Genomic DNA, 41,271 nt, shown 5'->3' on the forward strand with positions numbered 1-41,271 from the left:
GTGAGGCTCGCCTGCGAAAGGACCGGCACCGCCAGGTAGGGGTGCAACCCGAAGGCGAAGGGCATGGGCGGATCCAGGGGCCCACCCGTGTGGGTGACCGTGGCCTCGATCGCCAGGGCTCCCGGTTGCAACCGCAGCTCCAACGCCAGCCGGAAGGAGAAGGGATAGTGGGCTCGGGTGGTGCTGGGTCCATCCTCCAGGGTGAGGCGAACACCGCAGCCATCCGGCAGAGGATCGAGGCCCCAGGGCAGATCGCGGGCAAAGCCATGCTGGGAGAGCGGATAGCGCCCCTGGGGCAGCACCAGTTCGTTGCCGGCCAGATTGCCGCAGATGGGAAACAGCACCGGCATCCCTCCCCGCACCGACAGGGCGGGATCGGCGAACCGTTCCGCGTCGAAGTAGAGGATCTCGCGGCCGCCCCAGGGCCCATGGCAGAGCCAGCCGGTCAGCAGGCCGCCCCGTTCGGGTACCAGGCGCAGGGCATCGCCGCTGATCGGGTCGGTGAGGAGCCAGTGGGGATAGGGCTCAGAGCACGGGCGCAGCATCCGGCCGGGGATCCGCGGGCATCCCGACCGTAGGCGGAGTCTGCGCCGCCGGCAGCGCGGCCAGCCACGCGAGCAGGGCCCGGTTCACTTGATCGGGCACCTCATCGTGGGGGCAATGGCCGGCCTCCAGCACCACCTCACTGGTGGCCGCCGGCGCGTGGCGCTGGAAGGCGGCGCGGCGACCGGCGGCGTTGATCCAGGGATCGCGGATGCCCCAGAGCAGCAGCAGCGGTGCCTCCAGCTGGGCGAACAGCTCGTCCAGCGGCTGACCGCGGGGGATGTCGAACACGGTGCGGAACACCCCGAAGGCACCGGGATCGAGCGACGGGCGCCGGATCGCTTCGACCAGCTCCTCATCGACGTTGGTGCGATCCACATACACCTGCCGCAGGGTGCGGCGGATCGTGGAGGGTCGCCGCAGATTCTCGAACAGCAGGCGCTGCAGCACCGGGCTGCGCAGCAGGGCGCCGCCGATGGTGCGGCGGGCGATCGCCCCCCAGCCGGCGGGCGGAATCTGCTCGTCGCTGAAGGGCCCGGCCGCATTCAGGAGCACCACGCCAGCGGCCTGATCCCCCAGGGCCGCTCCGGCCGCCAAGGCCGCGAATCCACCCAGGGAGTTTCCCACCAGCACGGTGGGGCGTCCGATGCGCTCCTGCACGTAGGCGCAGAGCTGGTCGCGCCAGAGGGCGCCGCCATACTCCGGCCCGGCCGGTTTGGCACTGCGGCCGAAGCCCAGCAGATCGATGGCATGCACCTCGTGGTGCTCCGCCAGCACCGGGATGTTGTGGCGCCAGTGATCGGTGGAAGCCCCGAAGCCATGCACCAGCAGGATCGCCGGCCCCAGCGGCCTGGCTGGAGAGCGGCGCAGGCAGTGGATCGCATGGCCGCGGAACGACCAGGGCGGCGGGCAGGACCGTATGGGTTCGGCCGGAGAGAACACCACGGCAAGGCGTTGGGTGGTCGATGCTAGGCAGCACCGACGGGCTCACGCTCTGCCTGTCTCTCCCCGGATTGCCTGCCCGTTGCACTCCTTCCTTGCGCCGATCCCCCTCGCCGCCGCGGTGTTCAGCCCAGGACTCGACTGGGGTGGCCTGCTGCCCGGCATCGCCCTCTGGGCCCTGGCCCTCTATCTTCCGCTCAGCCGGCCCCTGGCCCGGTTGGAGCAGGCCCTGGCTGAGGGTCCCCTGGGCGAGATGGCGCAACAGGTTCTGCTCGCCCTCAGCAGCCTGCTCCTGGCCCTGGCGGTGGGCCTGCTCACGGAACTGGGGCTGGGCTGGGCACTGGGACCCAGCTGGGCCACGAGCCTCGGTCTGATGGGCGTGCTCGCCGGCCTGTTCTGGACCCTGGCCAGCCGTCGCGATGAACCCAGATCCTGAGCTGAGGGCGAAGGCCGGGATCAGCGCCAGTCCAGCCAGGCCAGATGCGGCACGATCGCTGCGGTCGAGGCGCGGTAAGCGGCGTAATCCGGATGGATGCCGAGAAGCTGACGCTCCTCTCGGCGGGCCTTGCCGCCCAGCACGGCGACGAGGCCAAGCAGCAGGGCCAGATGTAACAGGCTGCCCAGGGCCACGGTCACGCCGAGGGAACAGAGCAACACGGCCTGATACATCGGATGGCGGCAGCGGGCGTAGGCGCCGCTGATCATCAGGGCGGCGCCGGGGATGGGATCAGGCAGGGGGCTGAGGCTGGATCCCAGCCACCAGAAGGCCTGGGCCGCGAGGGCCAGGCCCAGCACGAACAGGGCCCAGCCCAGCAGTTCCACAGGCCAGGGCCAGACCCATCCGAAACGTGCCAGCGGGGGCCAGGCCGGCAGAGCATGGGCGGCTATCAGGATCAGCTGAGCCACCAGCCACCACTCACCGCGGCGGTTATCGAGCAAGCCGCCCCAACTGAGGCCCCAGTTCCGCACGACCGGCTGCTTCTCAACCATGGGACCAGGACCGAGCTTCTGCTCGCTTGGGATTCAGGCTGGCTGCTCAGCCGGTTCTGGTTTGCCGGCGAGCACAAAGCGCAGCAGGATCGGAGCCAGGAAGGTGGTGCCGATCACCATCAACAGGATGGCTGCATCGAGGGCGGGAGTGAGCAAACCGGCCTGAGTACCGAGCCCCAGGAAGATCAGACCGACCTCTCCACGGGGCATCATGCCGATGCCCACCACCAGGCGATTGGTCTTCTCCTTGCTGAAGTAGCTCCAGCCGGAGGCCAACTTGCCAATGATCGCCACCGTGAGCAGGAAAGCTGCCACGATCAGGCCCTCGCGATTTTCAGGATTCATCGGGTTGAGCACAGAAAGATCCATGCCCGTGCCGATCAGCACAAAGAAGATGGTGGCGAACAGGGCCACCAGCGGCTTCACCGTTTCCTGGATGGCATGGGTGTGCTTGGAGCTGCTCAGGATCAGGCCGGCCGCGAACGCTCCAAGAGCTGCTTCCAGGCCGATCGCCTGGGCCGCGAAGCACGAGAGGGAGAGCACCACAAAGGAGGCCACCACCACTTCTCCAGGGGCCTTGAGCTGATCCAGCACCCAGTCGAACAGCGGAGCAGCGGTGCGGCTGAGGAACAGGGCCGCTGCCACGAACACACCAGCGGCCACCACAAGCTTGAGGATCGGGCCGATCGAGAGGGTGCCGCCACCGGCCACGGCCACCACCACCGCCAGGATGACGATGCCGAGGATGTCGTCCAGGACGGCGGCGCCGATCACCGTCTGCCCCTCGCGGGTCTTGAGGTACTTGAGTTCGCCGAACACACTGGCGGTGATGCCGATGCTCGTGGCGGTCATGGCCGCGCCGGCGAAGACCGCCGGGATCAACGGGACATGGAAGAAGTAGAGCAGGCCAGCAGTGCCGAGGGCGAAAGGCAACACAACGCCGGTCACAGCCACCGTGGTGGCCTGCATCCCCACAGCCACGAGTTCATCAAGCTCGCTTTCCAGGCCGGTGAGGAAGAGCAGGGCATAGAGACCGATCTGGGAGACGGCCGCGAGATTGGGGAAGGTCTCCGCGTAGATCTCCCGCACCTGCTCGGGGCTCACCTCAGCCAGAGAGCTGAGCAGGTTCACGCCGAAATTCCCCAGCTGCGCGTGGGTTTCGGGAGGCACGATCAGGTGCAGACCCGACACACCGATCAGCACACCGGCAACCAGCTCGCCAAGAATCGTGGGCAATTGCAGCCGCACCATCAGCTCGGCCAGGGCTCTGGCGGCCACAAAGATCACCAGGAAACGGCCGACGGCGATCAAGGTTTCCGCCACCTCCATCTGGTGGTTGCCGATCTCGATCAGCAGCGGTGGGAAAGGCATGGAAGGACTGAAGTGGCGCGACGTTAAGTCGAATACCGAGGGATGTGGGTTTGCGGATCTCTACCGGACCATCAGGGCTGGCTATGGCAGTCATCGCTACCGTCGAACCGGCTGACCTGTGTCAGGTCCTGTGGACCTCGGCCATGCCCGCCACCCGGTCGTCCTTCCCCGGCAGCCCCCCATGACCGAGCACCAGCCCCTCACTCTGCGCCTGCCGACCCCGGGCTGTTACGCCGATCCCGATCGCAGCGGCCTCACCGCTGACGACGTGTTCGACGGCATGACCGAGCACCTCTTCTACACGCTCGGCAAGCTCGCCCCCTCGGCCAGCCGCCATGACCTCTACATGGCCCTGAGCTACGCGGTGCGCGACCGGCTGATGACCCGCTACCTGGCCGGCATCGAGGCGATCGTCGCCAGTCCCGCCCGGGTGGTGGCCTATCTCTCCGCCGAGTTCCTGGTGGGCCCCCAGCTCGGCAACAACCTGCTGATGCTCGGCATCCGGGAGGAAGCCGCCGAGGCCCTGCGTCGCTTCGGCATCAACGACTTCGAAGACATCCTGGAGGTGGAGGAGGAGCCAGGCCTCGGCAACGGTGGCCTCGGCCGCCTGGCGGCCTGCTTCCTCGAATCGCTCGCCTCCCTGGAGATTCCCGCCACCGGCTACGGCATTCGCTACGAATTCGGCATCTTCGACCAGCTCATCCGAGATGGCTGGCAGGTCGAAATCACCGACAAATGGCTCAAGGGCGGCTGGCCCTGGGAGATTCCCCATCCCGATCAGGCCTGCTTCGTCGGTTTCGGTGGCCACACCGAGAACTACCGCGACACCAACGGCTGCCTCCGGGTCCGCTGGGTGCCCGAGGAAACCGCGATCGGCGTCCCCCACGATGTTCCCGTTCTGGGTTATCGCGTCAACACCTGCGATCGCCTGCGTCTCTGGCGCGCCGAAGCCACTGAGACCTTCGATTTCTACGCTTTCAACATCGGCGACTATTACGGGGCCGTGGAGGAGAAGGTCGGTTCAGAGAATCTCTCCAAAGTGCTCTATCCCAACGACGGCACCGACGAGGGCCGCCGTCTTCGCCTGAAACAGCAGCACTTCTTTGTCAGCTGCTCCCTGCAGGACATGCTGCGCTCCCTTGAGGTCCGCGCCATTCCTATCCAGGAGTTTCCCTCCCACTGGGCCGTGCAGCTCAATGACACCCATCCCGCCATCGCCGTGGCGGAGCTGATGCGCCTGCTGCTGGATGAGAAGCATCTCGAGTGGGAAGAGGCCTGGCGCATCACCAGCCAGTCGTTGTCCTATACCAACCACACCCTCTTGCCGGAGGCCCTGGAGAAATGGGGCATTGAACTGTTTGGTTCGCTTCTGCCCCGCCACCTTCAACTGATCTACGAGATCAACCGCCGCTTCATTCAGCAGGTGCGCCTGCGCTATCCCGGCGACAATGAAATCCTTCGCCGAGTTTCGATCATCGACGAGGATGGTCCCAAGGCCGTGCGCATGGCCCATCTCGCCACGGTGGCCTCCCACCATGTCAATGGCGTGGCAAAGTTGCACAGCAGTCTGGTGAAGACCCAGCTGTTCCCGGATTTCGCTGCCCTCTGGCCCGAGAAGTTCACCAATGTCACCAATGGCGTCACCCCACGACGCTGGGTGGCGCTCTCCAATCCCCTGCTCTCGGGTCTGATCACCGAGGCGATTGGCGAAGGCTGGATCCGTGACTTCAGCCGTATCCAGGAGCTCGAGGCCTTTTCGGGCGACGCTGGCTTCTTGGAGCGCTGGGGTGCAACCAAGCTGGCGGTGAAACATCACCTGGCTAATTATATTCACCGCCACACAGGAGTGCTGGTGGATCCAGCCTCCATGTTCGACGTGCAGGTGAAGCGAATTCATGAGTACAAGCGCCAGCATCTCAATGCTCTGCAGGTGATTGCTCTGTATCTGCGCATCAAGAACGGCACCGCTGGGGGCGAGGCTCCGCGCACTGTCATCTTCGGTGGCAAGGCGGCGCCGGGCTACTACATGGCAAAGCTGATCATCCGCTTCCTCAGCGCCATTGCTGAGACTGTGAATGCCGATCCCGACATGCAGGGACGTCTGCGGGTGATCTTCCTGCCCAATTACAATGTTAAGCTTGGCGAAAAGGTCTATCCAGCCGCTGATCTTTCCGAGCAGATCTCCACCGCTGGCAAGGAAGCTTCTGGTACTGGCAATATGAAATTCGCCATGAATGGTGCCCTGACGATCGGCACCTTGGATGGCGCCAATGTGGAAATTCGCGAGCGTGTTGGGGCTGCAAACTTCTTCCTTTTCGGCAAGACCACCGAGGACCTGGCCGATCTTCATGAACGTGGCTACCGCCCCTGGGAGCTGGTGAACGACATTGCCGAACTGCCTGAGGTTCTGCGTCTCGTGGAGCAGGGGCACTTCAGCAGCGGTGACACCGACCTGTTCCGCCCCTTGCTGCAGAATCTCACCGGTCGCGATCCTTTCTTCGTGCTCGCCGACTTTGACGCTTACCTCAAGGCCCAGGCTGCGGTGAGCCAGGCTTGGTCCGATCCAGGCGGCTGGAACCGCATGGCCCTGCTCAATGTGGCCCGTAGCGGCTATTTCTCTTCGGATCGCTCTGTTGATGAATATGCCGAAAAGATCTGGAGAGCGCATCCTTTTCCAGTCAGAATCAGCTGTGAACTGGACTGAACGCCTGGAGCCAAGCAGAATCCTGTCGCTCAGCCCCGGTGGTCGGGCAGGTCGGGGGTCTGATGAAGCAAACGGTTCAGCCGCAGCCGATCGGCATTGAGCGGGTCTGGAGCCAGCTCACCGGCCAGTTCGCGGAACTTGCGCTCCACCTCCTCAGGTACGCGCACATCAAAGATGCGCTCCATGAGGGCCTCAATCGAGAACAGATGGGCATTGATGTTCTCCAGATCAGCCATGGCCTGCTGGATGGCTTCGTTCTCGGCCACTGGTGCTGTGCCACCACCAGCCTCAACGGCCGGGGCCACAGGGGGCTCCAGATCGCCGTATTGCTTCTGAAGGTCTTCGAGCACCCGGCCCGCCAGGGTGCGGAACGACTGCAGGGCCGCCCAATTCAGCTCCTGCTGCTGGCGCAGGGTTGGATTCTCGCGGATCAATCGGTCGTGTTCCCGATAGAAACGCTGGCAATCAGGGCATTGGCAGGGCTCGTCCGGCACCGCACTCCCCAGGTCTCATCAACGCCCATCATGGCACTGCACCGCCAAAGCGGACGAGTCCAGCCTGGAAGCAGGCTCAGGCCGAGGGCAGTTCCCCAGCACCCCAGTCCCCCAGGGGGCCGTCGTCGATCTCGAGATCGGCCATACCGGGCAGCGGAATCTCGATCGACGACACCACGTGGATCACGTCGCGCAGCCGCATTGAATCAGCGAACCAACCCATCGCCTGCTCCACATCACCGCGGCGCTCGGCATCAGTGGCCTGGTCTTCATGGGCCTCGGCCAGTAACGCCAGCCAGCAGAGGCAGCGAGCCTGCACGATCGAGAGATCCAGCTCGTCGGGTTGGGACGCGGCGATCCTTTCGCTTTCCTGCTGCACGAGAAGGCGCAGGCGCAGGTCGTGGAGCTGGGTCATGGGTGCGACGCACGACTCAGAACACGCTAGCCCCGGTGCCAGGAAACATCCAGTGCGCTACCTGTAGTGGTTGCTACGACTGATGCAGGCAGCGCTGGTGGCGGCGCCACTGCCTCGAACTGAGTTCCTCTCGATGCGCTGCGCCAAGGGGTGGACCCGCTTCCGAACGCTGGCCGTTCTGGCGATCCTGAAGCTGGACTTGGGATACGCGTGAATGACCGGGCCAGAGCTTTCCCGCCCCCTGATGGCGGCCCTGGCCTGTGCCCTCGGCTGGCTGGGGTGGAGTGTGGTGATCGGGTGGATCGGGCATCGCCTGCCCCTGTCGCTGCTGCGCCAAGACAATCTTCTGACCCGGCCCCGCCCCTGGGGGGAAATGGCTGGAACGTACGAGAAGCGGCTGGGAATTCGGCACTGGAAAGGCTGGCTGCCTGATGCGGGCAACGCGTTTCCGGGGGGGGTTCGCAAGGCCAGCCTGGTGAGCCGCGATCCGCTTCGGCTGGAGCGCCTGATCGCCGAAACCCGCCGTGCCGAACTGGTGCACCTGAGCGTGTGGCCCTTCTGGCTGGCCACGCTGGGCTGGATGCCGCCCTGGGGGGTCCTGATCAATCTGCTGTTCGCTACCGCGTTCAACCTTCCCTGCATCTGGTTGCAGCGGTTCAATCGCCTGCGTCTTCAGAACGCCCTGGCGCATGTCGCTCGGACCTCTGAGAGCCCCTTCAGGCCTTAAAACGGAAGATCTCTGCACCATTGCATTGCCTGTCCAATGGCCTGATCAAGCTGTTCGATGACTCTGCGCCAGGCCGGCCTGTGCTGACACTCACCCATCAGGCTCCGCCCGCCGACCCAGGGAAGAACAGAGAGCATGGGCAGCCGGAAGATTGGCGGCGGCCCATTGACCCTCTGGGAAGGCATCGTGATGCACAAGATAGCCCCCCTGTTCGTTCCGAACAATCGAGCAGCGTTCGTACATCGCCACCAGAAAACCGCAGCTAGATCCCTCCGCTCCGCTCTGGTTCGTCGTGTTGCGAGCCATGGCGATCACAACCTTTTTGTCTACAATCGGACCGACAAACCAGGAGCTGGCACAGGCGGGTCATTTCTTCATGCCCACCGCCACTCGGAATGCCCACCGCCACGCTGATCAGGTGCGAGGGCGCAGGGATGAGAGGCGATCCAGACGCAGTTGATGGTCCTGGCTGGTGAGGCTGCGGTAGCCCAGCAAGACCACCCCGAACACCCCGAGCGCAGTGGCGGCGGAGATCATGAACAGGATGACGATCTGGTAGCGAACGGCGGCCGCAGGGGCCGCACCTTCCAGGATCTGACCTGTCATCATGCCGGGCAGGCTGACCAGGCCCATCACCATCATTGAATTGATCGTGGGGATCATGGCGATGCGAATCGCATCCCTCACCACCGCGTTGCAGGCCTCCCAGCGGGTGCCACCCAGGGCCAGCCAGGCCTCCACCTGTTCCCGCTGGCTCAGCAGCCCCTCCATGAGGCGATCCAGGCCGAGGGAGATGCCGTTGAGGGTATTGCCCAGCACCATGCCCAGCAGAGGAATCAGGTACTGGGGCGTGAACCAGGGCTCAGGCTGGATGATCGCCACGATCGCCAGACCGGTGACCAGGGCCGAGGAGCCCATCACAGAAACCAGGCTGTTGCGATAGATCCCGGCGAAGCGCCGCCGTGTGCGCTGCACAGCCGAGATGCCGGCGATCAGGGCCATGACCAGAGCCAGCAACAGGATGGCCGGCGCATTGTCCTGGTGGAACAGCCACTCCAGCACCGATCCCACCAGGAGCAGCTGAACCACCATGCGGGTGGAGGCGATCAGCAGCGTGCGGCCCAGGCCCAGCCGTAGAAAGGCGGACAGGGCCACATTGACCAGGATCAGCAGGGTCGCCAGGGCGAGGCGGCCGTCGCTGATGCTGAGGGCTCCGGTGGTGATCGGCGTCATACGGTCAGATCCAGGCGGCGATTCCCGAAGCGGCGCAGCTGGTCGCCGTCGTGACTGGTGATCACGCAGGCCCGATCGCCCCCCTCCAGCCAGCCGGCCAGCAGGCTCTCCACCGCCTCCGTGGAGGCCGGATCCAGGGAGGCGGTGGGCTCATCGAGCAGAAGGATGTCGGGCTCGAGCTGCAAGGCACGCAGCAGATTGAGCAACTGTCCTTCACCTCCGGAGAGCCGCTCGGCGTCCAGGTCGAGAAAGGCCCTGTCACGTCCCAGGGTCTCCAACCAGCCCTCGAGGATGTCGGGCCGCCAGCGGCGTTGCTGATGGACGGCCAGCTGAAACACGGCCTGGAGGTTGTCTCGAACCGTGCCAGGGAACAGCACCGGCCGCTGGGCCAGATAGATCAGGCAAGATCGCCACACGGGCAGGCCCCAGGCAACAGGAGTGCGGCCCCGCAGCCAGAGCCTGCCCTGCTGCAGCGGATCCAGCAGGGCCAGGCTGCGCAGCAGCAGGGTCTTGCCGGCACCGGAAGGCGCCACCAGGGCCAGGCGATCACCGGGCTGCAGCTCCAGCTCCAGATCCCGCCAGAGCCAGCGTGAGCCCAGCTGGTGGAACAGCCCCTCTGCCCGCAGGAGCAGGGTGTCGTCCGTTCCCATGCCCCGTCCTGCTGGGTGGTGATGCGCCGGCCGCAACCCCTCGATGCTCGCGCCTGAGGATGGGTGGGTCACCCGTCCGTCCGCAGGGTTGCAGCCCCGCTGGAGCAGGCCACGATCGGGGCCGCGCGAACCGCCAGCATCACGCCCAGCAGGACCAGCCCCGTGCCCAGCAGTACCGGCGGGCCCAGCGGTTCCGCCAGCACCACCGCCGCACTGACGACTGAAACGGCAATGGTCAGGGATCCGACGATGGCCACGGTGGCCACGCTGAAGCGTTGGTAGCAGAGGCGCAGGCTCCACTCACTGCCCAGCACCACCGTGAGGGCATACAGCCCGATCACCCCCGCCACCCACCACAGCTGCAGATGCATGAAGTGCTCCGGGCCGTAGAGCACCAGACCGATTCCCAGAAAGATCGACGCCGCCAGCAACGACGGCAGACCGGTGGTGAGGCCGATGCCGAGGCCTTCCCGGCCCAGCTGCCTGGCCGTGACAGCACTGCAGGAGAAGCCTCCCACACCCACAATCCCCCAGGCCAGGCCCGACACCCGGCCCATCGCCATCGCTGCCCCGCTGTCCAGGGAGGCCAGGACCAGCCCAAGGGCGATCACTCCGGTGGTAAGCCAGAAGCGGCGGGGCAGCGGCTCGCCCAGCCACAGCACCGACAGCAGCGCCGAAGCCGGCAGCACCAAAGTGAACACCAGGGTCTTCTCGATCACCGCCAGGGCCTCGATGGCCATGTAGCTGCCGAGGGGCCCCAGCAGGCTCCCAGCCAGCATGTCGAGACCGAGAAGCTGCCACTGGCGCCGCTCCAGCCGGGGCAACTGCTGGCGGAGAGTCTGGTGGTCGGCCACCACCAGACTGGTGCCCACCACCACCAGGGCGAAGAAGAACAGGTTGCAGGCACTGATCGTGTTGAGGCCATCCACCGGATGGCGGGCGCCTTGGATCTGCAGCGCCCGCACGATGGTGCTCTCGAGACCCTTCAGCACGACATAGGCCAGCAGTGCCACCATGGCGATGCGGTCCACAAGCAGCCCCAAGCATCGTGCCGGTGGCAGCAGCCAGCAACCGACTTCTCGGTAGCCTCACCGCCATCGTCCTGACCAGCTGGGATGGGGTGGCGGCGGTCATGGCGGCACATCGAATCCCGGCATGTGAGCTTCTATGAAAGTTCCGGCTTGCTGCTGGCGGCGGCGGCGGTGCAGGGCAACCAGACGCTTGCCCTGATCGTGGAGCTCAGCGGGGAAGGAGAAACCTGGTTGGATGTGCTGCGCTTTCAGCTGGAGCCAGGGTCTGACGGCCAGATCCTGGTGGATCGGACCTCCAGGACGCCGATCAAACGCCGGCGCTGCCGAAGCTGACACCGTCGCCGGCCTCATGGATCCCCGGCGCAGGCGCTGACCGGAGGGGAAGGGTCGGTGGGGTGGATTCAAGGCGCCAGAGCTGGCGATGGAGGCGGAGCAGCTCCTGTCCCACGATGGCCTTCACCCCCAGGGACTGGAACACCGGGTTGGTCGTGAGGATGGCCTGCACCGGTGCGGCTGGCCTCCGGCCGGTGAGGCTGGGCCCCTGAACCCGCGTCATGCTGGCCGGTTGCTCGCCGCAGAAGCCCGCTACACGCAGAGTCTGACTGGGTCCGAGGGCCGGCAGCACCCCTGCCAGCTCCGGCGAAACGAACAACCCTTCGGCGCCGGTGTCGGCCAGGGCCTCCACCATGCCGGCGCGACTGCCGGTGGCCAGGGACAGCAGCGGCACGCCGCGGTGCCAGCGGAGGGGGATCGTTGCCTCGCCTTCGGCCCCGGAACTCCTGGGCGACGCCTGATCATCTGAGGCCCGGTCCGCGGCTTGCAGGGCACGGCGGCCGAAGGCCATGACGCCGCCGAGGGGATCGATCCAGAGCGGCAACTGGCGCAGCTGCGGAGCCCCCAGCACGCCGTCCACGTCCGGCGGCAGGCCACCGACCGGCAGCACCAGAGCCTCGACGCCGCTGAGGCTGAGAAGTCCCCCTGCCTTGAGAGTCTGCGTCAACAGGTTCAGCGGCGGCAGGGACGTGCGCCGCGGCCTCAGAGTGTCGCAACCCTTGCCGGCACCGGCAAGGCCGAAGTCGGCTGGTGGGATGGGGGTGCTGGGTCACCGAGCCTGCCAGGATTCCGGGCTTCAGCGCAGGGCCCTGGAGCTGGATCAGGGCCGCAATCGCCCCCAGCAACGAGGCCAGGCCCGCCGCCGGCAGCATCACCGGCGGCCCTGCACGATCACTGGCGGGGTGCCGCCTGAGGCACCGGGCAGGGCCGGCACCACGGAGGTCTGCCCGTCCCACTTGTCGAGGAAGAGCTTGTAGAGCACCTGGTCATCCAGGCTCTTGTTGAGGATCTCGTAGCGGAGGGCCTCCTGCTCGGCGATCTTCACCTCGGTCTGGGAGCGCAGCAGCCGCTGATCCGCGATCTGCTTCTGCTCGATGGCGGCGCGGTATTCCTCGGCGATCTGCAGGCCGGTGAGATCCAGGCCCTGCACCGTCACGTAATCGAACTTCTTCAGTTCCTCCGCCACCTTGTCCTGTACCAGTTCGGAGATGCTGTTCCACTCGGTGGCGATCGTGACCAGCTCGTACTGGGAGAACACCGACTTGAGCGCCTTCAGCAGCGAGGGCTGAATCACCCGCGGGTAGATCTGCTGATTGTCGGTGGCGATCGTTTCGAACACCCGGCCCGCTTCGCTGGGTCGGATCGCGTACTTCATCGTGGCCGTGGCCTCGATCACCTGCAGGTCTTTGGTCAGGGTGGAGAACTGCTCCGGTCTCACCTGGGTGCGCACATCAAAGAACGACGTGGCCTGAATCAAGGGAATCTTCAGGTTGGGGCCGGGTCGTCGCTCCCCGCCGGTCACCCGGCCCAGAGTCGTCACCACGGCCACGTTGCCGGCGGGAACGATGAAAATCGTCTGGCTCAGCAGGATCAGCAGGGCCACAATCCCCGCCACGACCAGCTGAAGTGCTGTGCCGAACCCATCACCACCGGCCGGTCGCATGGAACCTTGCATGAAGACCTTGATTGCCTGGGTGAACGCAAACCCTAGGCAGCCGGAGAGGGCGGTCCCGGCATGGCGGCAGCCCACAATCACGGCGGGCCAGGTCCTGGACGGGGCTGGCGGGACTCGAACCCACGACCTACGGTTTAGGAAACCGTCGCTCTATCCGGCTGAGCTACAGCCCCAGGGGGGTGACCTGGGAGCTCCATTATCGACATCGCCCCCTGACATGGCTGTGCCTACAGTCGCTGAAGAAAGCAGGCGAGGTGGTCGCGATCGGAGACGCTGTGCCTTTCGGGGTGCGGTGGCGTCCGGTTGAGGAAAGTCCGGGCTCCCCAATGGCCAGGCTTGCTGGGTAACGCCCAGTGCGGGTGACCGTGAGGAGAGTGCCACAGAAACACACCGCCGATGGCCGGTCACCGGGGCAACCCGACCCGTGCACAGGTAAGGGTGCAAAGGTGCGGTAAGAGCGCACCAGCAGCATCGAGAGGTGCTGGCTTGGTAAACCCCGGCTGGGAGCAAGGCCCAGGGACAACGGTTGGCCATGGCACCCGTCCCGCCCCCAATGCGCCGCTCGAGGCCGCCGGTAACGGCGGTCCCAGACAGATGATCACCCTCCTCGCCCCCGGGCGGTGGAGAACAGAACCCGGCTTATGTCCTGCTTTCCCTCCTTGCCCCCGATCCCGCCCAAGCCCTGACGCCCGCACATGCCTGCGACGCCCCGGCCGCAGCCCGCCCTTGCGCCGCAACGACGCCACCAATTGCTGGCCCTGCTGCGGAGGCTCCGCCTGGATCCCAGCGCTGCCGGTGGCCCCGGTGACGGCCCCGCAGCGCTGGCCCCGATCGATGAAGCCCTGACCCACACCTCCGCCGGTCTGGCGTATCACCACGAGCGGCTGGAGTTTCTCGGTGATGCAGTGCTGCGACTGGCGGCGGCGGAATATCTGCAGCGGGAGCATCCCGATCTGAGCGTGGGTCAGTGCTCAGCCTTGCGCGCCCAGCTGGTGAGCGACCGCTGGCTGGCGGAGCTGGGGGAGAGCTGCGGCCTGGCGGATGTGGTGCAGATCGGCGCCATGGCCGAGGGCGACCTCGCCGGCCGCCGCACCGTCCTGGCCGAAACCTGCGAGGCCCTGATCGGTGGCCTCTACGAAAGCTGGGGAGGGAGTCTTGAGCCTGTGCATCTCTGGCTGGATTCCCACTGGCGGCACACCACCGCTGCGCTGCTTGCTGATCCGGATCAGCACAACTGGAAATCGGCCCTGCAGGAATGGAGCCAGGGCCAGTCCCTGGGCTTGCCCGTCTACCAGTGCCAGGAGCGCAGCCGCCGCCACGCAGACCCACGGCGGTTTGTGTGCCGCGTCAGCCTCGCTGGCTCCACCGCCACCAATGGGGCGGAGGAATCCCTGGGTGAAGGCTGGGGGGGCTCCCGTCGTGAAGCTGAGCAACAGGCCGCCAGGGCCGCTCTGCAGCACATTCGCAGGCAACAGTGCTGAAAGCACTGCCCGCAGGACAGTCAGTGCACGACGCGCAGCGTCAGGAAGGGAGGCACAGGCAAAATGGAAACGTCACTCCTGGGCCAGGGCAGTCAGCGGCATGGTCACGAGCTTGTCCCAGTTGCCGCCTTCAAACAGCACCGCCGCCCGGCTGCCGCTGATCCGCTGCACAAAGCCTCGGTAACCGTTGTAGATCGAGCGGGCGTCGTTCACTACCACAGTGGAGCCGGGCAGGATCGGAAGGTCAGCCATGGAAGAAGCCCGGAGCGGGCCGGCGCGTGGCGTCATTATCGGGGGTTCGGGGGCAGGACACAGGCGATGAGCGAAACCGAGCTGCTCGTGGTGGGCCGGGTGGTGGCCGCCCAGGGCCTGCAGGGGGAGGTGCGGGTGCTGCCCCTGAGCGATTTCCCGGAGCGGTTCACCCGCCCCGGTGCCCGCTGGATGAAGGGTCGCCAGGGCCCACCGCGGCAACTGGTGCTGCAGCGGGGCCGGCAGCTGCCGGGCAAGGAGCTGTTTGTGGTGTGCTTTGAGGGCATCAACAGCCGCGAGGCGGCTGAGGCGCTGGTGGGCGACGAGATGCTGGTGCCCGCCAGCGACCGCCCGCCGCTGGCCGATGGTGAGTTCCATGTGCTCGATCTGGTGGGGCTGGAGGTGCGGCTGCTGCCGGACGGGGAGGTGATCGGCACCGTGCGCGACCTGATCCATGCCGGCAATGACCTGCTGGAGGTGGAACGCACCGCTGGCGGAGACTCGGCGTCCCGCTCCCTCCTGATTCCGTTTGTGGAGGCGATCGTTCCGGAGGTGAACCTCACCGAAGGCTGGATCGGCCTGACCCCGCCCCCCGGCCTGCTCGATCTCTGAGGCGACACCTCATGAGGCTTCAGGGTTGATGCCTCCCCGGTGGCCTGGAGCGACAGCGGTTCCGATTGAATGGGAATCCCCCACATCCGCACCGGGACATTCCATGGCGCCCTCCTCCTCCGCCCCCCTGGTGCCGGTGATCCTCTGTGGTGGCACCGGCACCAGGCTGTGGCCGCTGTCGAGGGCGAGCTACCCCAAGCAGTACTGGGCCCTGGCGGGTGATGCCGAGGAAACGTTGCTGCAGCAGACCCAGCAGCGGCTGGCGGGTCTGCCTGGGCTGGCAGCGCCGCTGTTGATCTGCAACGAAGATCACCGCTTCATCGTTGCTGAGCAGATGCGTCAGATCGGCGTGGAACCGGCGGCGATTCTGCTGGAGCCGGTGGCGCGCAACACGGCTCCGGCGGTGGCGGTGGCGGCGCTGCAGGCCACCAGCCGTGGTGAGGACCCCCTGCTGCTGGTGCTGGCGGCCGATCACGTGATTCGCGATCTGACCCGCTTCCGAGCCACGGTGCTGGCGGGCATCCCGGCGGCGGCGGCAGGCCAGCTGGTCACTTTCGGGATCGTGCCCAGCGCTCCGGAAACCGGCTACGGCTACATCGAAGCCGAGGCCCAGGAGCCGATGGCGGCCGGTGAGATTGCGGCCCCGCTGCCGATCAGACGATTTGTCGAGAAGCCGGATCGGGCCACCGCTGAGCAGTTCCTGGCCAGCGGCCACTTCACCTGGAACAGCGGCATGTTTCTGTTCCGTGCCAGTGCGATTCTGGCGGAACTGGACCGGCTGGCCCCGGAGGTGGTGAGTGCCTGCCGGGCGGCCCTGGATCACGACAGCAGCGACCTGGAATTCCTGCGGCTGGAGCGTGAGGCCTTCGCCGGCTGCCCGAACGTGGCGATCGATGTGGCGGTGATGGAGAAGACGAAGCTGGGAGCCGTGCTGCCGTTGGCGGCGGGCTGGAGCGATGTCGGCAGCTGGAGCGCCCTGTGGGAAACGGCCGACCAGGACGAGGCGGGCAACGTGCTGCGGGGCCGGGTGATCAGCCAGGACAGCCGCAACTGTTATCTGCGCAGCGAACACCGGCTGGTGGTGGGGCTGGGGGTGGACGACCTTGTGGTGGTGGAAACGGACGATGTGGTGCTGGTGGCCCATCGGGACCGGGCCCAGGACGTCAAAGGGGTGGTGGGGTTGCTGGAGCGCGCCGGTGCGCCGGAAAGCAAGGCGCACCGGCGCATCTACCGGCCATGGGGCCATTACGACGGCGTCACCGAAGGGGAGCGCTGGCAGGTGAAGAAGATCCAGGTGAAGCCCGGTGCCAGCCTGTCGCTGCAGATGCACCACCACCGGGCCGAGCACTGGGTGGTGGTGAAGGGCACGGCGATGGTGGAAAAGGACGGTGTGGAGGAGCTGGTGGGGGAGAACCAGAGCACCTACATCCCGCTGGGGGCCAAGCACCGGCTGAGCAACCCGGGCAAGATTCCTGTGGAGCTGATCGAGGTGCAGAGCGGCCCCTACCTGGGCGAAGACGACATCGTCCGCTTCGAGGATCGATACGGCCGCAGCGAAAGAAGACTGGGAACACTGGCATGAAGTCTATGTCCCAGGAAGCAGGCGGTCGCAAGAGCAGACTTGAATAGGCATCGGTTGAAGATGTCAGTCATACATTTGGGCATTCTTGACCCTTTCCAGCCAGCCGCACTGATCCAGGGACGAGTGGATTTTCTCCATGATCAGAGCTTTTTTTGCGGTGTTTACGCCAAGATCATTTTCCACTGGGAACTGTTGAAAAGAATATTTTCCCTCGTTTTCCAGGCCTAGCATTCCCAGGACATCGTCAGAGCCGATCAGCTCTTTGAAGCCGACAGCCTTGACGAATCCCAGTGCGTGCATTGCTTTCAGGAATGGCGTGTGTTCCGCCACCGAAAGAACGGAGCTTCCTGGAAGAGTGCTCTCAAGCTCTGACTGAGACTGAATGTATTCGCGGGGGGACTGCGCGGGGAGGCCGCCTGCAGTTCTTTGGAAGTATGTACGACTATATTTTGAAGCCAAGTAGGAAACGGGCTCTCGCAGGCAAACCACAATCCGAGGCGTGAACCCCGCCGCTGTGCAAGCCTTTGCCAGGGGGTGAACAGGAAAGACCACGTCGCGACCCGGACCTACTAGATGCGATCCATTCAGGGATGCAGCCGTATCCAGCAGGCGCTCAGTCGACAACAGAACGCGGCCGCCAACCGCAACACGCACAAGGCGACTGATCGCCTCCGAAAGAAAAGCCCTGACCGCATCCTCCCGCGGGGGCGACTCCTGGGCAAGGTGGAAAGACATGGTCAGGATGTATCGGAGTGCCTGCTCTCGAAGCTCCTGGGTCATGCCACCTGCGGGCAGCCCCGCAAAGAATTGTCCGGCATCCCGAAGGCCCCACGAATGCATCAGTGCGCTGTGATGGGGTCTTTTCCCGCAATAGGAAGAGTTTTGAATGTGCGGGAAAATATATTTCTGGAGAACAGTGGTGCCGGTTCTGGGGGCGCCAATGTGCAGGGTGATTTGAGCCACGACCTCCCTCGCATTGCATCACGCCACCATAAAGGATGGCGATTGCGTCAGAATCTGCATCGACGCTCGCTGGGGCTTGCGCCTGTCAGGTGAAGGTATTGATTGCCAGCCAGGTTATTCCACCGTGACGCTCTTGGCCAGATTGCGCGGCTGATCCACGTCCAGGCCCCGGTGGGCAGCGATGTGATAACTGAGCAGCTGCATCGGGATCACGGTGAGCAGGGGGCTGAGCATCTCCTCCACCTCTGGCATGGGCAGCAACTGGTCGAACAGGGTGGTGTCCGGGCCTTCAGGAGCCACGCCGATCAACTGGGCATCGCGGGCCTTGGCCTCCTGGGCATTGCTGAGCACCTTCTCGAACACCGGGCCGGGCATGGCGATCGACACCACAGGCACCCGGGCATCGAGCAGGGCAATCGGGCCATGCTTCATCTCGCCGGCCGGATAGCCCTCGGCATGGATGTAGCTGATCTCCTTGAGTTTCAGGGCACCCTCCAGTGCGATCGGGTAGTTGATGCCCCGGCCCAGGAAGATCACGTCCTGGGTGTCGGCGAACAGGTGGGCCAGCTCCTCACAGCGGCGGTCGTGGTCGTTCACGAGGTCCTGGAGCAGGGCCGGGATCTGGCGCAGGTCTTTTGCCAGGGAGCGCAGCCGTTCCGGGGGGCAGCCGGCCCGACCGCCACCACGGCGCTCCGCGAAGGCCAGCGCCAGCCCATAGAAGGCCAGCAGCTGGCCGAGGAAGGTCTTGGTGGCCGCCACCCCCACTTCGATGCCGGCGCCGATGTCGAGGATGTGGGGCACCAGACGGCCCAGGGAGCTCTCCGGACGGTTGGTGATGCCCAGCAGCTTTGGGGCATAGGCCGGATCGGCCACCAGCCGGCGCCGGTCCCGCTCCATCGCCAGGGCCGCCAGGGTGTCCGCCGTCTCGCCGGACTGGGTCACCCCGATCGTGAGCGTGTGGGGGACCAACGGCGGCGGTGCATACCGAAATTCGCTGGCGTAATAGACGCTGGTGGGGATGCCGGCCAGCTGCTCCAGCAGGTGGGCTCCCACCTGGGCGGCATGGCGGCTGGTGCCGCAGGCCAGGATCTGGATCCGCTCCACCTCCTCATAGACCACCTCATCCAGCGGTAGGGCCACAAGGGCCAGCCCATCGGCACCGGGCCCCGCCCCGCCGCCATCGTCCTGAGACTCTGGCCTGGGGTGCGGCAGGTGCCGGGCCACCCACAGGGCCGCTGTTTCCGGTTGTTCATGGATCTCCTTGAGCATGAAGTGGCGGAAGCTGCGCTTGTCGGCCACGTGCTCGGTGCCGCTCAGCAGCGATGGGGTGCGTTCCACCCGCTCCCCCTGGGCGTCGTAGAGCTCAATGCCCAGGGGTGTCAGCAGCGCCACCTCGCCATCCTCAAGCGGCAGGATCGTGCGGGTGAATCCGGCCAGGGCTGGGGTGTCGCTGGCGCAGAGGAATTCCCCCTCGCCCAGGCCGATCAGCAGCGGCGCGGCCCGCCGGGCCACCACCAGGGCCCCAGGAGCCTCGGCCCAGACCAGGGCAAGGGCATAGGCGCCCTGCAGCAGCGGCAGCACGTCCTGCACCGCCTCGAGCAACAGCCGCCCACCGATGCGGCGGCCCTGCTGGCGGAGTTCCGCCAGTCGCCTCGCCACAAGGTGGGGAATCACCTCGGTGTCGGTGTCGGAACGGAACACAACGCCGCCAGCTTGAAGCTCCTCCCGGAGGCTGCGATGGTTCTCGATGATGCCGTTCTGGACCACCGCCAGACGGCCGCTGCCATCGAGATGGGGATGGGCGTTGCGCTCCTCCGGCTTGCCATGGGTGGCCCAGCGGGTGTGGCCGATGCCGCAGTGGCCCGGGGCCCCATCGGCCTCGTAACGGGCTGTGAGATTGACCAGCTTCCCCTCAGCCCGGAGGCAGTGCAGCAGGCCTTTCGTGCTGGGCACATCCGAGGATGTGGCGCCATCCACGCAGCCGGCATTCACCGCGGCCGCGTCTACGGAGAGCGCCTCCACAGTGGCGATGCCGGCCGAGTCATAGCCGCGGTATTCCAGCTGTCGCAGCCCTTCCAGCAGCTGGGGAGCCACCTCCCGCGATCCGATCAGGGCAACGATGCCGCACATAGGGGCGTCTGCAGCGGGAAGGGCAAAAAAAAGCCCGGCGGTGGGCCGAGCTGAGCTTATTGGGAGCCGATTCTTTCAGATGGCTTGCGGCTGTAGCATGGAGACCGCATTCCCTCAGGAAGGCCCTCTCTCTGCCGCACTGCGACAAGCTGATTGGTCGCTGAGCTGAAGCTGGCTGTTCAGCTCCAATTCAGTAGGCCAGGCCCATGGAGCGGCTGGTCTCATCGCCCAGGTATACGCGGATTGAGAGGAAGTCCGTGGGGCAAGCGGTTTCACAGCGCTTGCAGCCGACACAATCCTCGGTGCGGGGAGAGGACGCGATCTGGCCGGCCTTGCAGCCATCCCAGGGCACCATCTCGAGCACGTCGAGGGGGCAGGCGCGCACACACTGGGTGCAGCCGATGCAGGTGTCGTAGATCTTGACGGCGTGGGACATGTGCCTCGGTGCGGAGGTGGCCGGTAACGAACGGCGTGGCCACGAACGTACCCACACCGGCCGGAGAGCAGGTCGGCGGGGCGCGAGGCCGTCACCCTTGTTCATAAGTCCGAGGGGGGCGGTTCAGGGCGACCCGTAGGATGCGGCCTCCCTCCCCAGCGGCCATGTCCCAGGAAGCGATCTTCGAGAAAGTCCGTTCGATCGTTGCCGAGCAGCTCAGCGTCGACGCCGGCGAGGTGAAGCCCGAATCCAACTTCCAGAACGATCTGGGCGCCGACTCGCTCGATACCGTCGAGCTGGTCATGGCCCTGGAAGAGGCCTTTGACATCGAGATTCCCGACGAGGCTGCCGAAGGCATCACCACGGTCGGCGATGCCGTCAAGTACATCCTGGACAAGCAAGCCTGAGGCGATTGATGGTGGAGGGATTCCACCGCGTCGTCGTCACAGGTCTCGGCGCGGTCACACCGATCGGAAATGACGTTTCCCAATACTGGGAAGGGTTGAGCGCAGCACGTAATGGGGTGGCACCGATCACCCTGTTCGATGCGGCGCGCCATGCCTGCCGCTTTGCTGCGGAAGTCAAGAACTTCGATTCCAAGGGTTGGCTGGAGCCCAAGGAAGCCAAGCGCTGGGACCGGTTCTGCCAGTTCGGTGTTGTGGCGGCCAAACAGGCCGTGGGCCATGCCGGCCTCGTGGTCGACGAGAGCAATCAGCACCGCGTCGGCGTTGCGATCGGCTCCGGCGTGGGCGGCCTGCTGATGATGGAGACCCAGGCGCACGTGCTCAAGGATCGCGGGCCGGATCGGGTCAGTCCCTTCTGCGTGCCGATGATGATCCCCAACATGGCCACCGGCCTCGCGGCGATCGCCCTCGGCGCCAAGGGACCGAGCACCGCCGTGGCCACGGCCTGCGCCGCCGGCTCCAACGCCATCGGCGATGCCTACCGCCTGATCCAGATGGGTCTGGCGGACGTGATGATCTGCGGTGGTGCCGAATCGGCGATCACGCCCCTGGGTGTGGCTGGCTTTGCCAGCGCCAAGGCGCTTTCGTTCCGCAACGATGATCCCGCTACTGCCAGTCGCCCCTTCGACGCCGAGCGCAACGGTTTCGTGATCGGAGAAGGATCGGGAATTCTGGTCCTGGAGAGCCTGGAACACGCCAGGGCCCGCGATGCCGAAATCCTGGCCGAGGTTGTGGGGTACGGCATGACCTGCGATGCCCATCACATCACCTCCCCATCTCCGGGAGGCGTTGGAGGCGCTGAGGCGATGCGGCTGGCCCTGCGCGATGCGGGCCTCGAACCCGAGCAGGTCGACTACGTCAACGCCCACGGCACCAGCACCCAGGCCAACGACAGCAACGAGACATCGGCCATCAAGGCGGCCCTCGGTGATCATGCCTACCGGATTCCGGTGAGCTCCACCAAGTCGATGACCGGCCACCTTCTCGGCGGCAGCGGCGGCATCGAGGCCGTGGCGGCGGTGCTGGCGATTGGCCACGACCTCGTACCCCCTACGATCAATTACCAAAATCCGGATCCGGCCTGTGATCTGGATGTCGTTCCCAACCAGGCCAGGGAACAGAAGCTGAACGTGGTGCTCTCCAATTCCTTCGGTTTCGGTGGTCACAACGTCTGTCTCGCCTTCCGTCGGATGCGCTGATCCCGGCTCTCCCGGGCCCGGCCCACGGACTCCTCTACCCCTTACCCCTTCGCTGCCACCCATGGTCGTCGCCACCCCCACGTCGGTCGAAAGTCTCTGCATCAACAGCATCCGCTTCCTTGCGGTCGACGCGATCAACAAGTCCAACTCGGGCCACCCCGGCCTGCCCATGGGCTGCGCGCCGATGGCCTTCGCCCTGTGGGACAAGGTGCTGAAGCACAACCCCCGGAATCCGAAATGGTTCAACCGGGATCGCTTCGTGCTGTCGGCCGGCCACGGCTGCATGCTGCTGTACGCGCTGCTGCACCTCACCGGCTACGACTCAGTGAGCCTCGACGACATCAAGCAGTTTCGCCAATGGGGCTCCAAGACTCCGGGCCACCCTGAAACCTTCGAGACCCCCGGGGTTGAAGTCACCACCGGACCCCTGGGTCAGGGCATTTCCAATGCGGTGGGCCTGGCGATCGCCGAAGCTCACATGGCCGCCAAGTTCAACAAGCCCGGCTGCACGCTCGTTGATCACACCACCTACGTGATCATGGGCGATGGCTGCCATCAGGAGGGCGTCAGCAGCGAAGCCGCCTCCCTGGCCGGCCACCTGGGCCTGGGCAAGCTGATTGCTCTCTACGACGACAATCACATCACCATCGACGGCAACACTGCGGTGTCGTTCACCGAGGATGTGCTGAAGCGCTATGAAGCGTATGGCTGGCATGTGATTCATGTGCCCGACGGCAACACGGATGTGGCCGCCATCGCCAGGGCCATCGAAGAGGCCAAGGCGGTCACCGACAAGCCGTCGATGATCAAGGTGACCACCACGATCGGCTACGGCTCTCCCAACAAGGCCAACACCGCCGGGGTTCACGGCGCAGCCCTCGGCGCCGACGAGGCCGAGCTGACCCGCAAGGCTCTTGACTGGAGCTACGGCGCTTTCGAAGTGCCTCAGGAGGCCTACGACCACTGGCGCCAGGCGATCAGCCGCGGTGAAGCCGCCGAAGCCAAGTGGACCGCCAACCTGAGCGCCTATCGCAGCCAGTACCCGGCTGAAGCCGCCGAGTTCGAGCGGATGCTGCGCGGTGAACTGCCCCAGGGCTGGGACGCCAAGCTGCCCGCCTACGCCGCGACGGACAAGGGTCTGGCCACCCGGCAGCACTCCTACAACTGCCTCAACGCCATCGGCCCTGCCCTGCCCGAGCTGATCGGCGGTTCCGCCGACCTGACCCACTCCAACCTCACCGACATCAAGGGTGAGGCCAGCTTTCAGAAGGGCGGAGAAGCTAATCGCTACCTCCACTTCGGTGTGCGCGAGCACGCCATGGCTGCGATCCTCAATGGCATCGCCTATCACGGCAGTGGCCTGATCCCCTATGGCGGCACCTTCCTGGTGTTTGCGGGGTACATGGTGGGCGCCATGCGCCTTTCGGCCCTCAGTGAACTGGGTGTGATCTACGTGCTGACCCACGATTCGATCGGCCTCGGCGAAGACGGCCCCACCCACCAGCCCGTGGAGACCCTGGCCAGCCTGCGCTCGATCCCCAACCTGCTGGTGATCCGCCCTGGTGATGGCAATGAAACCAGCGGCGCTTATCAGGTGGCGGTGACCAACCGCAAGCGCCCCACCGTGCTGGCCCTCAGCCGGCAGGCCATGGCCAACCAGGCCAACTCCAGCGCCGCCGCTGTGGCTAGGGGTGGATACATCCTGGAAGACAGCAACGGCACCCCCGAGCTGATCCTGATCGGCTCCGGCACCGAGCTTGAGCTCTGCACCAAGGCCGCTGCCCAGCTGCGCGCCGACGGCAAGAACGTGCGCGTTGTGTCGATGCCCTGCGTGGAACTGTTTGAGGAGCAGGACGCCGCCTATCGCGACAGCGTGCTGCCGGCGGCCGTGCGCAAGCGTCTGGTTGTGGAAGCCTCCAGCTCCTTCGGCTGGCACAAAGTCGTGGGCCTCGATGGCGACACTGTCTCGATCGACCGCTTCGGTGCCTCGGCTCCTGGTCCTGTGTGTCTGGAGAAGTTCGGTTTCACCGTGGACAACGTGGTGGCCAAGGCCAAGGCTCTGGGCTGATCCGTTGAGAAGCACATACTGAGACGCCACCCTGTCCCAGAGCAGGCCCTGCCAGACATGCGGGGCTTGTTCTGGGCAAATTATTCATCAATATTGCATGCTAGCCTCTTTATATCTTCGCAAGAGATGCTTTTGTGTAGGCTTGATTGCGATTGAAGTTTATGGTCAAAGCTGCACACTGTCTCAAGCTCTTGCGCGTTCAGCGCGGGTTTCTACCGGGTATTGAGCCTTATTCTCTATGGATTAAGTGGGAGCTGGCAAGGTACTTTAAGATAGGAATGAACAGGCTGGCAACAGTAAAGGATCTGTGTCTGTCCACACTTCAGATCACGAGCTCTGAATACGAAAATAGCCTTCGCAATATTTCTGTCGAAACTTGCGATCCAGCCGGAAGAGTATTCCTGGCAATAGCTGACGCAACCCAGCGGAACATAGGCCTGCCCTCAAGGGCTATTCCAAGGGGCCGAGCGCTTCGAGGTGTCGATTCCTATTTGCTAATACTTCCCGCAAGTGAATACACGTGGAGGCCAGCCTTGGAATTGTTGCGATTATGCACTATTTTATCTTTGAACCAGGAGGATCGCCAGGAAACAGCTCAAATCCCTGCAAGATTGTTCAAATGCAAAAAAGATATGCAGGAGAGCCTCCCGCAAGGAGTCAACTCCTTGCGCTTGCTTGCGGCAGCTCAAGCGATGAACATTCCGACAAAACGAATCACCGGCAGATTGCACAGATATGGATGGGGCTTCACTTCAATTCTTATGGATAGTTCTGTAACGCAATTTGACAGCGCCATCGGCTGCAATGCCTCGAAAGACAAGCTCTTTACAAAAAATATTCTCCGTGACGCTGGCCTGCCAGTCGTTGAGGGCGAAGTGGCCAGATCAGTGGACCATGCCTGGCAACTCGCGAGTCAGTTTGGTTTGCCTGTTGTCCTCAAGCCCCGAAATGCTGATGGGGGCCTGGAAGTCCACGTGAGGTTATCCAGTGAGGAAGAAGTCAGAGAAGCCGCTAATGCGATTTTTGCGCGCAGTCATCAAGTCTTGGTTGAAAGATACTATTCAAGTCGTGACTATCGGGTTCATGTTCATCAAGGCTCAATATTCAGAGTGGTTGAGCGTCGCCCTGGATTTGTCAGGGGTGATGGTAAAAGTACCATTCTTGAGCTCTTAAGTCTTAAGAATCTCGAGATTGCGAAAGTCGTTGGCAGTCAGGGTGGACAACGCATGCCGATTGAGCTTGATCTGGAGGCCAAGCGGATGTTGGCCTATCAGGGGCTCACCCCGGCGAGCATCCCAACTGATGGGGATACTGTTTATCTTCGTGGGGCTGCAAACATCTCCCGCGGAGGTGAGATTGTTCCTGCTCTTGACAGTGCTCATCCCGATAATCTCCGCCTCGCAATTCGAGCAGCAGAGGCCTTACATCTTGACCTTGCGGGTGTAGATCTTCTGCTCCCTGATATCAGTGAATCATGGTTGCAGACAGGTGGCATCATCTGCGAGGTGAATGCTCAGCCTCAAATAGCAACTGGACACGATGTACTCCTAAATAAATTACTCGGAGGGGATGGACGTATCCCCATTGATGTTGTGCTAGGACTTGAGAGTGTGTTGCCTTTGAAGGACAGCCTTGACCGACGTCGCCGGCAGGGCGATTCTGGTGGTATTGGCTTGGTGGGCCAGGATGGCGTCTTCCTTGATGATGAGTGCTTGAGTGGGCCGCCTGAGGATCAGTTTCTGGCAACATCTATGCTGCTTGGCTGCCAGCATCTACGACATCTAATCTTGGCGCCTTGGCATGACTCTTTGGCCGTGGATGGGTTGCCCATTGATCGCTTCGACAAACTCATTGTTTGCACGAGTGCTGACAATCTATGCAATGGGCAGAGCCAATCCCTCCAACCGGAAGGGAAGCTGTGGTCAACGCTGAAGCAGATGTGCCATTCCTGTCATCGCACTGATACACTTGAAGCCCTGCTTGAATATTTTGTAAATGGTGGCCGAGAATAGGAAGATGATAGAAACTAGCTCAGCAGCCAAGCAATTCTATCCGAATGACTTGGAGCCGTATCAGTCGGCTTATCTGCATGGCGGTAAAGCTAAGGAGCAATGGTGTATTCAGCAAGTGAGCATTGATGGCGAGATCCTTCAAGCCATGGTGGATATTCTCAATCCTTTCTCCTCGTCAACAGATCCAGGAGGCTTTCATCTTTCAGTGTTCAGTTCGCAGGAGTTCTGCGCAGAGCTCAGTCTTTTCTGGTTGTTCAAAAAACTTGAATTGCCTTGCAAGGCCCAGGAAGCATGGATGCGCGAGTGCAGATGCTCTCTACGCAGGCCGATCCGCTCACGGCAGAACATCCGTGTCGACATGAAGTGCAAGTCGTTTCGGGTTATCGGTGGCATGGCCTATATCCATGCACGATTTACGGTTCGCGATTCTGGCGACGGTCTCTTCTTGTTGGAGCAGCGAGGAGGATTCCGTTGTTAGAATTCAATCTAGGCTTGGAAAGCAACATGCAGAGATCCTGGTCTTCGCACTCTCTATTGAGTGCTTTGGTGAATGACCCATATGCTGTGTATGCAGAGATGAGAAGGCTTGACCAGCCGCTCTTTATCCCCCATCATCCTGGTGAGGCTAATCGAGCTCAAGGGAAATGGCTGCTCAGTACTTATGCTCAAGCTCAGGCGGTGCTTGCGGATACTGTTCACTTCAGCAAACGCAGTGCAGATGCAAAGGATGAGGAAGCTGAGGCAGGATTTGATGACAGCATGTTGTTTCAGGATGATCCTGATCACAAGCGATTGCGCCATTTGGTCGAGGGCTTCTTCCGAAGGAAACCCGTTTCTGCCTATGCAGAAGTTGTGAGGTGTAGCTCCATTGAGCTGCTAGAGGTTATGGAACTCAATTCCGTGATCGATCTTGTTCCAGCTTATGCGGAGCTGCTGCCTCTCTCTGTTATTGCTCGTCTCATTGGGCTGCCACAGGAAGAAATACCACTCCTTCGAGACCTTTCGCGTAGGATTACAGCCGCCTCTGATGATCTTGCCGTCAACGATAGTTCACTCGCGGCCAAAGCTTTGGCTTTCCGCCAACTTCAGCAATTGTTTCAAGCGGGGCTCAAGGGCGCATGGCGACCGCGTGAGGATTCCTTGCTAGAGGCATTGCTAGATGCTCAAGAGGCTCATCTTCTTGCTGGCAACGAGGCAGCTGCGATGTTGATGCTGCTGATGTTTGCTGGGCATGAAACCACAATTGCTTTAATTGGTAGTTGTCTGAACTTATTGTTGAGCAATCCAGATCAACTTGGCTTGCTCCATGCCAACCCTGGTCTTATCAAGGGAGCAGTTGATGAGACTCTGCGTTTTGAAGCTCCCCTTCAGCGCTCGACCTTCCGCATGGCTATCGATGAGGTAGCCATCGGAGCGCATCGCTTCGTATCCGGTGATCAAGTCTCGGTCATCCTTGGCTCCGCAAATCGAGACGAAAAGATATTCACTGATGCCGACACATTCCAGATTGATCGATTCCCTAATCCGCATCTTGCGTTTGGTCGCGGCAGCTACCATTGTCTTGGGAGACATCTTGCTGTCATGGAAGCCGAGGTTGCTGTGCAGGCTTTTCTCCAGCACTTCCCTAGAGCTCGCATTTCAGGGGAAGTTGTCTGGTCCCGGAATAGCTTTATCCGATCTCTGCAGTCCTTGCCTGTGCTGGTTGGTGCGTGAGCTGTGAATCCGTCTGTTTTTAATAGTCAGAGACTGACTCGCTTTGTGATGGAGTCGTTGCAAGAGCGCGGATGGGCATTGGTGCCTGCTCCCCATGGGGGCATTACTGGACTTCGAAAACTTTCGGAACAGCTTTCCCTTGAGGTGCTTCCCAGTATCGGCAGGCAAGTTTATCAGGCTCCCTTTCCAGGGGGCACTCTGCATCATGCTCCCTGCGGGCAAAAGGAAGTGCTTGGACATTCTGAGCGTGCATATCGTCCAATTCTGCCCATGCCTGATCTCTGTATCTTTGCTGCACTCCGATCCATACCAGTCCACCTTGGTGGCCAACTCACATTGGTTGATGGAGAAAGCATGCTTTGGCATTTGCCGAGCAGCCTGGAGATGCGACTGCGACGTGAGGGAGTTGTCTACGAGATGGAGTGGGGAAAGGAGCGTTGGCAATCTGAATTCGGGCTTGATCATCGAGATGATCTTGAGATGTTATTGAGCACTTGCCCTCAACTGTCCTATCAATGGAAAGGGGAAATTCTGAGTCTTCTTTGGCGTCAATCCCCGCTGCGTCGCTCCTGGTCTTCAGGCCGTGAAGCTTTTGCCAATGGCATGCTCGCCCATCTTGCATCATTACCGGCTGGTGTCGATAATGCTGGCAAAATCTATTGCCATGCAAGCAATGGCATTTCCTGGGGTGGGGGAGGGCCATTTGCTGATAGAGAATTGGTGGAGATCATCAAGGCGCATCAGCGATGCATGCATATCTTGACTCTGGCCCCTAAAGAAATGGTTGTGATTGACAATACAAGGGTCATGCATGGTCGAAAAGCTTCCGCTGTTGCTGTAGGCGATGAACTGGTTTGTAGATTTGGCAGGCTGACCAAGCCAGCTCCAGCTGAACGATCAAGATGGTGCTGAGGTTTTGAATCTTTCGCGACCTTGTTCCCTCGCAGTCCTTGGGCTGGGCAACCCCTTCTGCCTGACATCTTGACACCCCGCCGTTGGGCTGAATTGAGTACCACCCTGATCGCGCATCGCAGCCAGTACCCGGCTGAAGCCGGCGAGTTCGAGCGGACGCTACGCGCTGAACTACTCCAGGCCTGGGACGTCAATCTGTCGACTGACACCGCGGCGGACAAGCATCTGCCACTCAGCAGCACTCCTGCAACGGCCCCAACGGGTATCGCGCCTGCCCTGAGCTGATCGACGGTTCCACCACATGCGGTGATCCCAGCAGACTGGAACCCTCAGCCCAGAAGGCATGCTCTCCTCCCTTAAGCGGTTTCGCAGCCACTCGGCCCCCTGGATCACCCTGGGGATCGGTTGTGCCGTCGTTGCGGCATTTGGGCTTGGACTGTCGCAGTGTGCCGCGCAAACTGGTGGCTCTGCTCAAACTGCCGCTTCCGGTGCCGCCCGCCCGGCCACCCTGTTGAGTCCGGATCCAGAGGGCTTGCCCGTGGAGCCGGTGACGCTGACCCCGGTGGTGCAAGGGCTGGAGCACCCCTGGGGCATGGACTGGCTGCCCAACGGCGATCTGCTGATCACCGAGCGGCCGGGACGCCTGCGGATCGTTCGGGCGGGGACGCTTGATCCTGTTCCGGTGGCTGGTGTGGCCCCGGTCGCCGCGGATGTGGTGGCCGAGCAGCTGTTCGCCTCAAGCCAGGGGGGGCTGCTCGACGTCGCGGTGCATCCCGGCTTCGCCGACAACGGTTGGGTGTATTTCAGCTATGCCCATGGCGATCAGCAGGCCAACGGCACCAGGGTCGCCCGGGCTCGCTTCGATGGACGGACCCTGCGAGGCTGGCAGGTGATCTTTGAGGTGAACCGGACCAAGGCCGGTGGCCAGCACTTCGGATCCCGTCTCGTGTGGTTGCCCGATGACACCCTGCTGGTGTCGATCGGTGATGGCGGCAATCCTCCGGTGAGCCTGGACGGCGCCTGGATCCGCCTTCAGGCCCAGAATCCGGCCAGTCACCTGGGTAAGGTGATCCGCCTCCGCGAGGACGGCTCCATTCCTCCAGACAACCCCTTCGTAGGCCGTAAGGGAGCCAATGCGGCGGTGTGGAGTCTCGGCCACCGCAACATCCAGGGCATGACCTATGACGCGGTGCGCCGCAGCGTGTGGGCCACGGAGCACGGTTCGCGCGGCGGGGATGAACTCAACCTGCTGAGCCCCGGCATCAACTATGGATGGCCGATCGTGTCCCATAGCAGGGAATACGACAGTGGTCGTTCCGTGGCACCCACCAGCTCTTCGCCGGGATTCGCCGATCCGCGTCGGGTGTGGATGGCCACCATCGCTCCATCCGGCCTGGCCGTGATGCAGGGAGATCGGGTTCCCCAGTGGCGCGGCAACCTCTTCGCGGGTGGTCTGGTGGCCCGAAGCGTGCGCCGGTTGCAGTTGAATGAATCAGGCGATGTGATCGCTGAATCGATCATTCCCATCGGCGAGCGGGTGCGTGATGTGCGTCAGGGCCCCGATGGTGATCTCTATGTGCTCACCGATGCTCCGCAGGGCCGGCTGTTGCGGTTACGCCCCGCTGGGACGTAGCCCTGCGGCAGGGCGAGTGGCAGGAGTTACTCGTGCTGGCTCAACACGGCAACCTGAGGCGGTGGGCCAGGGGGGCTTGCACCATGCGTCTGGCCGCCGCCGTTGGGTCGGCCTGGCCCCGGCGACAGGAGAGGATGAGAACCCGAAGCACACAGCCGATGATCCGCTCCCGCGCCGCCGTGGCCTGGGCCCAAGGCCAGCCCCTGGAGGTCACCGAAGTGGACGTGGCTTCGCCTCGGGAGTGTGAGGTCTTGCTGCGGGTGGTGGCCTCGGGCGTGTGCCACACCGATGCCTACACCCTTTCAGGCGCTGATCCCGAGGGCCTGTTCCCTGCGATCCTGGGCCATGAAGGTGGCGCGATCGTGGAGGAGGTGGGCGCTGGGGTGACCTCGGTGGCGGTGGGCGATCACGTGATTCCGCTTTACACGCCGGAATGTCGACGATGCAAATTCTGTCTCTCCGGCAAGACCAACCTCTGCCAGGCGATTCGCACCACACAGGGCCAGGGATTGATGCCCGACGGCAGCAGCCGCTTCTCGAAGCAGGGGCGGATGATTCATCATTATATGGGTACTTCTACGTTCTCCGAATACACCGTACTTCCGGAGATCGCTGTGGCGAAAATCAGCAAGCAGGCACCGCTCGACAAGGTTTGTCTGCTTGGCTGCGGGGTGACAACTGGCATCGGTGCTGTGCTCAACACGGCCAAGGTGGAGCCCGGCAGCACGGTGGCCGTGTTCGGTCTGGGTGGTATCGGCCTGGCGGTGGTGATCGGCGCGGTGATGGCCAAGGCCTCGCGGATCATCGGCATTGATCTGAACCCGGAGAAGTTCACGATTGCCCAACAACTTGGCGCCACTGAATGCCTCAACCCGCATGATTACGCTGCCCCGATTCAGCAGGTGCTGATCGACCGCACTGATGGGGGTGTGGATTATTCCTTCGAGTGCATCGGCAACGTCGATGTGATGCGTGCCGCCCTGGAGTCCTGTCACAAGGGCTGGGGTGAATCCACGATCATCGGGGTGGCGGGTGCCGGCCAGGAGATCAGCACCCGTCCCTTCCAGCTTGTGACCGGCCGGGTCTGGCGTGGCTCGGCCTTTGGTGGTGTACGAGGCCGCACCGAGTTGCCTGGTTACGTGGAACGATTCCAGAAGGGAGAGATCCCCCTCGATACGTTCATCACCCACACGATGGGGCTGGATGAGATCAACCGCGCTTTCGAGCTGATGCATGCGGGCCAGAGCATCCGCTCGGTGATTCACTTCTGATCGGCTGCACCATGACGTCACACCGGCGATTGCCTCTCCAAGGGTATTCACCCGAAGGGTCATCGTTCTGGCAGGCGAATGATGGGTCCTCTTCAGGCAGGCAAATCCATTGCAGGGTAAATTGAATGATGTGAAAAATCCTAATGCTGATGATTCTTCGGCAAGACAGCCGAGGCGGAGACAAGGGGATCGATTGAAAGTGGGATCTCACGGAATTGCTGTCGACAGATTCGACGCCTGATCCGGTGAATCGATGGATGGCCATCTAGCCGACAACCAACTGAACACCCATCCATGCCTCTTCCAGCTGCTGCGAGCCATCCCGCAGGGACTCGAAAGTCCTTCAATAGTCTCGCCAAGGCGCTGGCAGGCTTGGCGGGCATGGCCACCTTTCTATTTCTTCTGGCGAACTTCTACGCGGCATCTCAAATTCCCAAATGTCCGCATATACCAACGCTCGTCAACTGCACCAATAAGGCGTATCCGGTTCTTGGTGGCGCCGATGTCGTTTCCTTTTTCAGCCGTGCGGATGGCACTCCTCCCGCGCGGGGCAAGCCGGCCTATAGGCACGTGCATCTTGGCTATACATACTATTTTCATAACAGCGAAAACATGAGGCGTTTCGCTGAGTCGCCAAGCCGGTTCATCCCCAGGAATGGCGGTTTCTGCTCCTGGGGAATCTCCAATGAATTTGAGCCGGAGTTTGTATGGGCACGTGACTGCCTGGGTCCAGCCGTAAGCCTGAACGCATGGATCATTCGCAATGATCGCCTTTACCTGTTTCTTGCCGACACGCCAGAAGAGAAGTTCGAGAAAAACCTTTCAGAGAACGAGAAGAAAGGTGATCGGCGCTATCTCGCATGGTTTCCTGAGCAGGGATTCAAAATGAACACGACATGTGTCTTCGAAGACCACAGGCGTCTGGATATAGAGATTCCGCCTTAAAGTTATCTCTTGTTGGCCGCGCTACGGTTGGCGGTGGGTCGTCTTGGGTGGCCCCGGCTGTCTTCCGAGGGGTTGATGCAGTGGCTTCAATTCAGCATGTCCGCACCCGGCTCTGCATCCTGATCAAGCATCCATCCGTTCTTGGAACATCTTTCCAGAACAGATAAGATAGGCCGAATCACTGCGGGTCCCCTGGGATGCTCACCCTGCTCTCCGAGAGTCGCAGCTTCGGTGGTCTCCATCGCCGCTACCGGCACCGCTCCCGGCAGCTGGCCTGCGAGATGGTGTTCGGTGTGTTTCTGCCCCCCCAGGCCCTCGCCGGCGGGTCTGTTCCGGCCCTTCACTGGCTGTCGGGCCTCACCTGTACCGATGAGAACTTCGGCCAGAAGGCCGGTGCCCAGCGGCTGGCGGCGGAACTGGGCCTGGCCCTGGTGTTGCCCGATACCAGCCCGCGCGGGCAAGAGGTGCCGGGCGATCCGGATGGCGGCTGGGATTTCGGCCATGGCGCCGGCTTTTACGTGGACTCCTGCGCCGAGCCCTGGCGTCGCCACTACCGCATGCACAGCTATGTGGTCGAGGAGCTGCCGGCCCTGGTCGAGGCGGAGCTGCCGATTCGCTCCGATCGGCGCGGCATCGCCGGTCATTCGATGGGGGGCCATGGGGCCCTGGTGTCCGGCCTGCGCCACCCGGGTCGCTACGCCTCCGTGTCGGCCTTCGCACCGATCGCCCATCCCAGCTTGTGCCCCTGGGGCCGCAAGGCGTTCGATCACCTGCTCGGTCCCGATCCTCTGAGCTGGGCTGCCTGGGATGCCTGTGGCCTGCTGGAGGGCGGCGCCACCCTGCGGGGACCCGACGGAGATCTCCTGTCGCTGTTGGTGGATCAGGGCACGGCCGATCCCTTCCTGGCCGAGCAGCTGCGGCCCCACGACCTCGAAACCGCCTGCAGGGCTGCGGGCCAGCCGCTGGAGCTGCGCCTCCAGCAAGGCTACGACCACAGCTATTTCTTCATCGCCAGCTTCATCGACGACCATCTGCGACACCACGCCCGCGCGTTGATCGGCTGAAGCTTCAGCTGCTCAGCTGCTCAGCTGCTGAGCTGCTCGCACCTCGCCCGCGCCCGCCGTGGCGGCACACGCCATACATTTCCCTCATGGCTTTCTCCGCACCCCCCACCGAATCCTTCGACGTGATCGTGGTGGGCGGTGGCCATGCCGGCTGCGAGGCGGCGATCACGGCGGCGCGGCTGGGGCTGTCCACGGCGCTGTTCAGCCTCAACCTCGATCGGATCGCCTGGCAGCCCTGCAACCCGGCGGTGGGCGGGCCCGCCAAGAGCCAGCTGGTGCACGAGGTCGATGCCCTCGGCGGCGTGATCGGTCGCCTGGCCGATGCCACGGCCCTGCAGAAACGGGTGCTCAATGCCAGCCGCGGTCCGGCGGTGTGGGCCCTGCGCGCCCAGACCGACAAGCGCCAGTACGCCCGCCAGATGCTGCAGCTGTTGCAGCACACCCCCAACCTGCACCTGCGCGAGGCGATGGTCACGGGGCTGGAGGTGGAGCTGGAGAGTGGTGAGCCCCTGCCGCCAGCCGCTTCCCAGGGCAGTGGCCCGATCAGCGGCCCCATTGGCCGCATCCTGGGGGTGCGCACCTATTTCGGCAGCACCTACGAAGCCGGTGCCGTGGTGCTCACCACCGGCACCTTTCTGGGGGGCCAGATCTGGGTGGGAAATCAGTCGATGCCGGCCGGTCGCGCCGGCGAGCAGGCCGCCGAGGGGCTCACCGAAGCCCTGCAGGCCCTCGGATTCCGCACCGATCGCCTCAAGACCGGCACCCCGGCCCGGGTCGATCGCCGCAGCGTGGCCCTCGATCAGCTGGAGGAGCAGCCGAGCGATGCCCACGACCGCTTCTTCTCCTTCGATCCGGCCAGCTGGGTGAGCGGCGAGCCGATGAGCTGCCACCTCACCCGCACCACGGCTGCCACCCATCAGCTGATCCGCGACAACCTTCACCTCACCCCCATCTACGGCGGCTTCCTCGACAGCGCCGGCCCGCGTTACTGCCCCTCGATCGAGGACAAGATCGTGCGCTTCGCCGATAAGGACAGCCACCAGATCTTTCTGGAGCCGGAGGGACGCGACACCCCGGAGCTCTACATCCAGGGCTTCTCCACCGGGCTTCCCGAGCGTCTGCAGCTGCAGCTGCTGCGCACCCTGCCGGGGCTGGAGCAGTGCGTGATGCTGCGGCCCGCCTACGCCGTCGACTACGACTACCTCCCGGCCACGCAGTTGAAGCCTTCGCTGGAGACCAAGCGGATCGCGGGGCTGTTCAGCGCCGGCCAGCTCAACGGCACCACCGGCTATGAGGAGGCCGCGGCCCAGGGCCTGGTGGCTGGCCTCAATGCGGCTCGGCGGCTGCGCGGCCAGGCGCCCGTGCAGGTCCCCCGCCAAGGCAGTTACATCGGCACCCTGATCGACGACCTGGTGACCAAGGATCTGCGCGAGCCCTACCGGGTGCTCACCAGCCGCAGTGAATACCGCCTGATGCTGCGCGGCGACAACGCCGATCGCCGCCTCACTCCCCTGGGCCGCGAGCTGGGCCTGATCGATGACCGCCGCTGGGCGATCTATGAGCGCAAGCAGGAGGCGATCGCGGCCGAGAAACGCCGGCTCGAAACCGTGCGTCTTAAGGGGAGCGATCCTGCGGCCGCGGCGGTGGAGGCCGAAACCGGCGCGCCGATCAAGGGATCGATCCTGCTGGCCGATCTGCTGCGCCGCCCCGGATTCCATGCCACTGCCCTGGTGCGCCATGGGCTGGCCGATCCGGAGCTGCCGGCCGTGGTGCGGGAAGCCGCCGAGATCGACATCAAGTACAGCGGCTATCTGGCCCGCCAGCAGCAGCAGATCGACCAGGTGCAACGGCAGGAGCATCGCCCGATCCCCGCCGACCTGGACTACGCCGCCATCGCCACCCTCTCCAGGGAGGCTCGCGAGAAGCTGGCGGCGATCCAGCCCCTCAGCCTCGGGCAGGCGGCCCGTATTCCGGGAGTGAGTCCGGCGGATGTGACCGCGTTGCTGCTCTGGCTGGAGCTGCGAAAGCGTCGTGAGGCGGCCGCAGCACCGTCCCCTTCGACCTCGTCAACCCTGGACAAGGTCGGTACGTTGAGGCGCTCTTCCTGAGACGCACGCGTGTCGCCCCGTCGAGGCATTCCCACCTCCCGGGCCTACTGGGAGCTCAAGGCCGATCAACTCCTCAACCGGGTCTTCGATCCGGCCCCCACGATCGAGGTGGAGTTGTGCGACACGCCTGTGGCCGGCTCGCTGTTCAGCGCCGCCGGGGTGTCTGCGGCGGCGACCCCGATGCCTGCAGAACAGGCCGTCGCCCCTGCGATGCAGGCTGTGGAAGCCGGACTGCAGACTGCAACATCTCCAGGCTCTGTCCCGGCGCCGATGGCTGTTGCCGAACCCATGGCGGCAGCCACAGCGCCGGCGGCGGCTGCCGCCCCGATGGCTGGAGCCCCGCCAGAGCCCCCGGATGCCCCTTTGCCGCACCATCAGCTGGTCGCTGATCCCCTGGTCGCGAGCGGTCGGCGTGGCATGGTGCCGAATGCAGTCCAGATCACCCGGATTCCCTGGCACCGCCGGCTCGGCGAGTGGGTCAGTGAGCGTCCCGGCCTGGCGCTCGCTGGTTTTGGTGGCACCTGCCTGGCCATGGGAGCCAGCTCGTTGCTCCTGCTCAGCCACTGGAACGCCACCCAGCAGGCCCTGCGTCAAGAGAGAAATCTGCTGCTGGTGGAGCGGCTGCGGGCACTGGGCCCTGCCGCCACAACCACGCCGGCCGGCAACACCGACCCTGCCGAAGGCAAGCGTGGCGCTCCCCCCGAGGAGGGAGTCAGTGCATCGCTGCCGCCGCCGCCGCCCGATGAGCCCTGGATGGAGGAGCTGGCCACGTTGCCCCAGGGCGGTGCCCCCACGGCCGCGCCCCTGAGGGTGCCCGTGAGTTCCTCGATCGCCACACCTGCCCCGGCCTCCAGCGGAGGCGGTGGGGGCTCTGCTCAGGCTTCAAGCGCCAGTGCAGATGGCTCTGAGGGAGGCGGCGGCGGTGGCGATGCTCCTCAGCTCGTGGGTGTGGTGCAGATCCCCGGCCGGGGAGGTTCGGCCATCTTCCAGATGGGCGGCACCTCCACCACGGCCGGAGTGGGCGAGTCGATCGGTGGCAGTGGCTGGCGACTACGCTCAGCCACCGGTGACAGCGCCGTGATCGAGCGTGGTGGCCAGCAACGCCGCATCAGCATCAGCAGCGGTTTCTGAGGCCAGGGTTCCGCCATCCCGGTTGGATCCTCAGTTCCTTGTTCGGCGCGGTCGATCGAAGCCTCTGCCTAGGGTGAATCTCCGGGCCTGAGGCTGTGCATGACTGGGTCCGCTCCGTTGCTGCCCTCGCCTCGGATTCTCTGGCAGGCCCCGTATCAGGATGTGGTGGAGGCAACGGCGGGCCTGGATGCCGCCGCCACCCAGCCGCTCACCGGGCCCTGGAAGTTGCTGTTGCTCGGCGATGGCAGCCCGACCCGCCATCTGCAGTTGCTTACGGGTACGCCCGTGCAGGTGGAGCTGATTGCCATGGCAGCTGAGCCCGAACAGCCAGCTGGCGCCCATCCCCCGGCTGAGGTGGCTGAACTGGCCCCTCCCCTGTTGCGCCGCCAGGTGTGGCTGCGTTGCGGCGCCCATACCCTGGCCTGGGCCGAGAGCTGGTGGAATCAGGCGGAGGCGGAAGCCCATCTCCAGGATCGGCGCCTGCCCATCTGGCGCAGCCTCACCACTAACCGTGCGGAGCTGTTCCGGGAGGTGGATGGCCTGGCCCGTGTGGAGGCTCCCTGGCTGGAGCGGGGCTTCGGGGTGGCGGGACCGTTCTGGAGCCGCCATTACCGCTTCTTTCGCGGTGGTCAGGAACTGACTGTGATCCGCGAAGTGTTCTCTCCCTTGCTGGAGCACTGGCTAGGGCCCGCTGGTACCCCGGCCGTTGGATCCTCCGCAGCGATACCCAGCCATGCCTCGGTTGCCCCCAGGCTGGCCCACAGCCTCTAACGGCGGCCGCTTCTGATGTCGATCGACCTGATGTCCATTGGCACCCTTCTGAACAACGCTTTATGAAGTTGGTAACGCGTTGTCACTGTTTGTTGTTGACAGATTGACGACCTTCGTGGCGGCCGGAGCATGTGGACGTCTGAATCGATGCCGCCATGGCCAACTCTCACTCCCGGCGCACTGGCCCGCCCTCTCCCGGCCCGGCTGTGGAATGGCTGAGCCTCACCGACCTCGGTCGCCTTTATGGCGTTTCGGCCGTGCAGACGGGGCGCATCCTGGTGGCGGCTGGCCTGCGGGAGCGCAGCGGCGAGCCGACCGCGGAGGCCTTGCGACTCGGCCTGGCCGTGATGGGGCCGCCTCGCCACCACCACCACAGCGCCCTCTGGAGCCGCCAGGGTTGTGCCTCGGTGCTGGAGGGTGATGGTCTGATGCCCATGGCCCAGCGCTCCCTGGTTTCGCTCTGGGCCGACCTGCTCAGCGCCCTCCAACTGGGAGCGCCTGGAATCAGCACCTCGGCCGAGGAGATGGCCAGCGAGTTGCCCCAGGAGCTGGTGCGGCCCGTGAACCTGGCCCTGGGTCAGCTCGGCTCCAGCTTTCGGGTCCAGCCACCGAAACGCAGCGGCATGGCTCAGCCCAAAGGTGGCCGGCGCGAGAGCCTCAGGTAGCGGGGAAGGCCTTTCCAGACCCCTGTTTCCAGACCCCTGGCATGATCCTGCCCACGCCAGGGCCAGGGGTGCCGCGAAACTCAGGCCAGCCGCAGGGCCTGGGCCTGCTTGCTCGCCTTGTCAAGCAGCTCGCGCAGATGGTCTTCGTCGGTGTGGCTGAGGTTGGTGCGCAGCAGCTTGGCGTGGGGGGCGTGGGTGCGCAGCCGCTCGATCACCCGATCCGGCGTGGCCTCCCGCACCAGCAGGCACAGGGCGGCACTGCCCTTGGGCAGGGTTTCGCCCAGCTCGCGCATGAAGGCGTCGTTGATGCCCAGATCCGACAGGGACCCGGAGGCGGCGCCCACCCCGGCACCCACGGCGGCGCCGAGCAGGGGATTGAGGAAGAGCAGGCCCACCAGGGTGCCCCAGAAGCCGCCGCCCAGGGCACCGGCGGCGGCCAGGTTGATCGCCTGGCGCAGGTGCACCTGGCCCTCAGCGTCGTGCTCCACCACCACGGCATCCTCCAGGGAAATCAGCTGCTCCCGCTGGATGTCCACCAGCTCCCGGCGGACCTGCTCGGCCTCCTCGACCTTCGGGAAGCTCACCACCACCAGACTGCTCATGATCTCTGCGCCAATGCAGGTTCAGGCTAAGCAGGGGGATGGGTGACGCTGCCCAGCTCTAGGGCCGGCGACGGCTGGATCGGGGCAGGGGCCGCCCGCCCGCTTCCCGCTCGATGGGCGTCGTGGGCGCCGTTGGAGTCGTGCCGGGGCTGGGACGCTGCCAGCGGGTCAGGCTGAAGTCGGCCTGATCAGGCCACTCTTCCGGGGTGTCTGGTTCGCTCCTGGGCGGCCTGGTTTCGGCTGGCCTGGCCTGGTCTGAACGGGAGTCGACCGGCTGCGAGGCGCGTGGGCCGGAGCTGGCGATCCGCGGGTTGGTGCCGGCGGATCCACCAGCCCGTTGGCGCCGGGAGATGGCTTCGAGGGGGCGCCGACCACCGGTGCCCTGTCCAGCACGGGACGCTCCCCGGTTGGAACGTCCAACCCCGGACGGTTCGGTGGTGAACGGTTCGGCGTTGAACGATCCGCCGCTGGATGCTCCGGAGCCGGAACGCCAACGGGTCGAGCGCTCGTCAGGAAATCGCCCATCACCGGACCCGTCATCACGGGAGCGCGTCACCGGCGGCTCGGGTTCAGGCCGGCGGGGGGTCGGGTCGTTCTGCTGCCAGGGTTCGCGCCAGTCGTCGTCGTTGTCATCGAGCAGCCAGTCGAGCTTGTCGCCCATCCAGCGGCCCAGGTCGTCGAGGCGTGGCCGTGAACCGGCTCGGGGGGTGGCTCCACGCCCTGACGGACGCGAGCCAGGGCGAGCCCCGGACACCCCATCCACCAGTTGCCGTCCCGCGCTCACCCAACGATCCAGCCGCTGCTCCAGCGGGTCATCGCCGCGCCGCCCACTGCCCGGCCGGGAGTTCCAACGGGGTTCGTCGCTCATCGGGCCACCTGCTCGGTTCAGCCTATCGACGCCGCCCCGCCAGCCACCGCTCCCGGCGCAGGCCCACCAGCGCGATGGTGAGACCGCCGAACTGCAGGGCCCAGAGAAAGCTGTCCATGGCGCGACCCTAGAGGCCTTGCCGAGCGGCCCCGACAGGCTCCTGGGCCGGCCTGAACACCAGCACGCAGCTGGCGTGCCAGAGCCCGTTGTGCCAGCGCTCGCAGCACTGGCGGCAGGCCAGGTTGCGGCGGCGGCGCTGGTAGCGGGCCTGCAGGCCGCAGCGGGGACAGTGGGCGATCCAGCGGGTCGCGGTGGTGGGGACCGGGAAGCTGTGGCGCAGGCTCACCACGAAGTCGTGCTGGCGGGCGTTGATCGATGCCATGCGGGCGCGGAAGTGGGGGCCATGCACTTCCCGCAGGTCGAGGATCCGGTCCACCCAGGCGTGGATCATCTCGTGGCAGAGCGTGCTCAGGGTGGCCTGGCGCGGCAGCGGTTCCAGCAGCGGGCGCGACAGCACGATCTCGCAGAGGTCGCTGCCATCGGCGCGGCGGCCACGGCGGTAGAGGCCGGCGGTACGCGACAGGCGGCCATCGCTCCAGCGCAGGGTCACCAGCGGCTGCCCGCCGGGCGCCAGGCTGCCGTCGAAATGCTCCCGGTCGAGGCGGTGGAACAGGGGCAGCAGGGGCTCCAGGGTCATGGGGTTGGTGGTCCCGCGGCGACAGTCTGACCGGCCCGTCCGTCAGACTCCGGTGCTCTGAACTGCAGCCGCGCGCACATGGACTGGGGATTGGCCCGCACGATCGGTAGCAAGGCCCTGCTGGCCGGAGCCGGCGCCCTGCTTCTGTACTGGACCATCAGTGCCGTGCGGCTGGTGATCAGCGCCAGGGGGATCAACCCGCTGATCAAGCAGTTCTTCACCCAGGTGGCCAGCGGCCAGGTGGATGGGGCCTACCTGCTCACCACCAAGAACTACCGCTCCCACGTGAACCGCCAGCAGTTCATCCGCTTTCTGGCCGGCCTGCAGCTCAACAAGTACCGCAACCTCAAGAGCGGCCGCCCCCGCATTCAGGACGGCCAGGTCATCCTCACGGTGAAGCTGAAATCGGAAGGCAACGAGGAACTGCCGCTCGACTTCACCTTCGCCAAGGTCGACGAGGCCTGGCGGGTGGACCGCATCCAGCGGCTGGCCGCGGCCTGATCGCCGCGGCGTGATCGCCAGCGCAGGATGGCCGCCGTGAGCACGACGGACCCGAGGGGCGGCGCCCCCAACGGCGGTGGCGGCCC

At 64.4% G+C, this 41,271-nt stretch carries 41 protein-coding genes, 1 tRNA gene, 1 other RNA gene and 1 pseudogene; 25 read left to right on the forward strand and 19 right to left on the reverse strand.

The window, feature by feature from the left end:
• Both VB716_RS00005 and VB716_RS00010 read right to left on the reverse strand, forming a co-directional pair.
• A pseudogene (locus VB716_RS00005) lies at nt 1-545 on the reverse strand (galactose mutarotase); the annotation flags it as partial.
• Nucleotides 526-1,488 (reverse strand): alpha/beta fold hydrolase, encoded by a 963-nt coding sequence (locus tag VB716_RS00010; RefSeq protein ID WP_416223855.1) that lies wholly within the window; start codon nt 1,486-1,488, stop codon nt 526-528. The pseudogene VB716_RS00005 and the gene VB716_RS00010, both read right to left, overlap by 20 nt.
• Before the next feature lie 79 nt (nt 1,489-1,567).
• Here VB716_RS00010 and VB716_RS00015 point away from each other — a divergent pair, with 79 nt between their 5' ends.
• Nucleotides 1,568-1,921 (forward strand): hypothetical protein, encoded by a 354-nt coding sequence (locus tag VB716_RS00015; RefSeq protein WP_370594797.1) that lies wholly within the window; start codon nt 1,568-1,570, stop codon nt 1,919-1,921.
• 20 nt (nt 1,922-1,941) lie between these two features.
• Here VB716_RS00015 and VB716_RS00020 read toward each other — a convergent pair whose 3' ends face one another.
• A complete protein-coding gene (locus VB716_RS00020; protein ID WP_197171169.1) occupies nt 1,942-2,475 on the reverse strand; it encodes a methyltransferase family protein in 534 nt (177 codons plus the stop codon).
• A gap of 33 nt (nt 2,476-2,508) precedes the next feature.
• Entirely contained in the window at nt 2,509-3,846 is a 1,338-nt protein-coding gene (locus tag VB716_RS00025; RefSeq protein ID WP_197158068.1) for a cation:proton antiporter, read from the reverse strand.
• A 181-nt stretch (nt 3,847-4,027) separates the two neighbouring features.
• Here VB716_RS00025 and VB716_RS00030 point away from each other — a divergent pair, with 181 nt between their 5' ends.
• Nucleotides 4,028-6,550 (forward strand): glycogen/starch/alpha-glucan phosphorylase, encoded by a 2,523-nt coding sequence (locus VB716_RS00030; RefSeq protein ID WP_323269392.1) that lies wholly within the window; start codon nt 4,028-4,030, stop codon nt 6,548-6,550.
• Nucleotides 6,551-6,579: 29 nt separating this feature from the next.
• Here the strand turns inward: VB716_RS00030 and VB716_RS00035 are convergent, their stop codons facing one another.
• Nucleotides 6,580-7,044 (reverse strand): hypothetical protein, encoded by a 465-nt coding sequence (locus VB716_RS00035; RefSeq protein WP_197158072.1) that lies wholly within the window; start codon nt 7,042-7,044, stop codon nt 6,580-6,582.
• Between the two features lie 76 nt (nt 7,045-7,120).
• On the reverse strand, nt 7,121-7,459 hold the full coding sequence (locus tag VB716_RS00040; RefSeq protein ID WP_197158074.1) for a hypothetical protein: 339 nt from the start codon (nt 7,457-7,459) through the stop codon (nt 7,121-7,123).
• Nucleotides 7,460-7,703: 244 nt separating this feature from the next.
• On the opposite strand from VB716_RS00040, the gene VB716_RS00045 reads away from it, so the two are divergent.
• The gene (locus VB716_RS00045) at nt 7,704-8,186 is read left to right on the forward strand and encodes a hypothetical protein (protein ID WP_231605483.1); all 483 of its coding nucleotides are present in this window, start codon (nt 7,704-7,706) and stop codon (nt 8,184-8,186) included.
• A 414-nt stretch (nt 8,187-8,600) separates the two neighbouring features.
• On the opposite strand, the gene VB716_RS00050 is transcribed toward VB716_RS00045, so the two are convergent.
• From VB716_RS00050 to VB716_RS00060, 3 genes are all read right to left on the reverse strand, one after another.
• Nucleotides 8,601-9,419, reverse strand: a complete 819-nt coding sequence (locus VB716_RS00050) for an ABC transporter permease (protein WP_197158077.1) — start codon at nt 9,417-9,419, stop codon at nt 8,601-8,603.
• Nucleotides 9,416-10,069 (reverse strand): ABC transporter ATP-binding protein, encoded by a 654-nt coding sequence (locus tag VB716_RS00055; RefSeq protein ID WP_197158079.1) that lies wholly within the window; start codon nt 10,067-10,069, stop codon nt 9,416-9,418. Before VB716_RS00055 ends, VB716_RS00050 begins: the two co-directional genes overlap by 4 nt.
• A 68-nt stretch (nt 10,070-10,137) precedes the next feature.
• The gene (locus VB716_RS00060; protein WP_197158081.1) at nt 10,138-11,112 is read right to left on the reverse strand and encodes a hypothetical protein; all 975 of its coding nucleotides are present in this window, start codon (nt 11,110-11,112) and stop codon (nt 10,138-10,140) included.
• Between the two features lie 114 nt (nt 11,113-11,226).
• Here VB716_RS00060 and VB716_RS00065 point away from each other — a divergent pair, with 114 nt between their 5' ends.
• On the forward strand, nt 11,227-11,433 hold the full coding sequence (locus VB716_RS00065; RefSeq protein WP_197171162.1) for a hypothetical protein: 207 nt from the start codon (nt 11,227-11,229) through the stop codon (nt 11,431-11,433).
• Here VB716_RS00065 and VB716_RS00070 read toward each other — a convergent pair.
• The 3 genes from VB716_RS00070 to VB716_RS00080 form a co-directional block, all read right to left on the reverse strand.
• Nucleotides 11,408-12,100, reverse strand: coding sequence for a hypothetical protein (locus tag VB716_RS00070; RefSeq protein ID WP_323269393.1), 693 nt, complete (start codon nt 12,098-12,100; stop codon nt 11,408-11,410). The genes VB716_RS00065 and VB716_RS00070 overlap by 26 nt on opposite strands.
• 204 nt (nt 12,101-12,304) lie before the next feature.
• Nucleotides 12,305-13,108 carry a prohibitin family protein gene (locus VB716_RS00075; protein WP_197158085.1) on the reverse strand — a complete coding sequence of 268 codons (804 nt, stop codon included), beginning with the start codon at nt 13,106-13,108 and terminating at the stop codon, nt 12,305-12,307.
• 99 nt (nt 13,109-13,207) lie between these two features.
• Nucleotides 13,208-13,281: transfer RNA gene (locus VB716_RS00080), tRNA-Arg, on the reverse strand.
• 69 nt (nt 13,282-13,350) lie between these two features.
• On the opposite strand from VB716_RS00080, the gene rnpB reads away from it, so the two are divergent.
• Together rnpB and VB716_RS00090 are read left to right on the forward strand one after the other, a co-directional pair.
• Nucleotides 13,351-13,765: RNase P RNA component class A (gene rnpB, locus VB716_RS00085), an RNA gene on the forward strand.
• A gap of 38 nt (nt 13,766-13,803) precedes the next feature.
• The gene (locus tag VB716_RS00090; RefSeq protein WP_323269394.1) at nt 13,804-14,589 is read left to right on the forward strand and encodes a ribonuclease III family protein; all 786 of its coding nucleotides are present in this window, start codon (nt 13,804-13,806) and stop codon (nt 14,587-14,589) included.
• Nucleotides 14,590-14,661: 72 nt separating this feature from the next.
• On the opposite strand, the gene VB716_RS00095 is transcribed toward VB716_RS00090, so the two are convergent.
• Nucleotides 14,662-14,841, reverse strand: a complete 180-nt coding sequence (locus VB716_RS00095) for an NAD(P)H dehydrogenase subunit NdhS (RefSeq protein WP_197158089.1) — start codon at nt 14,839-14,841, stop codon at nt 14,662-14,664.
• 66 nt (nt 14,842-14,907) lie between these two features.
• On the opposite strand from VB716_RS00095, the gene rimM reads away from it, so the two are divergent.
• Both rimM and VB716_RS00105 read left to right on the forward strand, forming a co-directional pair.
• The gene (gene rimM, locus VB716_RS00100; RefSeq protein ID WP_197171156.1) at nt 14,908-15,450 is read left to right on the forward strand and encodes a ribosome maturation factor RimM; all 543 of its coding nucleotides are present in this window, start codon (nt 14,908-14,910) and stop codon (nt 15,448-15,450) included.
• Nucleotides 15,451-15,553: 103 nt separating this feature from the next.
• Entirely contained in the window at nt 15,554-17,032 is a 1,479-nt protein-coding gene (locus VB716_RS00105; RefSeq protein ID WP_197158093.1) for a mannose-1-phosphate guanylyltransferase/mannose-6-phosphate isomerase, read from the forward strand.
• 63 nt (nt 17,033-17,095) lie between these two features.
• On the opposite strand, the gene VB716_RS00110 is transcribed toward VB716_RS00105, so the two are convergent.
• From VB716_RS00110 to psaC, 3 genes are all read right to left on the reverse strand, one after another.
• Complete coding sequence (locus VB716_RS00110; RefSeq protein ID WP_323269395.1) at nt 17,096-17,995, reverse strand: hypothetical protein; 900 nt, start codon at nt 17,993-17,995, stop codon at nt 17,096-17,098.
• Between the two features lie 114 nt (nt 17,996-18,109).
• Entirely contained in the window at nt 18,110-20,125 is a 2,016-nt protein-coding gene (gene glmS, locus VB716_RS00115) for a glutamine--fructose-6-phosphate transaminase (isomerizing) (protein WP_197171151.1), read from the reverse strand.
• A gap of 190 nt (nt 20,126-20,315) precedes the next feature.
• Nucleotides 20,316-20,561, reverse strand: a complete 246-nt coding sequence (gene psaC / locus VB716_RS00120; protein ID WP_007099573.1) for a photosystem I iron-sulfur center protein PsaC — start codon at nt 20,559-20,561, stop codon at nt 20,316-20,318.
• Nucleotides 20,562-20,725: 164 nt separating this feature from the next.
• On the opposite strand from psaC, the gene acpP reads away from it, so the two are divergent.
• The 16 genes from acpP (at nt 20,726) to VB716_RS00200 (ending at nt 38,517) form a co-directional block, all read left to right on the forward strand.
• Nucleotides 20,726-20,968, forward strand: a complete 243-nt coding sequence (acpP, locus tag VB716_RS00125) for an acyl carrier protein (RefSeq protein WP_197158099.1) — start codon at nt 20,726-20,728, stop codon at nt 20,966-20,968.
• 8 nt (nt 20,969-20,976) lie between these two features.
• Nucleotides 20,977-22,224 carry a beta-ketoacyl-ACP synthase II gene (gene fabF, locus VB716_RS00130; protein WP_197158100.1) on the forward strand — a complete coding sequence of 416 codons (1,248 nt, stop codon included), beginning with the start codon at nt 20,977-20,979 and terminating at the stop codon, nt 22,222-22,224.
• A gap of 61 nt (nt 22,225-22,285) precedes the next feature.
• Nucleotides 22,286-24,292 (forward strand): transketolase, encoded by a 2,007-nt coding sequence (tkt, locus tag VB716_RS00135; protein WP_197171149.1) that lies wholly within the window; start codon nt 22,286-22,288, stop codon nt 24,290-24,292.
• Between the two features lie 533 nt (nt 24,293-24,825).
• Nucleotides 24,826-26,304 carry an acetate--CoA ligase family protein gene (locus VB716_RS00140; RefSeq protein WP_323269396.1) on the forward strand — a complete coding sequence of 493 codons (1,479 nt, stop codon included), beginning with the start codon at nt 24,826-24,828 and terminating at the stop codon, nt 26,302-26,304.
• A complete protein-coding gene (locus tag VB716_RS00145) occupies nt 26,288-26,782 on the forward strand; it encodes a hypothetical protein (protein ID WP_197158106.1) in 495 nt (164 codons plus the stop codon). The genes VB716_RS00140 and VB716_RS00145 overlap by 17 nt, the downstream gene beginning before the upstream one ends.
• Nucleotides 26,783-26,850: 68 nt before the next feature.
• Nucleotides 26,851-28,017 (forward strand): cytochrome P450, encoded by a 1,167-nt coding sequence (locus tag VB716_RS00150; RefSeq protein ID WP_323246665.1) that lies wholly within the window; start codon nt 26,851-26,853, stop codon nt 28,015-28,017.
• A 3-nt stretch (nt 28,018-28,020) separates the two neighbouring features.
• Complete coding sequence (locus tag VB716_RS00155; protein WP_323269398.1) at nt 28,021-28,929, forward strand: TauD/TfdA family dioxygenase; 909 nt, start codon at nt 28,021-28,023, stop codon at nt 28,927-28,929.
• A gap of 93 nt (nt 28,930-29,022) precedes the next feature.
• Nucleotides 29,023-29,214: a hypothetical protein gene (locus VB716_RS00160; protein WP_323269399.1), complete on the forward strand. Its 192-nt coding sequence runs from the start codon at nt 29,023-29,025 to the stop codon at nt 29,212-29,214.
• Between the two features lie 109 nt (nt 29,215-29,323).
• Nucleotides 29,324-30,562: a PQQ-dependent sugar dehydrogenase gene (locus tag VB716_RS00165; protein WP_416238062.1), complete on the forward strand. Its 1,239-nt coding sequence runs from the start codon at nt 29,324-29,326 to the stop codon at nt 30,560-30,562.
• 158 nt (nt 30,563-30,720) lie between these two features.
• Nucleotides 30,721-31,833 (forward strand): S-(hydroxymethyl)glutathione dehydrogenase/class III alcohol dehydrogenase, encoded by a 1,113-nt coding sequence (locus VB716_RS00170; RefSeq protein WP_416238061.1) that lies wholly within the window; start codon nt 30,721-30,723, stop codon nt 31,831-31,833.
• A 294-nt stretch (nt 31,834-32,127) separates the two neighbouring features.
• Complete coding sequence (locus VB716_RS00175) at nt 32,128-32,778, forward strand: hypothetical protein (RefSeq protein WP_197158114.1); 651 nt, start codon at nt 32,128-32,130, stop codon at nt 32,776-32,778.
• Between the two features lie 197 nt (nt 32,779-32,975).
• Nucleotides 32,976-33,842 (forward strand): S-formylglutathione hydrolase, encoded by an 867-nt coding sequence (gene fghA / locus VB716_RS00180; RefSeq protein WP_323269402.1) that lies wholly within the window; start codon nt 32,976-32,978, stop codon nt 33,840-33,842.
• Between the two features lie 86 nt (nt 33,843-33,928).
• Nucleotides 33,929-35,950, forward strand: a complete 2,022-nt coding sequence (mnmG, locus tag VB716_RS00185; RefSeq protein ID WP_197158118.1) for a tRNA uridine-5-carboxymethylaminomethyl(34) synthesis enzyme MnmG — start codon at nt 33,929-33,931, stop codon at nt 35,948-35,950.
• A 9-nt stretch (nt 35,951-35,959) separates the two neighbouring features.
• Nucleotides 35,960-37,081 carry a hypothetical protein gene (locus VB716_RS00190; protein WP_323269403.1) on the forward strand — a complete coding sequence of 374 codons (1,122 nt, stop codon included), beginning with the start codon at nt 35,960-35,962 and terminating at the stop codon, nt 37,079-37,081.
• A 99-nt stretch (nt 37,082-37,180) separates the two neighbouring features.
• The gene (locus tag VB716_RS00195) at nt 37,181-37,852 is read left to right on the forward strand and encodes a chorismate lyase (RefSeq protein WP_323246679.1); all 672 of its coding nucleotides are present in this window, start codon (nt 37,181-37,183) and stop codon (nt 37,850-37,852) included.
• Between the two features lie 155 nt (nt 37,853-38,007).
• Entirely contained in the window at nt 38,008-38,517 is a 510-nt protein-coding gene (locus VB716_RS00200) for a hypothetical protein (RefSeq protein ID WP_197158123.1), read from the forward strand.
• An 80-nt stretch (nt 38,518-38,597) separates the two neighbouring features.
• Here VB716_RS00200 and VB716_RS00205 read toward each other — a convergent pair whose 3' ends face one another.
• From VB716_RS00205 to VB716_RS00215, 3 genes are all read right to left on the reverse strand, one after another.
• Nucleotides 38,598-39,119 carry a DUF1269 domain-containing protein gene (locus VB716_RS00205; RefSeq protein WP_197158125.1) on the reverse strand — a complete coding sequence of 174 codons (522 nt, stop codon included), beginning with the start codon at nt 39,117-39,119 and terminating at the stop codon, nt 38,598-38,600.
• A 58-nt stretch (nt 39,120-39,177) separates the two neighbouring features.
• Nucleotides 39,178-39,987, reverse strand: a complete 810-nt coding sequence (locus VB716_RS00210) for a hypothetical protein (protein WP_323246682.1) — start codon at nt 39,985-39,987, stop codon at nt 39,178-39,180.
• Between the two features lie 127 nt (nt 39,988-40,114).
• The gene (locus VB716_RS00215; protein ID WP_197158129.1) at nt 40,115-40,684 is read right to left on the reverse strand and encodes a SprT family zinc-dependent metalloprotease; all 570 of its coding nucleotides are present in this window, start codon (nt 40,682-40,684) and stop codon (nt 40,115-40,117) included.
• Nucleotides 40,685-40,762: 78 nt separating this feature from the next.
• Between VB716_RS00215 and VB716_RS00220 the strand changes: the two genes are divergently transcribed.
• On the forward strand, nt 40,763-41,185 hold the full coding sequence (locus VB716_RS00220) for a hypothetical protein (RefSeq protein ID WP_197158131.1): 423 nt from the start codon (nt 40,763-40,765) through the stop codon (nt 41,183-41,185).
• Nucleotides 41,186-41,271: the final 86 nt, after the last annotated feature.

Source organism: Synechococcus sp. CCY9201, from assembly GCF_034931105.1.
Classification (GTDB): Bacteria; Cyanobacteriota; Cyanobacteriia; order PCC-6307; family Cyanobiaceae; genus CBW1002.

Bases quoted from the DNA above. Each gene is read 5' to 3' on its own strand.
- VB716_RS00205 (WP_197158125.1), bottom strand. From the start codon at position 39,119: ATGAGCAGTCTGGTGGTGGTGAGCTTCCCGAAGGTCGAGGAGGCCGAG.
- VB716_RS00020 (WP_197171169.1), bottom strand. From the start codon at position 2,475: ATGGTTGAGAAGCAGCCGGTCGTGCGGAACTGGGGCCTCAGTTGGGGC.
- VB716_RS00215 (WP_197158129.1), bottom strand. From the start codon at position 40,684: ATGACCCTGGAGCCCCTGCTGCCCCTGTTCCACCGCCTCGACCGGGAG.
- VB716_RS00090 (WP_323269394.1), top strand. From the start codon at position 13,804: ATGCCTGCGACGCCCCGGCCGCAGCCCGCCCTTGCGCCGCAACGACGC.
- fghA (WP_323269402.1), top strand. From the start codon at position 32,976: ATGCTCACCCTGCTCTCCGAGAGTCGCAGCTTCGGTGGTCTCCATCGC.
- VB716_RS00075 (WP_197158085.1), bottom strand. From the start codon at position 13,108: ATGCAAGGTTCCATGCGACCGGCCGGTGGTGATGGGTTCGGCACAGCA.
- VB716_RS00055 (WP_197158079.1), bottom strand. From the start codon at position 10,069: ATGGGAACGGACGACACCCTGCTCCTGCGGGCAGAGGGGCTGTTCCAC.
- tkt (WP_197171149.1), top strand. From the start codon at position 22,286: ATGGTCGTCGCCACCCCCACGTCGGTCGAAAGTCTCTGCATCAACAGC.
- VB716_RS00195 (WP_323246679.1), top strand. From the start codon at position 37,181: ATGACTGGGTCCGCTCCGTTGCTGCCCTCGCCTCGGATTCTCTGGCAG.
- VB716_RS00030 (WP_323269392.1), top strand. From the start codon at position 4,028: ATGACCGAGCACCAGCCCCTCACTCTGCGCCTGCCGACCCCGGGCTGT.
- VB716_RS00025 (WP_197158068.1), bottom strand. From the start codon at position 3,846: ATGCCTTTCCCACCGCTGCTGATCGAGATCGGCAACCACCAGATGGAG.
- VB716_RS00050 (WP_197158077.1), bottom strand. From the start codon at position 9,419: ATGACGCCGATCACCACCGGAGCCCTCAGCATCAGCGACGGCCGCCTC.
- VB716_RS00145 (WP_197158106.1), top strand. From the start codon at position 26,288: ATGGTGGCCGAGAATAGGAAGATGATAGAAACTAGCTCAGCAGCCAAG.
- acpP (WP_197158099.1), top strand. From the start codon at position 20,726: ATGTCCCAGGAAGCGATCTTCGAGAAAGTCCGTTCGATCGTTGCCGAG.
- fabF (WP_197158100.1), top strand. From the start codon at position 20,977: ATGGTGGAGGGATTCCACCGCGTCGTCGTCACAGGTCTCGGCGCGGTC.
- VB716_RS00095 (WP_197158089.1), bottom strand. From the start codon at position 14,841: ATGGCTGACCTTCCGATCCTGCCCGGCTCCACTGTGGTAGTGAACGAC.
- VB716_RS00170 (WP_416238061.1), top strand. From the start codon at position 30,721: ATGATCCGCTCCCGCGCCGCCGTGGCCTGGGCCCAAGGCCAGCCCCTG.
- rimM (WP_197171156.1), top strand. From the start codon at position 14,908: ATGAGCGAAACCGAGCTGCTCGTGGTGGGCCGGGTGGTGGCCGCCCAG.
- VB716_RS00175 (WP_197158114.1), top strand. From the start codon at position 32,128: ATGCCTCTTCCAGCTGCTGCGAGCCATCCCGCAGGGACTCGAAAGTCC.
- VB716_RS00045 (WP_231605483.1), top strand. From the start codon at position 7,704: ATGGCGGCCCTGGCCTGTGCCCTCGGCTGGCTGGGGTGGAGTGTGGTG.
- VB716_RS00210 (WP_323246682.1), bottom strand. From the start codon at position 39,987: ATGAGCGACGAACCCCGTTGGAACTCCCGGCCGGGCAGTGGGCGGCGC.
- VB716_RS00105 (WP_197158093.1), top strand. From the start codon at position 15,554: ATGGCGCCCTCCTCCTCCGCCCCCCTGGTGCCGGTGATCCTCTGTGGT.
- VB716_RS00220 (WP_197158131.1), top strand. From the start codon at position 40,763: ATGGACTGGGGATTGGCCCGCACGATCGGTAGCAAGGCCCTGCTGGCC.
- psaC (WP_007099573.1), bottom strand. From the start codon at position 20,561: ATGTCCCACGCCGTCAAGATCTACGACACCTGCATCGGCTGCACCCAG.
- glmS (WP_197171151.1), bottom strand. From the start codon at position 20,125: ATGTGCGGCATCGTTGCCCTGATCGGATCGCGGGAGGTGGCTCCCCAG.
- mnmG (WP_197158118.1), top strand. From the start codon at position 33,929: ATGGCTTTCTCCGCACCCCCCACCGAATCCTTCGACGTGATCGTGGTG.
- VB716_RS00040 (WP_197158074.1), bottom strand. From the start codon at position 7,459: ATGACCCAGCTCCACGACCTGCGCCTGCGCCTTCTCGTGCAGCAGGAA.
- VB716_RS00200 (WP_197158123.1), top strand. From the start codon at position 38,008: ATGGCCAACTCTCACTCCCGGCGCACTGGCCCGCCCTCTCCCGGCCCG.